Here is a 55,136-nt window from a genome sequence, read left to right on the forward strand (position 1 = left end):
CGGCGCGGGGGAGTGGAAGAAGCTCACCCGCATCACGCTGCCGATGATCAGGCCGGTCGCCGTGATCATCGCCCTGCTCGGCCTGGTGAACGCCATGCACGTCTTCGGGCTGGTCGTCACGCTCACCGCGGGCGGGCCGGGCACCAGCACCTACGTGGTGTCCTACTTCATCTACCAGAACGCCTTCGGCTCGGTGCCGTTCGCCTACGGCTACGCCTCGGCCGCGGCGCTGCTGTTCTCCGTCATCGCCTTCGTCCTGGTCTCCGCCCAGGGCCTGGCGGTCCGCCGGGCTCAGCGACTCAGGAAGGAGTACGGCGTCTGATGGCAGCGACCACTCGTGCGGCCCGGCGCAGCCACGCCGTGCGGGCCAATCTCATCGCCCTGCCGATCCTGCTGGTCATCGGGCTCGTGTGGGTCTATCCCTTCCTGTGGACGATCTCGGCCGCGTTCAAGACCCAGGCCGGGATGTTCACCAGCGGCGCGAGCCTCCTGCCCGACCAGCTGAACTTCGACAACTTCGTCCGGGCCTGGGTCAACGCCGGGTTCTCCGGATACTTCTTCAACACGGTGCTCTACTCGGTCGCCTCGACCCTGGTCGAGCTGGTCAAGGCGGCCCTGTGCGGCTACGTGCTGGCCAGGTACGAGTTCCCCGGCCGGACCCTGCTCTACCGGATGATCGTGGGGACCCTGTTCATTCCGGTCGCCTCGATCATCGTCCCGCAGTTCGTGCTGATCGAGAACCTCGGCCTGCTGAACACCCGGGCCGGGGTCATCCTGGCCATGTCCGGCGGCGCCGGCGCGCTCTACGTCCTGCTGTTCGTCGGGTTCTTCTCCAGCGTCCCGGCCGACCTGTTCGAGGCGGCCAAGCTCGACGGGGCCGGTTTCCTCAAGACCTTCCGCCTCATCCTCCCGCTGGCCAAGCCGGTCATCGCGGTGGTGGTCATCTTCCAGTTCATCAGCAGCTGGAACGAGTTCAACATCCCGCTGGTGTTCACCCTCGGCCAGCCCGAGTTGCAGAACCTCGCCGTCGGGATGCTGTCCTTCCAGGGCGAGCACGCGACGGACTGGACCGGGTTCGCCGCCGGGATGACGATCTCGTTCCTGCCGATGCTGATGATCTTCCTGTTCTTCCAGAGCTACTTCACGCGCGGCCTGGCCGGCGCCACGAAAGGATGACCGCGTGAGGCATGGGGCGTTCGCCTACACCTGGGACGTCGTGGGCGACCCCGCGGCGGCCGAGCGCATCGCCGGGCTGGGCGTGAGCACGGTGACCCTGCAGGCCGCCTACCACTCGGTCCGGGGCGTCACCCCGTGGCATCCGCGTCACCGGATCGTGCAGGCCGACCACGCGGCGGCCTACTTCCGGCTGCGTCCCGAGCGCTGGCGCGGGCGGCTGCGGCCGTACCCGCCGAGCTGGGGCGTGGCCGACGAGGACCGGTTCGGCACGGCGCTGGCCGCGCTGGCCGGGGCGGGGCTGCGGACGGAGGCCTGGCTGGTGCTCACGCACTCCTCGGTGCTGGGCCGCGAGGCGCCCGACCTGACGGTCACGAACGCCTACGGCGAGTCCTACCCCTACGCGCTCTGCCCCGCTCAGCCCGCCGTCCACGACTACGCGCTCACTCTCGTTCGCGAGGTGTGCGAGCAGTACGACGTGCCCGCGCTGATGCTGGAGGCGTGCGGCTGGCTGGGCATGGAGCACGCCGGTCACCACGAGAAGACCGCCGGCGCCGGCCTGTCCGCCTGCGGCAAGGCGCTGCTGTCCCTGTGCCTGTGCCCGCCCTGCCGGGCCGGGCTGGCCGGGCGCGGCCTGGACGTGGAGGAACTGGCGCGCGACGTGCGCGCCGCCGTCGACGGGGAGCTCCAGCGGGGCGTCCCGGCCGGGACGAGCCTGGACGAAGTGCTCGGTCGCGAGCGTGCCCAGGCGGTGTACGGTCACCGCGGGCAGGTCATCGCCGGCCTGGTCCGGGACGTGGCGGCGCTGGCCGGCGGCCGTGAGCTGCTGCTCATGGCCACCGACGACCCGCAGGTCACCGGCCCCGACGTGGGGATCGACCTGGCCACCTTCGACGCGCCGGTCGACGCGTACGTGCTCAAGTGCTGGGGCCAGGAGGAGGCGGCCCTGGCCCAGATGAAGGCCGCGGCGGGCCGTACCGACGTCCCGCTCGTCGCCAACCTGACCGTGCTGGAGGACGAGCACCATCGGATCCCGGCTTTGGCCGCCGACCTCGTCGCCGGGGGCGCGCGGCAGCTGCGTTACTACCACGCCGGGCTGGGCTCACCCGCCCGCCTGGCAAGTTTGCGGGCGGCGGCTCGCTTGAAGGAGAAATAATGCTGAACGGCTTGTACGTGATGGACCCGAATCGCTTCGACGACGTCTACGGCCCGGATGCCCGGACCGCGCTTGAGCGGCATTTGGCCATCGGCTCGCCCTTGCTCACCGCCGACCGGCTCACTCCCGACGTGCTCGGCGGCATTGAGGTGCTGGTTACCGGGTGGGGCGCGCCCAAGCTGGACGCCGACTTTCTCGCCGCCGCGCCCAAACTCTCACTGGTGCTGTACGGCGCGGGCTCCATCCGCTCGATGGTGACCCCGGAGATGTGGGCCAGGGGAGTGCGGGTCACCACGGCGGCCACGGCCAACGCCGAGCCGGTCGCGGAGTTCGCCCTCTCGCAGATCCTGTACGCGCTCAAGCACGGCTGGCGCTACGTGCTGGCCGCGCGCGCCGCCGCCGCCACCGCCCCGCGCGGGCCCGAGCTGGGCGCCTACGGTGCGACGGTCGGGCTGGTCTCGCTCGGCGCCACGGGCCGGGCCACGGCGCGGCTGCTCGCCCACCACAAGCTCGACGTGCAGGCCCACGACCCCTATGCCGACCCGGCCGAGGCCGAGCGGCTCGGGGTGCGCCTCGTCGGCCTCGAGGAGCTGTTCGCCACCTCCGACGTGGTCAGCCTGCACGCGCCGCTCACCCCCGAGACGAACGGCATGGTCGGCGCCGCGCTGCTGGAGTCGATGAAGCACGACGCCACCCTGATCAACTCGGCGCGCGGCCAGCTGGTCGACGAGTCCGCGCTCGTGGACGTGCTGAGCCGGCGGACCGACCTGTTCGCCGTCCTCGACGTCACCCACCCGGAACCGCCCGTCGCCGGGTCGCCGCTGTTCACGATGCCGAACATCGTCGTCACCCCGCACGTGGCGGGCAGCCTGGGCCACGAGCGGCGCCGCCACGGCGAGGCGATGGCCGAGGAGCTCGTCCGCTACCTCGCGGGGGAGCCGCTGCGGTACGAGATCACCGAGTCCGGCCTCGCGAGAAGGGCGTGAGCACCACCCTGGTGCTGTTGCCGCCGCACGATCCGGCCACCGCGAGCTGGCGGGCCCGGCTGGAGCAGGCGGTGCCGGAGCTCGTCGTCCGCCGGCCGGAGACCCCGGCGGAGGCGGCCGAGGCGCTGGCGGAGGCCGACGCCGCCTACGGCACGCTGCCCGCGGACCTGCTGGCGCACGCCGGACGGCTGCGCTGGTTGCAGGCTCCGCAGGCCGGGCCGCTTCCGGCGTTCTACCATCCGGCCCTGGTCGCGCACCCCGTACAGGTCACCAACATGCGCGACACCTACACCGACCACGTGGCCGCGCACACGCTGGCGCTCGTGCTCGCGCTGGCCAGGGACCTGCCCAGGTACGCCCGCGAACAGGCCCGCGCGCGCTGGGCGCCCGACTGGGACCCCGGCGCCGTGCTGCCCCTGAGCGAGGCCACGGCCCTGGTCGTGGGGGTGGGCGCGATCGGGGCCGAGGTCGGCAGGCTGCTGGCGGCGTTCGGCACCAGGGTCGTGGGCACGGACGCCCGGCGCGGCGGCCCCGTGCCGGGCTTCGCCGAGGTCCTGCCGCCGGACGCGCTCGACCGGCTGCTTCCCGAGGCGGACCTGGTCATCCTGACGATCCCGCACACCCCCGCCACCGAGGGCCTGCTGGACGCGCGCCGGCTGGCGTTGGCCAAGCCGGGGGCGTACGTGGTCAACGTCGGCCGCGGCCCCATCGTCCGGCTCGACGACCTGGCCGCCGCCCTGTCCTCGGGCCACCTGGCCGGCGCGGCCCTGGACGTCTTCGAGACCGAGCCGCTCCCCGCCGACCACCCGCTCTGGCGGCGTCCCGACGTGATCGTCACCCCGCACGTCGCGGGCGTGGGACCGCACGCCTCGGAGCGGTGCTTCGCCGTCCTGCTGGAGAACGCCCGCCGCTTCGTGGCCGGGCGCGAACTGATCAATGTGGTGGACAAGTCGGAATGGTACTGATGAACCGTATTGCACGCGTCGAGACCTTCACCGTGGCCCTGCCCTCGCTGCGCGACTTCGCGGTCGCGGGCGGATCCGTGGTCCAGAGCGGCCGCCCCGCCATCAGGGTCCTGGTGAAGGTCACGGCCGACGACGGCGCCATCGGGTGGGGTGAGTCCACCCCAATTCCCTCATGGACGTACGAGACCACCGAATCCATCGTCTCCACCATCGAGGGCTACCTGGCCCCGGCCGCCGTCGGCCGCCCGCTGTGGGACCTCGACGGACTCTGCCGTACCTTCGACCGGACCATCAGCAAGGGGTTCTCGATCGGCATGCCGCTGGCGCGCGCGGCGGTCGACGTGGCCTGCCACGACGCCTACGCCCGGAGCCTGGGCGTGTCCCTCGGCGAGCTGTGGGGCCGGCGCAGGCGCGACACCATCGAGCTGGCCTGGATCGTGTCGGGTGAGTCGGCGTCCGAGGCCGCGGACTCGGTGGCCGAGGGCCACGCGCACGGCTACCGCCACGTCAAGGTCAAGCTCGGCCTGCACACCGAGGACGAGGACGTGGCCATCGTGACCGCCGTACGCGCCGCCGCCCCCGACGCCGTGCTCTGGGTGGACGCCAACCAGGGCTACACGGCCGCCGCCGCGCTCCGGGTGGCCAGGCGCCTGACCGATCTGAACGTAGCCGTCTTCGAGCAGCCGGTGCCCTCCAACGACCTGGCCGGCCTGCGCCGCCTGCGCGACGCCAGCCCCATCCCGGTGGCCGTGGACGAGAGCCTGCGCCACCCGAGCGACCTGGCGACCTTCGTCCGGCTCGACGCCATCGACGTCGCCGTGGCCAAGGTGCAGCGCTGCGGCGGACTGACCCTGGCCCTGCGCCAGTGCCAGCTCGCCGAGGACAGCGGCCTGGCCGTCATGGGCTCCGGGCTCACCGAGTCCGACATCGGGCTGGCCGCCTCGCTGCACCTGTTCGCCGCGTTCGGCGTGGACACGCCCGTCGACCTCAACGGCCGCCAGTTCATCACCAGCCCGTACGCCACGGACCCGGTCATCACCGTCGCCGACGGTGTCGCCCACGTGCCCACCGGCCCCGGCCTGGGGATCGGCGTGGACGAGGAGGTGGTCCGCTCGCTCGCGGTCTGACAGGCGAGTCTCGCGGCGGGCTCAGCTGAGGGGGCCCGCTCCCAGCGGCAGGTCTTCTCCGCGGGCGAGAAGGCCGGAGATGGTCACTTCCAGTGCTTGGCGTACCAGGTCGGTGAAGTCGACCTGCATGGGGGCCAGCGCCGGGTCGGAGGTGTAGGCGGCCAGTAGTGCCTCTGTGGGCCGGCTGTACGGCCAGGCGGCGCTGACCGTCAGCGTAGCCAGTCCGACGAGCCGGAAGGCGTCCTGCGTGCCGAGTTCGGGCAGGTAATGGAGAGACAGCCGGACCAGGCTTTGGAAGGCGCGCAGGGTGGCGTTCTTGTGCCGGATGGCGACCTCGGTGGACACGTTGTGTTCCAGCACCGCGGCTTGCGTGCTGATCAGGTCGCACAGCACCGGCCGCCCGGTGATCGACTTGGCCAGGATGGCGGCCAGCTGGTCTCCGCGTTGCCGCGGAGTGCCGCTGGTGGGTTCGAGTGACTGCTCCAGTTCGGCGATCCAGTCGTGGATCTCTGTGTCCAGGAGCTGGAGCAGGACCGCCTCGCGTGATTCGAAGTAGCGCAGCACGTTGGGTTTGGCCAGGCCGGCGCGGCGGCTGAGTTCGTTCAGGCTCAGTTTCGCGACCGGCATCTCGGTCAGCATCGCGGCGGCGGTGTCGAGTATCTGCCGCCGTCGTTCGCCGCGCTGCTCGTCGTTGCGGGCGCGCTTGAAGGTCACGGCCACATCCTACATACCGGCGGTCTTTTACTAGGTCGCCGATGGTTCGAAGGCTATGCTCGATGTCGCGGAACCGGACGTATCGCCGCATGACTCCGGAAAGGGACCATTTCGAGAGGGATGAGGTGGGTCTGGTGGGCGAGAAGGTCACCGATCGCGTGGAAGCAGCAGGTCTGGTGGATGGCGGGGGAGCGGCGGGTCCGGGCGACGCGGAGCGGACGCTCGTGGACGACATGGTCCGCGTCGCGACCGAATTCCTCGACTCGCTCCCGGAAGCGCTGTCCGCCCGAGCGGTGCGGACCCCCTTCGGCGCCCCGGCCGTCGAGGCCGAGCGGGTCCGGTGGTTCTACACCCCCACCGACCACGGTGGGGTGCCGCTCGGCGAGCTCTCGCCCCGGCAGCAGGGCCTCGCCATGCGGCTCCTGGCCAGTGGCCTGACGCGCCCGGCGTACGCCACCGCCTGCGTCATCATGGGGCTGGAGAACGTCCTCGACGAACTCGAGGGGTGGGGCGTCGACTGGGGCCGGGAACGTACCCGCGACCCGGGGCTGTACTGGGTACGCGTCTTCGGCCGTCCCGGTGACCCCCTGTGGGGGTGGCGTGTCGGCGGCCACCATGTGTCGGTGAACCTGCTGATTCACGAGGGACGGATCGCGGCGTCGACACCGTCGTTCCTGGGCGCCAACCCTGCGACATCGCCGCTGCTCGCCGGGACGCTGCGCCCACTCGGCGGGGCCGAGGACCTGGCTCGCTCCGTGATGGGCTCGCTGCGCAGGCCGGACCAGGCGCGGGCGCTGCTGCACCCCCGCGCGATCTCCGACATCGTCTCGGGCAACCGCGCCCGCGTACGCCCCGGAGACCGCATGATGCACCTACAGGACCTGTTCCGCGGACCGCTGGCCAGGCCGGAGCTGTCCGCGCTCGCCCACCGGCTCGACGAAGCCGCCGAGCGCGACTCCGGTTACACGGAGCAGGACCACGAGACGATGGCGCTCACCCAAGACCCCCAAGGGGTCCCCGCCCACGAGATGACGGGGGAGCAGCGCGGGCTGCTGCGCGAGTTGCTGGCGGCCTACACCGACCGCTCTCCGGCACCGGTCGCCGACGCCTACCGCCGCCACTATCTCGTCGAGAGCAACCTCGACCGCGTACATTTCGGCTGGGCCGGCAGCGTCTCGCCGGGCGAGCCCCACTACTACCGGCTCACCGGCCCACGCCTGCTCATCGAGTACGACAACACCCAGCGCGCCGCCAACCACGCGCACTCCGTGTGGCGGGACCCGGACGGGGACTTCGGGATGGACCTGCTCGCCTCGCACCGGACCGAGATCCCGCACTGACCGCCCGCCGCTAGCCGGCCTGGTGGGCGATCTGGATCAGGTTGCCGCAGGTGTCGTCGCGACCAGTTCTGGTCACTGCACGCTCGCGCCCCCAGAGGGCACTGGCAAGCCGCTACTTGCATGTCAAGCGAGCGAGGGGTGGCCGTCGTCACCGGCGGCGCCAACGGCGTCGGACTGGCGTGCGTGAACGGCGTCGACTGGCGTGCGTGCGACGGCGCGGGTAGCCGGTCAGTCGCGGCTGGGCGCCGCGAGGTGATGACCGCGCAGGAGGTTCGTCGCGATGGCGGCGGCCTCTCGCACCGCGGCGACCAGGTCGCGCTGGGCGGCCCTGAACCGCGTGACGGGCACCGACACCGTGTACGAGCCAGCCGGAGCACCGTCGTGATCGAAGTAGGCGGCGGCGGCGCAGCAGACGCCCTCGCTGAACTCCTCCAGGTCGAGCGCGAAGCCCTGCCGGCGGATCTCGCTGAGCTCCACGGTCAGGCTGTCGACGTCGCCGTGGGTGTGCGCGGTCAGCCGCCGGAGCTCGACCCCGCGGAACATGATCTCGATCTGCTCGCGCGGCAGGTGCGCCAGCACCGCCTTGCAGGAGGCGCGGGCGTGCAGGTCGCCGGTGTAGCCGACGTCGAGGCCGCGCACGCCGAGCGCCTGCTCACCGGCGATGAACTGCAACAGGGTGATGACGCCGTGATGCCAGCCGCTGACATAGGAGGTCTCCCGCGTCCGCGCGTGCAGCCTGGCCAGGACGGCGAACAGTTCGGGAAGGGGCTCGAACCTGGCACCGAGCCGGCGGCCGAGGGAGGCGCCGTGCGGGCCGACGTCGACTCGCCCACCGGGCAGTCGCACGATGTAGCCGCCCGCCTTCAGCGTGCGCAGGATGTGGTAGCAGCGGCCGAGGCTGAGGTCGAGCTGCCGGCTGATGCTCTTGGCCGTGGCCTGTCCGCCCATGTGGGCAACGGCCCGCAGCACGTCGAGGCCGCGCAGCAGGGTCTGCAGGCTGCCGTCCCCGGTGATCTCGGCGTTCTCAGTCACGGGGCCATCGAAGCTCTTCGACCATCAAGTTTTCGACTATAGCGAAAAAGGCAAGCGCTCCTTGAGTCGATGTGCTCGGCGAAGGTCATGCTGCGATGCGCCATAACCGACACATCCGCTGAGGAAGGATCACATGCTCAGCTCCGAGCAGTTCCGGTCACACTTCCCCGCGTTGCAGCGCCACGTGTGGCTCGACACACCGGCGAGCCCGCCCGCCGCGCTCGGCGTCGTGCACGCGCTGCGGGCGGCCCTGGACTCGTGGCTCTACGGGGAGCACGACTGGCGGGAATGGGACCACGCCCCCGCCGCAAGCAAGAGATCTGTGGCCCGGCTGCTGGGCATCGCCGAGGAACTGATCGCCGTGATGGGCTCGACCGCCGAGGCCGCCGCCACCGTGGCCAAGTCGTTGCCGCCCGGACGGATCGTGGTGCCCGCCCAGGAGTTCCGGAGCAACCTCTTTCCCTGGTGGCAACTGGAGGCCGCCGGACACGAGGTGGTGCTGGTGCCGCCCAGGGACGGTCACACCCATACCGAGGACCTCGTGGCCGCGCTCGACACGCGTACCGTCCTGCTCGCCGTCAGCGACGTGTTGTCGATCGACGGCCACCGCGCCGACCTGCCGGCGCTGCGCCAGGCCACCGACGGGGTGGGCGCCCGCCTGTTCGTCGACGCGACCCAGTCGCTCGGCGCGCTCCACCTCGACATGGAGCGGGTGCGCCCCGACTACCTCGCCGTGCACGGCTACAAGTGGATGCTGTGCCCGCGCGGGGCCGCCTGGCTGGTGGCAGCGCCCGAGCACATCGACGGACTGGTTCCCCTGCTGCCGAGCTGGCGGTCCACCGAGCCGCCCTACGGGTTCTTCGGCGGGCCGTACGTCCGCGCTGACAGCGCGGCGCGCTGCGACACCTCGCCCGCCTGGCTCTCCTGGGTCGGCGCGCTGCCCGCACTGGACCTGCTGCTCGACCTCGACGCCAAGCGGGTCGAGCGCCATTGCCTACGGCTGGCCGCCGACTTCCGGGCTCGCGTGGCCGAGACGGGCGCCGGCACCCTCCTTCCCAGCTCCCGGAGCCACATCGCGGTGGTGCGCGTCATCGATCCGGACGCGGTCCGGGCCCGCCTGGCGCGAGACGGTGTCCGCGCGACCCTGCTCGGCGACCGGCTGCGGGTGGGCTTCCACTACTTCAACAACAGCTCCGATGTCGAACGAGCCGCGAACGCGCTGGGAGATACGAAGGCCCCATGACGAAGCGCTGGAACCCGGTCGGCGTGCCGGCACCCATCGGCAACTACAGTCACGTGGCCACGGTGCCGGAGAACACCACGTTGGTGTTCGTCTCGGGGCAGGTGGGGAACCTGCGAGACGGCTCACTCGCGGGCCCGGACGCCCTGTCGCAGACCCGGCAGGTGTTCGCCAATCTGCGGTCCGTACTCGACGAGTTCGGGGCGACGCCGGACGATGTGGTGAAGCTGCTGACCTTCGTATCGGGCACCGAGCAGCTGCCCGGCTTCTTCGCCGCCCGTGACGAGGTTTTCGCCGAGTGGTATCCCGATGGCGACGTCCCGGCGCACTCCCTTGCTGTCGTCGCCGCACTCGCCGCTCCGGAGCTCACCGTGGAGATCGAGGCCGTCATCGCGGTACGTGGCGACGCCCGAGCATGAGCGCCGGCCGGGTCGCCCTGGTGACCGGCGGCGCATCCAGCTACGGCGCCGCCCGAGCTCGGCTTCCTCGCCGTCAGAACCGATAGCGGAGAATGCGCGCCCCTTGCCGCGACAAGGCGGTGCTGCGGGCGGTGAGACGGGTCAGCGCGCGTAGCGGTTGCGGGAACCGGGCTACTTCCGGTGCGCGGGTGAGGATCCGCTCCTCGACCAGTTCGAGGTCCGCGCCCCAGGACTCGGGTTCGCGCGCGTCGTCGAAGCCCTGGGCGGCGGTGATGCCGAGCGCCTTGATGGTCGGATGGTACTTCATGGCCCAGGCCGCGAAGCGGGTGTAGCCGTTGAGCGCGAGCTCACCTGAGGGGAAATGGCGGGTCAGCTGGCGAGTCATCATCTGGAAGGAGCCGCCGGGCATGAAGGGCAGCAGCCCTTCGGCGACGATGACGGCGGGCCGGTCGTCGGGGATGGCGGAGAGCCAGCCGGATTGGGTGAGGTCGGCTCCGACCAGGTGGGAACGGCTGGGCAGATGCTCGGATCGCAGTTTCACCACTTCGGGGAAGTCGATGTCGTACCAGTCGACGCCCGGCGGGGGAGCACAGCGCGGCATCCTGGTGTCCAGGCCACAGCCCAGGTCGAGCACCACACATCCGGGGTGAGCGGCGGTGTAGGCGCGTACGACGTCATCGAGCTTCTTGGCGCGCAGTGCGGTGGTGAGGACGAGATTGGGTTTGACCTTCAGCTTGCGGAAGTCGTAGTCGATTCCGCCGGCCAGGTCGGCGGAGAGCGTGTCGCCGAGGATCGGGCTGGGCAGCTCGGCGTCCAGGGCTCTGGCATAGAGGGTGAGCAGCAGTGTTTCCTGGATCAGCCCAAGCTTGGGTTGCCAGCGGTGCATGGCGGTTCCTTAACGGCGTAGCGGATGGCGGGCTGCGAGGTCCTGCAGCCATGTCAGGGAGTCATGGGCGGCCTTGATGCGCTCAGCGCGGTGCTCCTCGCCGCCGACGAGGTCGAGTCCTTCATCGGCGATCTCGCCGAACGCGCCCAGGCTGTCGAGCTTGCGCTGGATGACCTTCTGCCAGACGCCCCAAACCCCGATCCGCTCCGGCTGTATCTCGGGGCGGGTCTGCAGGTAGGACACGGCGCTGCGGAAGTCCTCGGCCTGCCGTTCCGGGTAGTCCAGGCCACGTGGCTCGCCTTCGCTGGAACCGACCGTGCGGTAGTCGATGGCCAGCACCGCGAACCCGGCCTTCACGAAGTACGGCGCGAAGAACGCCAGCGCCTCCTTGACCATCACCCCCGCTGTGCCCGAGCACCAGCCCGGGGACCGGGTCGCTCGTCTGTGGCAGATACAGATCGCCCGCGCAGCGGGTGCCGAGGCTGTTGAAGGTCACCTGTTCCATGGTCTGCTCCCTGTGAGGTTGCTAGTTATTTCAATCATGACTGAAACAACTAGCAACGTCAATCCGAGCGTCATGCCTGTGAGGAAGGGGAACGAATGTCGGCCGGGCGAAACGATCTCTTTCAGTGCCGCTGCCCGGCATCGATGGTGATCGGTCGTTCGAAGACGGTGCGCAGGACGACCGTGGAGTTGGTGTGTGAGATCGCCGGGATCGCGCGGATACGGTCGAGCGCGTCGGCCAGCTCGACCGTGGCGCCCACTCTGACCTTGATCAGGTAGCAGTCTTCGCCTGCCACCTCGTGCACCTCCAGCACGCACGGCTCCCGCTCCAAGGCCGCGTTGACCTCCGCCTTGGCTCCGGGCTCGGGGTTGAAGCGGAGTGCGACGAACGCGGCCGTGCCCGCGCTGACCTCCGCCGGTTCGACGATCGCGCCCGCAGCGTGCGTTTCCTGCGGCGGGCCGAGCTGGGTGACTGGGCGGTCAAGCTCTACACGATCGCGTCGCACGGGCGACCTGCCCGCGCGGAAGTCGCCGAGGCCGCCTTGCGCACCGCGCGAACGGTGTTCCCCGCGCCTGCCGTCGCGCCCGACCGGTACGGTGTCGGGTTCGTCATCGCCCATGACGCGCCCCGGCTCTGCTATGCGCTGGCCTGCTGGTGGGCCGAGAAGAACGAGGTCCACCAGCGGATCCTTTCCGCGCGCGCCGACCGGCCCGAGCACCTGGCGCCACACCCGAGTCCGGCGGCCGGGTGCGTGTGGGAGCTGAGCGTCACCGACTTCGAGCGGCGTGCCTGGATGACGCACGTCCTCGCCAACCCCGGCGGGCCCGACCTGGACGCCTACCTCGCACAGGAGTACAACGACGATGTCTGAGTTCGAGACGAGCCCGCGTGACTGCCTGGCCCGCTTCGCCGACGCCTGGGCCAGGCGCGACGTCGGCGCACTGCTGGAGCTGATGACCGAGGACGCGGTCTACGCCGCGTCGGTGGGTCCCGAGCCGGGCCGCACCTTCCGCGGCCATGCCGAGCCGGCCGATGGCTTCCGTGCCATGTTCGAGCACGACGCCGGTGCGGTCATCGAGCAGGGTGAGCCGCTCATCAACGGCGAATGGGCCGTGTGCACCTGGACATACCACCTCGTCTCCGACAGCGGCTCGCCGTACTGCGAGTACGGTATCGACCTGTGGCGTTTCCGTGACGGGAAGATATGCCTCAAGGACGCCTACAGGAAGACCCGGTAGCGCGTCAAAGGTCCGGCGTCCTTGTCGCCCGCGCGGGCTCCACGCGCTCGAGCTTGGTCCAGCCGGTCCAGCCTCGCTTCTTCAGCAGCTCAATCAGCCGACGGGCGGGCGGCACAGTCTCGAACGCCAACGTGTCCATCAGCTGGACGAGCGGTGGCTCGATGTCGATGTCGTCGACGTAGTCCTCGCCCCTCTCCTCAGCCAGCCGCGTGATGTAGACGGCCAGCTTGTCAGCCAGCTCGACCAGCCGTGGGTCGCCGGCGCGCCGGTCGAGTGCCTGGCTCAGGGTGAGAAAGAAATCGATCAGCCGCGGGTCGGCGATCTGCTCCCGCTTGCGTGCCATCCACTCCGGGACCCGCTGGGGGGAGTGCGCGGCCAGCAGGATCCAGCCGTCGCGCTCGGCTTGGACGATCCGCTCGTCGACCCCGAGCGCGCGCAGCCGGTCGAGATAGTCGACCACCTCCGGGGGCAGCGTCAAGCTGTCCCCGGAGGCGAGCCGGGCGATCCGCTCACGGTGGCGCTGTCGCTGCCGGATCTCCGCCCGCAGCCGCTCGTCGATGTCCGCGACCGCCGTGGCGAACTCCGCCTCGTCGGCCTGGAGCAGCTCGCGCACGCGCGCCAGTGGGACTCCGGCCTCGGCGAGGGTACGGATCTTGATCAGTTCGACTGCGGCGCCGGCGTCGTATCTGCGGTAGCCGGAGTGGTCTCGCTCCGGCTCCGGCAGCAGTCCTTTGGCGTGGTAGTGCCGCACCGCGCGTACCGTCACTCCGGCGTAGGACGCCAGCTCGCTGATGGTCAGCATCAGAGCAGCATCCCAGGGGTTGCTTAAGAAGTCGCCTGGCCGGCTTGGGTATTTCGGATGATCTGGGCGATTTCCGGGGCGTGGGTGAAGACCAGTTGGTGGTCGGCGTCGAGCCAGGATATGGCGAGGTGTGGCTGCTCACGGATCAGCCGCTCGACACCGGCGCGCCAGTTCCGGTTGAACCGCGGCGCGTGTCCTTCGCCGCTGTCGCCGCCCATCGAGGTCGACATGATGAGGCTGATGGGCCGGTCGATTTTCTCGTACCGGTGGAGGATCCTGGATCGGACCGCATCGATCTCGATGTTCAGGTCGAGAATCTCCTGGGCGGTGAGCAGCACCTGACGCGCGGTCCCCCGCTCGGCCTGCTGCCGCGCCGCCAGGTCCGCCCACATGGCGCGGAACTCCGGCAGGAGGGCCTCGGTGATGAACGGTTCTGGCACCGGGTTCGCCCCGTCGATGAGAACGAGGTCGGCGACGGTGCCGGGATGCTCGGCGGCATAGTGGACGGCCAGGTCCGCGCCCAGCGAGTAGCCCACAAGCGTGGGCGCCGCGTCCAGCTCCGCCAGTACGGCGGTCAGATCGCCGAGGAACGCCTCGAAGGAGTAGTGGTCGGCGGCCGAGGCGAGGCCATGGCCCCGCAGGTCGAAGGTCACCACGTCGTGGTCGCGCCGGAGCAGCTCGGTCAGTTCGTGAAGGTGGGCCTGGGTCGAGTTCAGTCCGGGGCACAGGACCAGCGGTCTTCCCCGGCCACCGCGAGTCACTGGGAGCGTGACGCCGTCGTGGTGGACCGTGAAGTGCCGCATCGTCCTGTCGCCTCTCGTCGCCTGCTCTCCATCGCCGTACGCGTTGGTCATGCCGCCATGCTGGGACATTGACCCTGCGGCAGGGTCAACCGTCGCGGGTCATCGCAGCGTGAGCGGGGTCTCTGATGCGATGCGGGTCAGCTTCCGCGGGTTGCGGACGTAGTAGAGGCCGGTGATGCGGGCATCCTCGACCTGGACCGCTATGACGCCGTCGATCTCGCCGTTCACGCGAAGGACGAGTGCCGGGTTGCCGTTGACCACGGTGGGGTCGCCGGTGAGTGTGACCTGGGCCTTGCCGAGGCCGCCGACGATGAAGCGGGCCGCCTTCTCGGCGCCGGTGATCGGCCGTGGCGCGGCCTGCTTGACGCCGCCGCCGTCGCTGATGAGGACGACGTCGGGGGCGAGCACGTCGAGCAGGCCCTGTAGATCGCTGGTTTCGAGCGCGCGCTGCAACGAAACCAGAGCTGCCCGGGCCTGACTGGGGGAGATCGCTTCGCGTGGGCGGCGGGCTTGGACGTGCTGGCGGGCGCGGTGCGCGATCTGCCGTACGGCGGCGGGGGTCTTGCTGACGGTGGTCGCGATCTCGTCGTAGCTGACGTCGAAGACCTCGCGCAGGACGAATACGGCGCGTTCGGTCGGCGAGAGCGTCTCGAGGACGAGCATGAGTGCCATGGACACGCTCTCGGCCAGTTCGAGGTTCTCGGCCACGTCGGGCGTGGTGAGCAGGGGTTCGGGCAGCCAGGGGCCGACGTAGGCCTCCTTGCGACGCTTCATGGTGCGCAGCCGGTCGAGCGAGCGCCGGGTGGTGATCCGGACCAGGTAGGCACGCTGGTCGTGCACCTGCGTCAGGTCGACCGTCATCCACCGGAGCCAGGTTTCCTGGAGGACGTCTTCGGCGTCGGCGGCCGATCCGAGCATCTCGTAGGCGACGGTGAACAGCAGGTTGCGGTGGGTGACGAACGCCTCGGTGGCGGGGTCCATCTGGGCGGGACCGGCGAGCGGCTCGGCTGTGCCTGTCGTTGGCTCGTTGCGCTCGTTCATGGCCGGCTCCTGCCTGTTCGCTTCTCAAGTGCGTTGTCCGCACAAGACGCCGGTTCTCGCCGCTGTGTGACATCCGTGATCGGTGGTGTACGTCACATGCCGCTCGGCGCGGTCGCCGGAGGGCAGCCTGCCGGCGACCCGGCCGCGGCGCTGCCCAAGCTCGTCGAAGCAGCCGGCGACCGCGGGAAGCTATACGACGAGGGGACGGTCCACCTCGAGCCGGCCGTGTTCGATGAGCCAGCGGACGGACTCGAGTACTGCGGCCTCGGGCTCGTACCTGGGTGAATAGCCGAGAAGTGTCTTGGCCTTGTCGATGGTGAGGCAGTGGCTGCGGTAGAGGTGTTCCCAGCTCACCTGCGCGTGCTCGTCGGTCGTGGTGGCGCGGAACTCCTCCCAAGACACGCTCTCCAGCGAAGCCGTCTGCCCGAACCAGCTCGCTGCTTCGTGGGCGAACCCTCGGACGTTCAGGGCCGTTGGGGCGACGACATTGAAGTCCTCCCCGCCTGCCGTGTCAGGATGCGCGATCGCCTTCTCGAAGGCCTGAGCGACATCGTCGGCGTGAACGTGATGCATGAGCTCGACGCCGAGTCCGGGGATCTTCAGTGGCCGTCCGGCCGACAGTGTGCGCCAGACAGCGGGGTCCAAGTTGCCGATCGGTCCGATCGGGTCCCAGCCCGGGCCGACGATGTGCCCGGGATGCAGCGACGTCGTCACCACGCCGCCGCCGGCGGTCTCGTCCTTCAGCATCCGCGCGATTCGATCCTTCTGGATGCCGTAGTCACCGAATGGTTCCGTCCCTGTCCCTTCCGCGATGGGCGACTTGTGGCTCGGCCCGTACCGCCACACGGATCCGCAGTGCAGCAGGTGGCCCACCTGCCCGCGGAGTCGTTCCACGAGGGCGACGGCGGATTCAAGGGTGAAGCACACCAAGTCGACGACGACGTCCGGCCGCAGCCCCGCCACTCTGTCGCCGAAAACGCCCTCGGCGTCCTCTTGCTGGCGATCCGCCGTCACTTGCTGTACGTGCTGCCATTCAGGGGCCTCGGCATAGGCGACCCGGCTTCCCCGGCTGATGTTGAGCACCTCATGACCCGCGCGTACGAGCCGGGGGATGAGGAATGTGCCGATATGACCGCTTCCCCCGATGACGACAACCCTCATACTGCTCCTCTAATCAGATGTAATACGACTTCCTGTGCTTCGTCCCCGAAGCAAGGCGGAAGTCCGGATGCTGTCTGTCCCACGTGAAGCTACCAAAGCTCCCGACAATGACCATGAGGGAACGGCCAGTGACGATAGACGACATTCAAGGCCGGCTGGAGAGCCGCGGATGGCAGGCCGAGAGCGGCGAAGGGTGGCGTTGGGTAGACCATACATACCGGGATGACACCATCACGCTCCGGATCAGATGTCTGCCCGACGTCAACGTGATCCGATTCGACTTCGCATCCGAGGAGCACCTGGCGGGGCTCTCCATCTCCTTCGACGACCACCTGGACCAGATTCTCGATCTGATCATCCGCGTCCAGTCGTCACTGTCCGCGGAGACCTGGCGGCCCTTCATCGCTTCGCTGATCGAGCTGTCTCCCCAGGTCCTCTCGCTGGGCGACGAGGACGGCGAGGACGCGGTGATCACCGATCCGGACGAGGGCATGGCCGCGCTGCGCGAGATCGACTGTGAGTGAAGGGCGGCCCGACGGGCGGTAGCAAGGAGGGATGACCGCTCCTTCCACTTCTAACCTATAGCGCATGGGGGGCCTTGCCACAAGGCCCGGGTCATGCCGCACAATCACCCCTCGACGCTGGAAACGTACGAAAAATGGGGGTCGTGGAATGCGCGTTGTGCTGGTGACCTACGGGTCGCGCGGGGACGTCGGGCCGATGACGGGCCTGGCGGTGCGGCTGAAGGCGCTGGGCGCCGAGGTGCGGGTGTGCGCGCCGCCGGACTTCGCACAACTGCTGGACGGCATCGACGTGCCGCTGACTGCTCTCGGCTGGCCGATCCGCGCGCTGGCGACGGGGGCGGTCCCCGGCAAGACGAGCCTGTCCGACATCGCCGCCGAGCTGACCGCCATGGCCTACGAGGCCGTCACCGGGCCGGCCGAGGGCTGCGCCGCGGTGGTGGCCACCGGCTCGTTCCCGGCCGTGGCCGGTGCGCGGGCGGCGGCCGAGAAGCTGGGCGTGCCCTATGTGTTCACGTCATTCTCTCCGAGCTACCTGCCGTCGCCGCACCGTCCGCCTCGCCCCTGGCCGGGGCAGGAGGTCCCCGCGGGGGTGACCGACAACCGGGCGCTGTGGGATCTCGACGCCGAGCACAAGAACGCGCTCTTCGGCGAGATGATCAACACCCACCGGGCCTCGATCGGCCTGCCGCCGGTGGACGGCGTCCGCGACTATGCCTTCACCGACCGCCCGTTCCTGGCGGCCGACCCGGTTCTGGGCCCGTGGCAGGAGACGCCGGACCTTGACGTGGTCCAGACCGGTGCGTGGATCCGCCCGGACGAGCGCCCGCTGCCGGCCGATCTGGAGGCGTTCCTGGCCGCCGGCGCGGAGCCGGTGTACGTGGGCTTCGGCAGCATGCCCATGCGGGGCGCGAGCGCGCGGGAAATCTCCCAGGCCGTCATCGAGGCGGTACGGGCGCAGGGCCGCCGGGTCCTGCTCGGGAGTGGCTGGGCCGATCTGGCCCTGGTCGACGACCGGGACGACTGCTTCGTGGTCGGCGAGGCCAACCATCAGGAGCTGTTCGGCCGGGTGGCCGCGGTCGTGCACCACGGCGGCGCGGGCACCACGGCGACGGCGGCCCGTGCCGGGGCGCCGCAGGTGATCGTGCCTCAGGTCGCCGACCAGCCGTACTGGGCGGGCCGGGTGACCGAGCTGGGCATCGGTACGGGACACGACGGTCCGACGCCGACCGCCGAGTCGCTGTCGGCCGCGCTCAAGATCGCTCTGGCTCCCGAGACCGGTGCCCGCGCGGCCGTCGTGGCGCAGACGGTCCGCACCGACGGGGCGGAGGTGGCCGCCAACCTCGTGCTCGACATGATCGGCCGGATGGGGTCCGCGGGCTGATCCGAAGGCCCGCACGGACAGGCGCTTCGCGCAGGTCCGCGGTGGCGCGCGTCAAGAAGAGGTGGTCGGCGCGTGGACGCTCCGGGCGGTCTGGTTCCGCAGCCACTCCTCCATGACCTGCCGGAAGGCTCCGCTCAGGAGGAAAAGAAGTTCGGCGGATGACTCGAAGCGGGCGCCCGCCGGGGTGGTGGCCCCGAGAATCTCGGCTCCGCGCTGCGATGCGACGGCCAGGGCCTCGTTCATCCGCAGAGCCGCGCGGAGCGTCCCGAGCCAGATCTGATCGTCGATGACATAGCGTTCGCGGCGCGCGCCGGGGGCCCGTTCGCGGCTGAGCATGCCCTGCTGTTCGAGGAAGGCGATGGCGTGTGAGATCGACGCGGGGCTTACGCGGAGCCGCTGGACCAGGTCGGCGGCGGTGAGAGCGCCGGAGTCGGTGATGTACAGGCAGGCCAGCACCCTGGCCTCCATCCGGGGCAGGCCCTGCTGAACGAGGAGAGCGGTGAAGGACTCCGTGAAGTCCCGCACCGCTTGGGGGTCACGCCCGTGGCCGCTGTCGGGGATCGGCGGCGCCGGAGGCTGAGCCTGCTTGTGCCGGCGCGCACGATGCCGGGTGGCCTCGTGCGCCTGCTCCGCCCCGTAGTCGTCGGGTCCGCCGTTGCGGGTGACCTCCCGCATGATGGTCGAGGCGGGCCGCCCTAGACGCCGGCCGATCTCCGCGTATCCGAGCCCCTCGGCCAGCGCCGCCGCGATGCGCTGACGGTCCTCATTGGTGAGTCTGCCTCCGGGCATCGGTGCTCGTCTCCTGTCTCTCGACATGCGCGGGCCGCACACCCACCGCAACAGTATGTATTCGCTCGCTTCCCATTGCAATGCAAGTCTGATCACCCTTTGCATTCAGTCTCACAGTCATTGCAAAGAAGGCCATGTTTACTAGATAGAGCAGGTGAAACGGGCTCTCATTGCTTGTTGACTGATTTATAAACGCAATGTAGTGTCGCAGGCGTTCAGGGTTTTCCGAACGGCACCGGTGGCGCCGCTGAGGGTGACCCATGACCGAGCCCCAGGCAGGGCTCGCAGAGATCGAACACTGTGCGCGAGGAGATTCATGATGGGAAACGGCAACGGCGGCTTCTCCGAAGCGGGGCTGCGCCGACTGCGTGACGTGCTGGGACGGCATGTCGAGTCCGGGAAGATTCCCGGGCTGGTCGCCCTGGTCGGCCGGGGCGAGGAGACGCACGTCGAGGCGATCGGGACGATGCGCCATGACGGTGGCGCGCCGATGCGCCGGGACACGATCTTCCGGATGGCCTCGACGTCCAAGCCGGTCGCGATGGCGGCGGCGATGGTGCTGCTGGATGAGTGCCGGCTGCGACTGGATGACCTGGTGGAGCCGTGGCTGCCCGAGCTCGCCGATCGGCAGGTGCTCAAGCGGATCGACGGCCCGCTGGACGACACGGTGCCCGCGCGGCGGCCGATCACCGTACGGGATCTGCTGACCTCCACGTTCGGGCTCGGCATGGACATGACGGCGCTGGGCACGCCGATCATGGGCGCGATCTTCGAGCGGGGGCTCACGCCTGATCTGCCGGAGCCGATGCCCGGGCCGGATGAGTGGATGCGCCGTCTGGGCGAGCTGCCGCTGATGCACCAGCCTGGAGAGCGCTGGCAGTATCAGATCAGCCACGACGTGCTCAGCGTGCTGGTCGCCAGGGTCACCGGCCAGTCGTTCGAGGAGTTCCTGCGCGAGCGTATCTTCGAGCCGCTGGGCATGAAGGACACCGGCTTCCACGTGCCCGCTGACCAGATCGATCGGCTGCCGGACCTGTACGCCCCCGACCCGCGGAGCGGGGAGTTCCACGTGTGGGACGCGGCCGACGGGGGACGCTGGAGCAAGCCTCCGGCCTTCCAGGGCAGCGGCGGTGGGCTGGTCTCCACCGCCGACGACTACCACGCCTACTTCCGGATGCTGCTGAACGGCGGCACGCACGGCGGCGAACGGATCCTGTCACGGCCCGCCGTCGAGCTGATGACCACCAACCGCCTCACCCCCGAGCAGCAGGCCGCCCGGCACGCCATGGCCGTCAACAACGTCCATGTGTCCTTCGGCCAAGGCCAGCACGGCGGCTGGGGCTTCGGGATGGCGGTGCGCACCTACCGCGGCGACTACGCGCCCATCGGCCAGTTCGGCTGGGACGGCGGAAGCGGCACCTCGACCTACGCCGACCCCGCCAACCAGCTCACCGGCATCATGCTCACCCAGGTCGGGATGTCCGTCCCCAATTCGGCGCGGCTGATCCACGACTTCTGGACCACCCTCTACCAGGCGCTCGACGACTGACCCGCCTGCCTGGTCGAGCGTCCGTGGCCGGGACGGGGCGAGAGAAGTGTTCTCCACTGAAGATGGCTCGCATCGCAAACAATCGTCGGATGTGAAGCCCGATGCGAGCCTGATGTCCTCCCATCGCCGCCACGCCTGCTCCGAGTGGGCGGGTGGAGGCCCACTCGCCGCGAACACGCGAGCCTCCCTCGGCCCAGGAAGCGTCATGCCCCACGTCCGCAGGTTCCGCCTTGCCCTGATCTCGACGATCGTCGCCTTGGCCGTACTGACAGCCGGATGTTCCAGGCAGAGCGACACCGGCGCATCGCCCGGTGCCTCCGGAGACGCGGGCCGCAAGCTGTCCGTCGTCGTGGTCTCCGGCCCGCTGAGCGATCCGTTCTTCGGCGCCATGAAGAGCGGGTCGGACGCGGCCGGCAAGGAGCTGAACGTCTCCACCGAGTACATCAGCCCCACATCGACGGACGTGTCAGGTCCCACTCTCGCCAAGCTCATGTAGGCCGCTGACAGTCCACGGGGCGACAACCGTAACGGGGTGCTGGGGTCAAGCACCCGTAAAGCTCTTCTTCCCTGAGGTGCAACAAGACGGTGGCCGCCCTTGTTTTCCGAGCTGGGGGGGAATGTCCAGGATCGTGAGGGGCGGCCTCACCTCGCGATTGGAGCACCGACATGCCCCTGGTAGGCATCGACATGGTCCGCGGACGCCGCCCCGACCAGGTCAAGGCCGTCGTCGACGCCGTCCATCACGCGCTGGTGGAGGTCTTGGGGATCCCGGTAGGAGTACGTCGACGGGGAATCGCCGATCCCCGGCTGGCGGCCATCGCCGAAGGAGGCTCCTGATGTCCGATCATCTCGATGCTCCGGGGATGAAGCCGCCGCATGGCGATGCCCGGATCGACATCACCGACATCTTCGCCTTCCGGCAGCCCGGTGACCAGGACCGCTCGGTCCTGATCATGTGCGTCAACCCGCTGGCACCGACCATGGGGGAGCGGTTCCACCCGCGGGCCGTGTACAACCTGAACCTGGACACCAACGGCGACGCCGTGGCCGACCTGACCTTCGCGGTCACCTTCTCCGGCGAGGCGGAACAGACGGCGAGGGTGAAGCTGGACGGCGAGGTGCTCTTCGCCGGTGCCCCGGTGTGTTTCGGGCCGCGGGCGCAGACTTCCACCGAGGGGGAGTACCGCTTCTTCGCCGGGCTCCGCAGCGATCCGTTCTTCTTCGACCTGGAGGGCTTCAAGGCGGGCATGGCCTTCACCGGGGCCGACTTCTTCGCCGACAAGAACGTCTTCGCCATCGTGCTGGAGGTGCCCAACAGCCTGTTCCTGGAGCAACCGGTCGGCTACTGGACGACGGTGCTGCTGGAGGGCACGCAGGTCGAGCGGATGGGCCGGCCGCTGATGAACATCGTCTTCACCAAGGACAAGGACAAGAACGCCTACAACGCCGGCGCGCCCGCCGACGACCGGCGCGACCACACCGGCAAGATCGTCGGGGCCCTGCTGGGCGCGGGCGGCGGCTACACCGAGCACGAGGCCACCGAGGTGGCCGGGCAGTTGCTGCCCGACCTGCTCACCTACGATTGCACCGATCCGGCCGGCTACCCGAACGGCCGCCAGCTCGCCGACGACATCATCGACGCGCAGCTGGCCATCCTGACCAAGGGGAACGCGCCCTCCCAGGGGATCAAGCCGCACAGCGACACGCTCACGGTCTTCCCCTACCTGGGCGCTCCGAACTGAATTTCCCAGTCACTGGTCCCACCTCCTAACCTCGGAGCCGAGGACGGCGAAGGGCCGGATCCGGCACCGGCAGGAGAGCAGGCCACCATGAACAGCGCACTGACCGCCATCGGCCTGTCCGTTCCAGTGCTGGCCGCACCCATGGCCGGCGGCGCCACCACGCCCCGGCTGGTCACCGCCGCCGCCGAAGCCGGCGGCCTCGGGTTGCTGGCCGGCGGCTACAAGCGCCCGGAAGCGCTCGCGGAGCAGATCGCCGAGGTACGAGCGGCCGCCGTTCCGTTCGGCGTCAACCTGTTCGCCCCCAACCCGATCCCAGCCGCCCCCGCTGCCTACCGCCGCTACGCCCGCACCATCCAGCCCGAAGCCGACCAGTACGGACTCGACCTCGCCACCGTCGCTCTCACCGAAGACGACGACCATTGGCGCGACAAGATCGACCTCCTCCTTGCCAACCCCGTCCCGCTGGCCGGCTTCACCTTCGGCATCCCGGATCCGGCGGTCATCAAGGCGCTGCGCGCCGCTGGCACGCTTATCGCACAGACGGTCACCTCTGCCGAGGAAGCGCTCCGCGCCGCCAACGCGGGCGCCGACCTCCTGGCCGTACAGGCGGGCGCGGCCGGTGGCCACTCGGGCACCCTCACCCCCGACCGCCTTCCCGCGGCGACACCGATCACCCAGCTGCTGCGCGAAGTGGCCCAGGTGACCGATCTCCCGCTCATCGCCGCAGGAGGTCTGGCCACCGGCGATGCCGTCGCCGAGGTCCTGCGGGCCGGCGCTGTTGCCGCCATGGTGGGCACCGTCCTGATCCGCGCCGACGAAAGCGGCGCCTCGAAAACGCACCAGGACGCTCTCGCCGACCCGGCCCGAGACCGGACGATCGTCACCCGCGCGTTCACCGGCCGCCCCGCACGCGCGCTGCGCAACGCCTTCACTGACAGCTACGACCACCTCGCCCCGGCCGGCTACCCCGCGCTGCACCACCTGACCAGCCCGCTGCGCCGAGCCGCGGCCGCCGCCGGTGACGCCGAACGCCTCCACCTGTGGGCCGGCACCGGTTACCGGCACGCGTCCGCCGAGCCCGCGGCGCGCATCCTGGCCCGCCTCGCGGCGAACCTGTAGCACGCCGTTAGTTCTCTCCGGGAGACGGCTCCCATCGCCAACAATCGTTGGACCCGAAGATAACGGCGCGCTTAACGTCCCCTCTACCGCTGGTCAGCCGGCCAGGAGGCCCAGCCGAAGGGGACATCAGCTTGTTGCCGAACAACCGCCGCACCGAATCTCCCGAGGTCGAGCAGACCTCACCCCGCGATCTCCGCCGCATCATCGTCGCCGGGCTCGTCCTGGCCGCGCTGACCTTCCTGCCGCTGTACGCGTGGATGAAAGCGGCCGCAGGTAATCACCAGTACGCGCAGATCGTCATCGCCGTGCTGCTGCAGATCGTGTTCTCGGCGATGATCTACGGGCCGACGGCCGCTTACCTGACCGAGCTGTTCCCTCGTCCACCGGCGCCGAGCTCGCCGGTATCGCTCACCCGATTGACGTGGCGGCACTGTCGGCGCTGGTCAGTGTGACGCTGTCGCGCAACGGCCGGAGGAACCGCGCGGTCAGCGGCGTCTGGGGCCGCTTCGACCCGGCTCCATCCCTGGAGACGCCGGCCGGCACGTGATCAACGGTCAAGCCGGCGACGGCGAGACGGATTCGCGACTGCGGACCGGCATCGGGACCCGGTGCACCTCGCCGGCCCGGTCGGTGTCCGCATGCTCGCGGTCGGCCTCGGTGAACCGGTCGATTTCCGTGAACAGCACGTCGACGGCCTTGCGGCCCAGTTCGTAGTGGGGCAGCGCCACGGTGGTCAGTTGGGGCCGCATCCACGAGGCGAGGGGGTGGTCGTCGAAGGAGACGATGGAGACGTCCCCCGGCACCTTGAGCCCGAAGTCGTCGAGTGCCTGGTAGGCGCCCATGGCGATGCGGTCGTTGAAGCAGATCAGCGCACGCGGCCTGGCGGTGCGCAGGAGGTCGCGCGTCGCGGCGAGGCCGTACTCCGGCTGCCAGTCGGGACAGGTGCGGGCGCCCGCCACTTTGACCCCCGCCGCGCCGAGCGCTTCGCGGATACCGACGAGCCGCTCCACCGCCGCGAGGCTCTGCGCGGGCACGTCGCGCAGGCGCGGGCCCGCGCCGATCAGGTAGATGTCGTCGCGATGGCCGGCGTCGAGCAGGACACGGGCCGCGCGGCGGCCGGCCTCGGCCTCGTCGGGGATGACGGCGGGCAGGGGAGTGGGCTGCTTGGGCAGCGCGTTGAGCAGCACTGCGGGCGCGGCCGTGATGCCCTTGGGCACCTTGATGGTCCTGGTGAACATCGAGGCCAGGATGAGCCCGTCGACCTGGCGGTCGTGCATGGCCTGCAGCAGGAGGCGTTCAAGTTCGGCGTCGCCTTCGGTCTCACCGATGAACAGCATGAAACCGCGCTCACGGGCCGCCTCCAGCGCGCCCTTGATCATGTCGCCGGCCAGCCGCGAGGTGGCGACGGTGTCGGAGACGAAGCCGATCGTCCGGCTGGTGCCCGTACGCAGGCCCACGGAGACGATGTTGGGCCGGTACTGCAACTCCTCGGCCGCCCGCAGGACCCGCTGCTCGACGTCCTGAGAGATACGCAGCTCACGGCCGCGGCCGGACAGCACCAGCGAGGCGGTCGGGCGGGAGACACCGGCCGCCTTGGCCACATCGGCCAGCGTGACCCGTCGTGGGCTCACCCAGGACCTCCGATCGTCAAGAGAGTGGTACGGGGGGTTGACATCGTATGACGCGCGCCGTGAGACTATCGGGCGCTAACCCGATTTAGCAACGGAAAGCGGGACATCAGCCCGGTGCCGATCGTCCCAAGCAGCAGAGGAGATGCACATGGCACGCCGAGTTCGCCCCGGCAGGTCCGGGGCCGCGCTTGTGATCGCCATGGGGACGCTGGCCGCCGCCTGCGCGGCTCCCGGCAGCGACAGCCCGCGACCCCAGGCCACCAGCGCCTCGCCGGTGTCCGCGGCGCCCACCTGCGGCACCGCGCCGATCACCATGAACGGCTACTTCGAGACCGGCTTCCCCCTCCCCAAGGCGCTGACCACCGAGTTCACCAAGCAGCACCCGAACGTCACGTGGAACATCCGCGAGGACCAGTTCGCCGTCATCACCCAGAACGCCCCGCGCGTGCTGGCCGACAACCCGCCCGACCTGATGCGCCTGCCCCAGGTCTCCGAGCTGGTGAAGGACAATCTGCTGAAGAACCTGGACGGCTACGCGACGGCGTTCGGCTGGGACAAATGGCCGGCCTCGCAGCTCCAGCAGCTGCGCCTGGGCCCGGGCGGCCGGCCGCGCGGCGAGGGCTCGCTGTACGCCCTGGGCCTCAACTTCAGCATGACCGGCGTCTTCTACAACAAGAAGCTCGCCGCGCAGGCCGGGATGTCCGCGCCGCCCGCCACGCTGGCGGAGCTCGACGCGGTGCTGGCCAAGGCCAAGAGCGCGGGTATCACGCCCATCGTGCAGTTCAACGGCGGCGCCACCGGCGGCCTGGCCTTCCCGCTGCAGAACCTCATGGCCTCCTACGGACCGCCCCAGCCGATCAACGACTGGATCTTCCAGAAGCCCGGCGCCACCATCGACACCCCGTCGAACCTGCAAGCCGCCCAGCACCTGGAGCGGTGGATCAAGGCCGGCTACTTCCAGAAGGACGTCAACGCGGTCGACTACGCGACGATGATGAGCCGCTTCATCGGCGGCAAGGGCCTGTTCATGTTCAACGGCGACTGGGAGTCGGGCAACCTCGACAAGCAGATGGCGGGCAATGTCGGCTTCTCCCTGATGCCGCCGGTCCAGCAGGGCGGCAAGCGGGCCGCCATGTCGGCGCCTCTGACCTTCGGAATCGCCGCGAACGCCAAGAACGCCGACTGCGCCGCCTTCTTCCTCAACTGGGTGGCCACCGACAAGCGGGCCCGCGAGATCGGCGTGGAGGTCGGCGGATCGCGTCCGATGGGACCGGCCGACGCGTACATGCCCGCCGTCGAATCCGGCACGGTCACCGCCGGCACGCTGGCCGCGGGGGCGGACATCGCCAAGGACAACGGCGCGATGGACTTCATCGCCAACGCCACCGGCGCCATCTACGCCAAGAGCTGGACCCCCCAGCTGCAGAAACTCGTCGCGGGACAGCAGACGCCGCAGGAACTGCTGAAGAGCGTCCAGGCCGACTACGCCGGCCAGCTCGAAGGGAACTGAGGCAGGTGGGACTCTCGCACCGGCGGCCGGCCGTGGCCAAGCTGCGCGGCGCGCGCGGCTTGGCCGGCTGGCTGTTCGTCGCCCCGGCGCTCGCCTTCTACGCGGTGTTCGTCCTGCGCCCGATCGCCCTGACCGTTCAGTACTCGCTCTACGACTGGGACGGCATCGGCCCGTCCACCTGGGTGGGCCCGGCCAACTACGGCAAGGTCTTCACCGACCCGGACCTGTTCGACTCGCTGGTCAACGCCGTCAAGCTGATCGTGTTCTTCAGCGCGATCCCGGTCGTGCTGGGCCTGGCCATCGCCGCGACGATCCGGCGGATCTCCGCCAGCAGACTCGCCCTGATCGCGCGGACCGTGCTGTTCCTGCCGCAGGTCATCCCGCTGGTGGCGGCCGGCATCGCGTGGAGCTGGCTGCTGGCCTCCACCGGCGTGATCAACCAGTTGCTCTCGCTCGTCGGCCTCGGGGGAGTGACCCGGGCCTGGCTGGGCGACTTCGCCACCGCCCTGCCCGCGGTCGGCATGATCGGCGCGTGGGTGCTGCTCGGCCTGTGCACGCTGCTGCTCCTGGCCGGCATGAGCAAGATCGACCCGGCGCTGTACGAGGCCGCCCGGCTGGACGGCGCGGGGGCGTGGCGGGAGTTCGTCTCCATCACGGTGCCGAGCCTGCGCCAGGAGATCGCGGTCTGCGTCACGGTGACGGTGATCGCGGCCCTGGCGAGCTTCGACATCATCTACATCTCCACCCAGGGCGGTCCCGGCAACACGACCATGGTGCCCGGCCTGCAGATCTTCTACCTGGCCTTCTCCGAACGCGAGGTGGGCATGGCCTCGGCCCTGGCCGTGGTGCTCATGGTCCTGGTGATCGCCTGCGCCCTGCCCATCCAGTGGTTCGCGAAGGACGGCAACCGATGATCACCGCCTCGCGGGAAGCCTGGACCGGCAGGCTGCTGCTCGTCCTCATGATGGCGGTCACGCTCCTGCCGTTCCTCAGCCTGTTCGTCACCGCCCTGCACCCCTCGGGCACCTACCCGGCGGGGCTGGCCTGGCCGGACCACCCGCAGTGGGGCAACTTCCCGCGCGCCTTCGAGGCCGCGAAGATGGGGGAGCTGCTGAAGTCGAGCGCCCTCATCGTGCTCGGCGTGGTCCCGATCTCGATCCTGCTGGGTACGATGGCCGGCTTCGCCATCGGTCACCTGCGCGTGATCGGCGGCCGGGTGATCTTCCTGCTGTTCGTGCTCGGCCTGACCCTCCCCTTCGAGGGCATCATCACGCCGCTGTATTACCAGATCCGCGACATGGGGCTGCTCAACACCCGCTGGGCGATCATCCTGCCGCTCATCGGCCTGTTCATGCCGTTCAGCGTCTTCTGGATGCGCGCCCACTTCGTCAACATGCCCGGGGAGCTGTCGGAGAGCGCGCGGATGGACGGCGCCAACGTGTGGCAGCTGTTCCGGCGCATCCACGTCCCCCTGGCGATGCCGGCGATCTCGTCCTTGGGCATCCTGCTGTTCCTGTGGACCTGGAACCAGTTCCTGCTGGCCATCGTCCTGGTCGACGATCCCACCAAACGCACGATGTCCGGCGCCCTGGGCGCCTTCCAGGGACAGTGGGGCACCGATATCCCGCTGCTGTGCGCCGGGTCGCTGCTGATCCTGACGCCCACGCTGGTGATCTTCCTCATCTTCCAGCGTCACTTCGTCAAGGCCCTGCTCCAGGGCTCCTTGAAGGGATGACCATGCTCCATCCGGCACGCTGGACCCGCCGGCACCTCGACCTGCTCGCCGAGGCCGCCACGACCTCGGCGCCCGTCATCGCCCCCGCCTCCGTGCCACCGATCCTGCCGGGCCACGACCTGTGGGACCTGTGGCCGATCCAGGACGAGGACGGCTCGACGAGCGTGCTCGGCGGCCGGGAGCTGTGGATGGCCCTGTCGGCCCCCGCCGCCGGCCACCCCGAAGAGCGCCATGACCAGGCCCGGATCCGCCTGCTCGCCCGACGCGGCGACGAGTGGGAGGACCTGGGGAACGCCTTCGCCGACGGCGCCGCGCCCGGCAGCCGTGAATGGTCCGGGTCAGCGGTCCGGTGGCCTGATGGGACCGTGTCGGTGTACTACACGGCCGCCGGACGGCGCGGCGAAGCACGACCGACGTACCGGCAGAGCGTCATCGAGGCCCGCGCCGCCCTGATCGCCGACGACGGCCGGATCTCGTTGAGACCGGACGCCGAGCACAGGGAGGTGCTGCGCTCCGACGGCCGGATGTACCTGCCGACAGAGGAGGGCGACGGAGCCCCGGGCCTGCCGGTGGGGGAGGGTGACGGAGCCCCAGGCCTGCCGGTGGGGGAGGGTGACGGAGCGCCGGGCCGTATCAGGGCCTTCCGCGATCCCGGCTGGTTCCGCGACCCGGCCGACGGGCGCGACCATCTCCTCGTCGCCGCGTCCACCGCGTGGCAGGACGGCTTCACCGGCGCGATCGCCCTGGCCGAGCGACAAGCGGGCACCTGGTCCCTCCTGCCGCCACTGCTCGTCGCCGAAGGTATCAACCACGAGCTCGAACGACCGCACGTCATCGTCCGTGACGGCCGGTACTACCTCTTCTTCTCCACCCAACGCCACACCTTTCACCCGGCCGGCCGCGCGCCCACCGGGCTCTACGGCTTCGCCGCACCGAGCCTGACCGGGCCGTACGAGCCGCTCAACGGGTCCGGGCTCGTGATCCAGAACCCCGCCCGCGAACCCGACCAGGCATACGCCTGGCTGGTGCTGCCCGACCTCCGTGTGGTCAGCTTCGCCAACTACCGCTCCTGCCAGGGCGCGGATCCGCGATCCGCGCCGGCCGCGCGGGCACGGGCCGGCTTCGGCGGCACCATCGCCCCGATGCTCAAGCTCAGCCTGGACGCGATGACCACCTCTGTCATCCCGTGTGGATGAAGTCGCGGACGAGCTTCACCAGCTCCGTCGGCCGCTCGGCCATCACGATGTGTCCGCTGTCGACTTCCTCGTACGAGGCACCCGGGATGGCGGCGGCCAGCTCGCGGGAGTACTCCGCGGAGATCAGCGTGTCGCGGGCGCACCCGATCACCAGCGTCGGCGCCTGAATCCGCGGCAGCAGGTCGCGGACGTCCAGCCGAGAGGCGAGATCGATCTGCCGGAGCCGGCCCGCATGGGGCCGGAAGGCCGTGGCGAGCTCCGCCACGGCCGCCGGGCCGATGGAAGCCAGATGCTCACGGCTGAAGGCGATCAGCATCGTGTACCGCGCGAAGGTGTCGCCATCACCGGCGAGATCGCGCCAGACGGTGAACGCGTTGCGGAGGTACGCATCGCCCCGCCCGGCCCAGCCCGTGACCGACACGACGCTGCGCACCAGATCCGGCCGTACGGCGGCCAACGCGGCGACCACCGAAGCCCCCATGGAGTGCCCGACCACGTCGGCGGGCCCCTCCCCGAGGTCGGAGATCACGGCGGCGACTTGTTCGACGAGCAGCTCGACCGTGAGCTCGCTCCCGTCGTCGCGCGCCGCGTCGCTTCCCGAAAGATCCGGCAGTACCACCGTGCTGGTGCCCGTGAACGCCCCGGCCACGCCGTCCCATGCCTTCGAGCCCGGACTGCCCCCATGCACCAGGACGAGCGGGCGGCCCTCGCCCATCACCCGGTACGGCACGTGCGCGGCGCCCACTGTGATCTCTCTCATGTCGATCTCTCTCATGTCTGTCTCCCCTTCTCATCGCTGGACACCAGGGACGATGCCACGGGCGTGCGGTGATGAGGAGGGGAGCCGATTGCCTAGGATCGGCCCTCCTAGCGTGCGCGGCCCGCGCAGCTCGTCGGGCGGCGAGGATGGATGACATGAAGATGGACCGCGTCAAGCTGGCGGACTTCCTCCGCCGTTCCCGCGAACGGCTCCGGCCGCAGGAGGTCGGCCTGGCCGCCGGACCGCGGCGCCGCACGCCCGGCCTGCGCCGCGAAGAGCTGGCCCAGCTGGCCGGGGTGTCGGCCGACTACGTGATGCGGCTCGAACAGGCGCGCAGCTCCCAGCCGTCGGTCCAGCTACTGAGCGCGCTCGCCCGGGCATTGCGGTTGACCGAGGATGAACGAGATCACCTTTACCTGCTGGCGGGCCACCGGCCGCCCGAAGGGGCGCGCGCCGGAAATCACGTACGTCCCGGCCTGCTCTACCTTCTCGACCGGCTGGGCGACACGCCCGCCCAGCTCCTGACCGACCTCGGAGATCTGCTCGCGCAGAACACCCTGGCCGAGACGCTGTTCGGGTGCGTGTGCAGGATCGAGGAACGGGACCGGAACATCGTGTGGCGCTGGTTCACCGACCCGTTCGTGCGCCAGGCGTACCCCGCCGAGGAACACGACCGCCACAGCCGCCTGCGCGTCGCCGACCTGCGCGCCGCCGCGACACGCCGTGACTACGATCGGCCCTCGAGCGCGCTGATCGACCGGCTCGGGGCGGCCAGCGAGGAGTTCGCCGACCTCTGGCAGCGGCACGAGGTCGCCGTGCGCCGCGAGAGCCGGTTGCGCGTCGTGCATCCGTCCGTCGGGCTCATCGAATTCGACTTCGAGATGCTGCAGACGCAGGCCGCCGACCAGCGCCTGCGCCTGTTCACGCCGCCGCCCGGATCCAAGAGCATCGAGGCACTCGAGCTCCTGCGCGTCATCGGCCCGGAGACCGCCCACCGCAGTCACCGATGATTTTTCCCGCGGTGCACGGCTATCGCCGCCCCGAGGGCGAGGGCGGCGTACCCGCAGGTCACGGCCAACCCTGCCCAGGGCGGGAGCGGGTAGTAGCTCCCGAACAGTGACGGGCCGACGTCCACATGCGCGAACGTGGGGACGCTCTGCGTGATCGCGAACCCGGCGGCAGGGGTGATCACCAGCAGCCATGGCGCCAGACCCGCGGTCGCCAGCAGGTACGGCACGACGACCAGCGCGATGGCCAGCCCGATGGCGACGATGGCCCGCTTGACCAGCGCGGCCAGGCCCAGAGCCAGTACGGCGGCGGCCGCGGTCAGCGCCGCGAAGCCGACGATCACCCGCAGCTCGGTACCCAGGGTCAGCGGCTGAATCGGGTTCTGATGGGCACGCAACAGCGCCAGACCCCCGGGCACCACGATCCCCGAGGTCATCAGCCCCGCCGCGAACGCGACCGCGCCGACCACCGTGGCCTTGGCCGCCAGCAGCCGCACCGGACGCGGTCCGACCAGCGGCCCGACCAGCGGCCCGACCAGCGGTCCGACCGGCGGCGCGAGCGGCTGTGCGTGCTGCGGGTCGGTCCTGATCAGCCCGCGCCGGAGGTCTGCCGTGTAGAACGTGACCGCCACCCCGAGCACCAGAATCAGCCCGATGACCCCGCCGAGCAGCGTGAAGTCGGCGCGCAGACCGCCCTCCACCGTGGCGGGCCCGATGTCGCCACCCCCGGTCACGATGAGCTTGTCACCGGACTCGACGACCCCGCCCGGGTGATGCGGGGTCTTGCCGTCGGACTCCAGGGCGACGCCGACATCGTCGCGGCGCCACGAACCGTTCGCACCCTGCAGTTTGATCTGGTCGAAGGTGGCGGTGGCCTGGGCGAAGGCCTCCGCCATGTCCCACAAGGCACCTGGTGAGGCGGCGAACAGCCCGATCTCGACCGTCTCCGGCAGCCCGGTCAGCTTGACCGTGCTGACCTGGGTCCACGTCTTGCCGTCGTCCGACTCAAAGCCGGTGACGGTATCGCCAGACCTGGTCAGCCGTAGCCACTGCGGGCCGTTGTGCGGTCCGCCGGCCACGTCGTGGGTGTAGTTGTACTGCATCCGCACGCCGTGATCTCCGGTGAGCATGACGGCGGCGTACGGTGTGCCCTGCTTGAGGCTCTGCCGCACGAGGAGCCCGGCCTTCGCCCACGGCACCACCCCCTCCTTGATGTTGCGCACCCCGGGTACGGCGTCCGGCAGCCGCATCTGCCCGGTCATGTCCGCCACGCGGGCGGTGATGCCGCCGTTCCCCTTGAGCGGCTGGTGCACGAAGTAGTACTTGTCCTGCACAGCCGTGCCATCGGGTCCCAGCAAGGGCGCGGGGCAGGGGCCTTCGCCCTTCCCGGTCACGCAGCTGCTGCGGACGCCTCCGGCGATCAGCAGCCCGAGCGACACGGTGACCAGCATGGAGGCCGCCATGGCGAGCACCCAGCCTCGCCCGGTGCGGAACCTGGTCCACTCCGCGTGCAAGCCGGATCGGAACGGCGTAGATGGATTCATGCCGAAGGTTGTACGCGGCACCCGGTTCCAGCCGGGTCGCAGCGGCTGCGACCTGGCTGCGACCGGGGATCTGGGATCGTTGAGGCATGGCACCTCAACCAGGCGGTGGGGGTCGGTGAGGGTCCTGGTCGTCGAGGACTTCGAGATCCTCGCCCGCTCCATCGGAACCGGGCTGCGCCGCGAGGGCATGGCCGTCGACGTCGTCCTGGACGGCACCGCCGCCCTCGACCGCCTGGCCGTCACCCGCTACGACGTGGTGATCCTCGACCGCGACCTGCCCGGCGTCCACGGGGACGAGATCTGCCGGCGACTGGCCCACGGCCGCTGTGAGACCCGCGTGCTGATGCTCACCGCCTCCGGCACGATCGAGGACCGCGTCGACGGGCTCAGCCTCGGCGCCGACGACTACCTGCCCAAGCCGTTCGCGTTCGCCGAACTGGTCGCCCGCGTCCGTGCCCTGGGCCGCCGTGCCACCCCGCCGCTGCCGCCCACCCTGGCCTGCGGGGACATCACCCTCGATCCGGCCCGCCGTATCGCCTTCCGGGCCGGCCGGCGCCTTGAGCTGAGCCCCAGGGAGTTCGGCCTGCTGGAATGCCTGCTCGCCATGCCAGGGCTGGTCATCTCCGCCGAGGAACTGCTGGAGCGCGTCTGGGACGAGGCCGCCGACCCCTTCAGCAGCGCCGTCAAGCACACCATGCACCGGTTGCGGGTCAAGCTCGGCGACCCGCCGGTGATCGAGACCGTCCGCGAAGGCGGCTACCGCATCGGACCGTCATGACCTCCCCGCACGCTCAACCGCATCGGACCGTCATGACCTCCCCACACGCTCAACCCCATCGGACCTTCATGACCTCCCAGACGCCCACCAGAAGGTCGCTGCAGACGCGGCTCGCGCTGGCCTACGCGGCGGGCATCTACGCGGCCGGGACCTTCGTGCTCATACTCGTGGACATCCCGCTGGTCAGCATCCAGCAGACCACCCCCAAAGGCCCATCCGGCCCGATCACTGAAACCGGGGCCGGGATCAGCCTGCCCCAACTTCTCACCGGATCCGCCGTCGCCCTGGTCATACTGATTCCCGTCGCCCTGGCTCTCGGCTGGTACGTCGCCGGCCGGTTCCTGCGCCCGCTGCGCGCCATCACCACCACCGCCAAGATCATCTCCGCCGGGGACCTTCACCGGCGCCTGGACCTCGGCCAGCCCGCGGACGAGCTGACCGAACTCGGCCACACCCTCGACGACCTGTTCGCCCGCCTGCAAGCCTCCTTCGACGCCCAGCGCCACTTCGTCGCCAACGCCTCCCACGAGCTGCGCACCCCGCTCGCCGGCCTGCGTACCCTGCTCGAAGTCGCCCTCGCCGACCCTGACGCCGACGCCGAGACCCTGCGCTCGGTCTGCCAGGAGGCCCTCACCCTGGGCGAACACCAGGAGCGGCTGGTCCAGGCGCTGCTCGCCCTGGCCACCAGCGAGCGCGGCGTCACCCGCTGGGACGCCCTCGACCTCACCCAGATCGTCGCGGGAGTGCTCGCCTCCCGCCGCGACCAAGCCGCGCAGACCGGCATCGACCTGGCCGAACACCTCATGCCCGCGGTGACGGCCGGGGACCCGAAACTGATCGAAAGCCTCGTCGCCAACCTCATCGACAACGCCATCCGCCACAACCGCCCGGACGGCCAGGTCAAGATCACCACCCAGACCATCGGCACCCAGGTGGCCCTCACGGTCACCAACAGCGGGCCGGTCATCCCCGGCGACCAGATCCAGCGGCTCTTCCAGCCCTTCCAGAGACTGGCGCCCGATCGTCACGGCCGCCGCGACGGCTACGGCCTCGGCCTGGCCATCGTCAACGCCGTCACCCAAGCCCACCACGCCACCCTCACCACCAGCGCCCGCCCCGAAGGCGGCCTGTCCATCACCGTGCGGTTCGCCCACGGAGCTCATCCGAACCATCCCCGCTGACCGGGCACGCGCGGGGGCAAGGTTCTACCGCGGCTTGAGGCTTTCGCGCCCCTATCTGTGACTTGGATCGTTTGAGGTCGTGCTTCTTGGATCGGTATTTGTCGTTGGGGTCGCCGTAGTGACCGGGGGGCTCCTCCCGAACAAGTCCTGAACCCCAAAGACATCCCTGCATGACGTCGTGGAACCGGCCGCAGACAAGAAGTGTCGCTGAGGTAGGTCGGTCTGGCCTGACCTCAGCGGGTGCGGCGGAGTGCAGCGGGGTCGTGCTCGGCGGTGATGCGGGCGGAGGTCTCCTCGCCGAGGCGTACGTAGTGGCCAAGGCTGGCAAGGTTTTGGTGGCGAGATTTGGCCTGCAGTTCAGGGGCGGTGCGGCCGGCGGCGGCCAGGTGGGTCAGCGCGCTGTGGCGCAGCTGGTGCAGGGTCCAGCCTTCACCGTGCGGGTCCAGTTCGGCGGAGGCGGTCTTGAACAGGTACTCGGCGCGGGGATAGGACAGCCGGCCCCGTCTGGTGAGCGGGCAGATGTCGGCGGCCGCGGGTGCGCGGCGGCCGGAGGTGGGGGCGCGTCGGTCGGCCAGGAAGAGCGGGCCCGCGATGCGGCCTTGAAGCAGACGGGGCAGCAGGCGGGCGGTGCCGGTGGCCCAGTGCACGTACTCGATCGCCCCGCCCTTGGAGACGACGCGGGCGCGGCGGAACTCGGGGTCGAGATCCTCGACGTTCAGGGACAGGATTTCCTCGGCCCGGGCGGCCGTCTCATACAGCAGCCGCCACAGGACTCGCTCCCGCACAGCGTGGCGGTCGTCGGTGAACAGGGCCTCCAGGCGGGCCTGCGGGATGGTGCGGTCGCCGCGGCGGGTGGTCTTGCGGCGTTGCAGCCGACGGGCGGGGTTGGTGGCCAGCAGGTCCTGGCGCTGGGCCCAGGTGGTGAAGGAGACCAGGGCGGACAGGTGCCGGTTCCAGGTGGCCGCGGCCGCGGTGTCCCAGCCGGTCATGACGGCGGCGTAGTGCTCGGGCTGCAGCGCGGCGACGGGGGGGTTTGGGCCGGTGACGGCGGTCAGCTGAGCGAGGGTGCGGGCGTAGCTGGTGCGGGTGGTGGCCGCGCCGAGCGAGTCGAGGAAGTGCGCGACCGCGTCGGCGACGGTGGCGCCGGAGTGCCCGTTACTGGCCGGGCTGGGCGCGCCGGGAAACGCGACGACCGGCATGGATGGACCTCCCGCGAAGACGATGTGACAGATAACGCTACCGAGTCGGCCCGGACGAGCGGGTGCCGAGCTGGCCGGACGGCACCGGCTCGCCCGAAGAGTGACAGATATTGTCAATTCTCTGTCGCTGGTGATGGACTCCTCACCGTCACGCTACGTCGCTCCAAGTATTCGTCAAGTTACGTTCTGTGGGCAGCGGGGTGTTGATCTGTTAACGCCTCGGGTCGCCTTGCGGGGTCACCAGTCCGAACTGGCGCTCCTGTGGGCGCACAGGCGGGAGCTCCGGTTCCCGCCTGGAGCGAGCGGACGGCCGCCGCATGGCTGAGGCCGGTCGGTGTCCGTGGTGGGCCTCGGGAGAGCCCGGGGCGGAGCGAAGGCGAGGTGGCGGAGTGCATCTGACTCCGCATGAGCAGGAACGTCTGATGATCCATGTGGCCGCGGACGTGGCCCACAAGCGGAAAAAGCGGGGGCGAAAGCTCAACTACCCGGAGACGGTCGCGATCTTGACCGCGTATGTGCTGGAAGGGGCCCGGGACGGCAGATCCGTCGAGAACCTCATGGAGCTGAAGCATCAGCCGGACGACCTGCCGCTGCCCACGTACGAAGAGGTCATGCCCGGCGTGGCGGAGATGATCGGCGATCTTCAGATCGAGGCCACCTTCCCCGACGGCACCAAGATGGTCACCCTTCGCAACCCCATCCAGAAGCTGGGCATCCTCCCTATTCCGGAGGGGAGCAAGGAGGCGGCACCGGTTCACCCCGGGAAGATCGACCATCCGCGCGACGCCGGCCCGGTGGCCTTCAACGCCGGTCGCGAGGTCACGATCGTGACGGTCACCAATACCGATGACCGTCCCATCCAGGTGGGCTCGCACTTCCACTTCTACGAGGTCAATTCCCGCCTCACCATCGAGCCCAGCCGCGAGGCCGCCTACGGCAAGCGGCTGAACATCCCCGCGGGCAGCTCGGTGCGTTTCGAACCCCCTAACCCGCTGGAGGTGGAGCTGGTGCCCATCGAGGGCAAGCGCATCGTCGAGGGCCTGAACGGCAAGGTCGGAGGCAAGCTCCGTGACTGACTCACCAACACTTGAGCCGCCCGCACCTGAGCCGCCGGCGCCGCTGCCTGAGCCGCGGACAGAGGGAAGGCATCAGCCGTTGAGCCGGGTCGACTACGCCGACCGGTTCGGGCCCACCGTGGGGGATCGCATCCGGCTGGCCGACACCAATCTGCGGATCGAGATCACCGAGGACTGGTGCGGCGGTCCCGGCCGCAGCGGCAACGAGGTCATCTTCGGCGGCGGCAAGGTCGTGCGGGAGTCGATGGGCCAGTCGTGCGCGCCGCGCGACTCCGAGCGGTTCGGCGCCCCACAGCCGCCCGACACGGTCATCACCGGCGCGGTCATCCTGGATCACTGGGGGATCGTCAAGGCCGACGTCGCCATTCGCGACGGCCGGATCGTCGCGCTCGGCAAGGCCTACAACGACGAGACCATGGACCGGCTGCACGACGGGCATGCCACGGCGACGGACTTCGTGATCGGCCCCGAGACGGAGGTCATCTCGGGTAACGGCAAGATCCTCACCGCGGGCGGTGTCGACACCCACGTGCACTTCATCTGCCCCGAGCAGATCAATGAGGCGCTGGCATCCGGGGTGACCACGCTGATCGGTGGCGGTACCGGCCCCGCCGACGGCAGCACCGCCACGACCGTCACACCCGGCTCCTGGCACGTCGCCCGGCTGTTCGAGGCGCTGGACAGCTTCCCGGTCAACATCGGGCTGCTCGGCAAGGGCAACACCATGTCCACCGAGTCGCTGTACAACCAGGTGGAAGCGGGCGTGCTCGGCCTGAAGATCCACGAGGACTGGGGTGCCACCCCGGCCGTGCTGCGCCGCTGCCTGCAGGTGTGCCAGGCGACCGGCGTGCAGCTCGCCCTGCACGCCGACTCGTTGAACGAGGCCGGCAACGTCGAGGACACCATCGCGGCCATCGGCGACCATCCGATCCATGTCTTCCACGTCGAGGGTGCCGGCGGTGGCCACGCCCCCGACATGCTGACCATGGTGGGCCTGCCGAATGTGTTGCCCGCCTCCACCAACCCGACCCGGCCCTTCACCGTCAACACGGTCAAGGAGCACGTCGACATGGTGATGATCGCCCATCACCTGAATCCGCTGGTGGCTGAGGACCTGGCGTTTGCCGAGTCGCGGATCCGGCCTTCCACGATGGCCGCCGAGGACATCCTGCACGATCTCGGCGCGATCTCGATCATGTCGTCGGATGCTCAGGCGATGGGCCGCATCGGCGAGATGGTCATGCGGACGTGGCAGACCGCGCACGTGATGAAGGAGCGGCGCGGCGTACTGGACGGCGACAAGGCGGGCCAGGACGGGCACGACAACCGTCGCGCCCGCCGCTACGTCGCGAAATACACCATCAACCCGGCCCTCGCGCACGGCATCGACGACGAGGTCGGCTCGGTCGAGGTGGGCCGGCTCGCCGACCTGGTGCTGTGGGAGCCGAAGTTCTTCGGGGTCAAGCCGCACCGGGTGATCAAGGGCGGGCAGATCGCCTACGCGCAGGTCGGCGACGCCAACGGTTCCATCAGCACCCCGCAGCCGATCCTGCCGCGCCCGATGTGGGGAGCGACCGGCCGGGCCCCGGCCGCCAACTCCGTCAACTTCGTCACCGCGGCCGCCATCAAGGCCGGGCTGCGCGACCGGGTCACCGTGCGCAAGACGTTCACGCCCATTCGCGACACCCGCAAGGTCTTCAAGGCCGACATGCGGGAGAACGACGCCATCCCCGACATCCGCGTCGATCCCAACACCTTCGAGGTGGTGATCGGCTTGGAGGACGAGAACGTGAACAGGACGGAGATCGCCACGACCGAGGAGATCGAGGAGATCGCCGACCGCGACGAAGGAGCCAGTGAGCTGCCGATGGCGCAGCTGTACTTCCTCTTCTGACCGCCACCTGGTGATCGCCCACTTGATCGCGCCCGTGAACGACTGCCCCGCGCATGACCCGCGCACGAGAGGTGAGCCGCGTCCGATGAACCGTGCCGCGCTACTCGTCTTGGCCGACGGCCGCTTTCCCGCCGGCGGGCACGCCCACTCCGGCGGGGCTGAGGCGGCCGTCACCGCGCGACGCGTGCGCGACGTGGCGAGCCTGCAGGAGTTCTGCCGCGGCCGGCTGCACACCAGCGGCCTGGTCGCGGCGGGCCTGGCCGCCGCGGCCGCCGCCGGCTGCGACCCGCTCCTGCTGGATGAGGCCGCCGACGCCCGCACCCCCTCACCCGCCCTGCGCCAGGCCGCGTGCAGGCTCGGCCGGCAACTGCTGCGCGCCGCCCGCGCCGCCTGGCCCTCGCCCGAGCTCGACGCCCTGGCCACGGCCCGGCCCCGCGGCGCGCACCAGCCCATCGTCCTCGGCCTGGCCGCCCGCTCGGCCAACCTGACGCCGCTGGACGCCGCCTACGCGGCTGCATACGAGAGCGTCAGCGGCCCGGCCACCGCCACCGTACGCCTGCTCAGCCTGGACCCCTTCGACGCCACCGCCGTCCTGGCCCGCCTGGCCGCCGACATCGACCACCTCGCGCAGCAGGCCACCGAAGCCGCGCAACGCGTCCAGGCCGACGGCGTGCAGGCGTTGCCCGCCGCCTCGGCACCACTGCTCGACATCACCGCTGAACAGCACGCCGCCCGCCCGATGCGCCTGTTCGCCTCCTGACCACCTCGCCTCCCCGACCGTTCGCCTCCCGAGCACCGGAGCAGCCATGCACCTGCACCACAGCCACGCCTTCGCCGAGAATCACCTCCACGGTCCCGGCGGTTCCTCCCCCGGACGCCCTGACGGACGCCCTGACGGCCGCCGTCGCGCGCTGCGCATCGGAGTGGGCGGGCCGGTCGGCACCGGCAAGACCGCCACCGTCGCCGCCCTGTGCCGCGCGCTGCGCGATCACCTGTCCATCGCGGTGGTCACCAACGACATCTACACGCGCGAGGACGCCGAGTTCCTGCTGCGCGAGGCCGTCCTGCCCGCCGAGCGCATCAGGGCGGTCGAGACCGGCGCCTGCCCGCACACCGCCATCCGCGACGACATCTCCGCCAACCTCGAAGCCGTCGAGGACCTGGAGGAACAGCTCGGCCCGCTCGACCTGATCCTCGTCGAATCGGGCGGGGACAACCTCACCGCGACCTTCTCCAGGGGCCTGGTCGACGCGCAGATCTTCGTCATCGACGTTGCGGGCGGCGATGACATCCCCCGCAAGGGCGGCCCCGGCGTGACCGCCTCCGACCTGCTCGTCATCAACAAGACCGACCTCGCCCCGTACGTCGGCGCAGACCTGGAGGGCATGGCCCGCGACGCCAAGGCCCAGCGCGGCGACCTGCCCGTCGCCTTCACCGCCCTCAAAACTGAAGGCGGCGTCACGCCCGTGTCGGACTGGGTCCGCGCGCGCCTGGCCGACTGGACCGCGAGCGCCGCGTGATCCTCGCCTCCCAGGCCGCTGCGGCCGGGTGCACCAGTTCGGGCGTGCATGCCACCGCCCGGATCAGGGCGATCAGCGTGGGAGAAGAGACCGCGCTTCCCGTCCTGGCCGGCGCCGGCCCCTTCGACCTGCGCCGCCACCGCCCGCAGGGAAATCAGGCACGGGTGTGCATCCTCGGCGTGATGAGCGCCCCGCTCGGCGGCGACCGGCTGCGCCTCGAAGCCGCCGTCGAACCCGGCGCCCACCTGCACGTCACCACGGCCGCCGCCACCATCGCCCTGCGCGGCCCCACCCCCGGACACGCCACCTACGACGTGCACCTGAGCGTTGGCGAACAGGCGAGCCTGCACTGGCTGCCCGAGCCGCTGATCTCCGCCGCCCGCAGCAACCTGCGCCAGAGCTGCACCGTCGACCTCGCCGCCGGCGCACGTCTCGTCCTGCGCGAAGAACAGGTCCTCGGCCGCGCCGGCGAACCCCCGGGCCGGCTGACCACCCGCCTCACCGTCCGGCACGACCGACGCCCGCTGCTGGACCAGCAGAACACGTACGGGCCGGACGCACCCGGCTGGGACGGACCCGCCGTCCTGGCCGGCCACCGCGCCGCCGGCCAACTCCTCGTCGTCGACCCGGCTTTCGACGACAAGCCGCCGGACGTGCGGCTGTTCGGCGACGACCCGGCCCACGGGCAGGCCGTGCTGACCCCGCTCGCCGGCCCCGCAGTCCTGGTCACCGCCCTCGCCCCGGACGCTCTGCGGCTGCGCCGCCTCCTCGACGCGGCTTACCCCATATGCGGGGGACGCTTCTGGTGATGGGCAGGAGGAAGGCGGCGCCGAGAGGTGGCGCCACAGGGAGACGCCGACAGGGCCGAGGACTCATCGGTGGCGCCTGGTTCGGCGGAGGTGGCGACTGGGTTCCGGCACCTGCACCGTCGATGGAGGCGACACCGTCAGTAGCTGCTGACCCCGCCCATGCACACGGGCGCGCCGGACATCCGGCGCGCTCGCCGTACCCCGGCACCCATCCATGCCTGCGCCTGCGCGGCCTCCGGCGCCCGAACAGCCTCTGCGGCAGGGGGTACGGTTTGTGCTGGCCGTGGCATGAGTGTGGCGTTGAAGCGGATGGTCTCTGCGGCGCGCGGGGCCGACGATGACATGGTGAGCACCGCGAGTGAGGAGCCGCAAGAAGCCGAGGCCGCGACTACCCCGGCCCGATCCGGGGCGGGCCGCCGCCGAGCCTGGCAGTCGTGGGTCGGCGATGGCCCGCTATGAGCTGCTGGCCCCGCATCTGCATGAGGGAGTGCCCCTGGCCCGGCTGGCGGCGGGGCAGGGCGAGAGCGGTGTCACCTACCGGACGTTGCAGCGCTGGCTGGCGGCCTACCGGCGGGGTGGGCTGGAGGCGCTGGCCCGGGCCGGCCGAAAGGACAAGGGGCTGCGCCGATTCCCCGAGGAGTTGGTGGCCTTCATCGAGGGGATGGCGCTGCGTACGCCGCGGCCGAGCGTGGCCACGATCCACCGGCAGAGCGCTTCCGTCGCCGCCGCCCGCGACTGGCCGATCCCCACGTACTGGACTGTGCATAAGATCGTCAGCTCGCTGGACCCGGCGCTGGTCACCCTCGGCGTGCAGGGCACCAAGAAGTACCGCGAGACCTACGAGCTGGTCTACCGGCGCGAGGCCGCCAAGCCCAATGAGATCTGGCAGGCTGACCACACCGAGCTGGACATCTGGGTGATCGACGACAACAACAGCCCCGCCCGGCCGTGGCTGACCGTGATCGAAGATGACCACTCCCGCGCGATCGCCGGCTATGCCGTCAATCTGGAAGCGCCCTCGGCGCTGAGCGCCGTCAACGGACGCGCCCGCCGCTTCTACACCTCCCTCGGCGGAGTCCTCGCGGGCGAGGTGCCACCCGATGAGGTCTTCTACTCCTGGCCGGAGATCGCGGCGGTCCTCTGATCCGGCGACCCGACACCTGGTTTCGTCCGCGTGTAGCGGCAACGTTTGTTGATGAGTTTGGGCAACACCCCTGAAGGGACAGATCGGGTGGTTTCGCCGCAACCACTTCGTCCCGGTGCCCGAGGTCGACTCGCTGGCCGAGCTGAACCAGATGGTGGACCGCTGGGACGAAGAGGACGAGCAGCGGCGGATCCGGTCGCGTCCCCGCACGATCGGCGAGCTGTTCGCCGTCGAGCGTCCGCTGCTGCGGCCGTTGCCGGACGAGCCGTTCGAAACCGGTCGGCACTTCTCGCTGCGGGTGGACCGCCACAGCCAGATCAGCGTCCGCACCAACCGCTACTCGGTGCCGGTCCGGTTGATCGGCCGGATGGTGCGGGTGGTGCTGCACGCCTCGGAGCTGGTCGTCTATAACGGGCGCGAGGAAGTCGCCCGGCATGAGCGGCTCAAGGCCAAAGGCGCGCCCTGGTCCAGGTGCTGCTGCTGGGCCGCCACATGAACCACGAGCACATCGTGGCCGGGATCGCCGCCGCGCTCCAGGCCGGGGCGTTGACCGCTGACGCGGTCGCATTGGAAGCCCGCAAGGCTGCCGAAACTGAGGACGCGGCCGACACCGGCAAGGCCGATCAGGCGGCATCGGCCCCGGCCGCGACCGTCACCTCGCTGACCGCTCGGCGGCTGGCCCAGCTGCCTGTCGATCGGCGGCCGTTGCCGTCGGTGGCCCACTACGACCAGCTCTTGCGCCGTCGCCCATCCGGGAGACAAGGATCGACCAGCCAGGGAGAGGTTCAATGACGACCAATCGCCACCGCGGACTGACCGAACAAGCCGCCGAAACCGCTGTGAACAGCGCCTGCCGGATGCTGCGGCTACCCACCGTCCGGGCCAAGTTCCCCGAGCTGGCCGAGGCCGCCGCCCGCGATCAGATGACCTACCGAGGGTTCCTGGCCGAGCTGCTGATGGCCGAGTGCGACGACCGCAGCCGGCGTCGCTCCGAACGCCGGATCAAGGCCGCCTCGTTCCCTCGGCAAAAGGCGCTGCGCGAGTTCGACTTCGACGCCAACCCCAACATCGATCCCGCCGTCATCCACACCCTGGCCTCCTGCGAGCCAAGACCTTCACCGACCCGCGTCTTTGCGCGGCCATTGTCGACCGCCTCACCTTTGGCGGAACCATCCTCGAGACCGGCACTGACTCCTACCGGCTCGCCCAGACCCGCGCCCGCACCGAACAAGCCACTGGCTGACCACTGCCACCACCTACACCATCACCCCTCAAGCCCCGTGTGACCCGTTGGTGAGCACAGCTGTCTCATTCGGTGAGCTCTGCGAGCGCCGGCCACACCTCCACGGCCGCGAAGGCGCCGGGGAAGGAGTACACCAGCCGGCCGTCCGGGGTGAAGGTCATGGTGCTCACCGGTATCCACCCCGGCCCCGGTTCCGGTCCCATCACTGCGAGTGGTTGCCCGCCTGGGTCCAGGAGGTATACGCGTCCGCCGTAGTCGACGGCCACGGTCCCGTCCGCCGGATTCAGCGCCGCCACGCAGGTGTGCACCATGTCCTTTCCTGGGATCATGTGCACCCTGTCGTGTCGAGGTATCGTCTCCCAGTTCTCCAGGGGACCCCGGCCGTCGAGGCCGCCCACGCACAGTTGACCGTCGGCCGCCAGCACGCGACCGCGTACCGAGTCTGCCAGGACGGTCCGGATCCAAACCCCGTTGTCACTCGCGGGCGAACTCAAGGCTGGAAATCGGGAGTCGGCCTCCCGCAGCGTCCGGATCGGTACGCCTGTCCGCAGGCTCCAGAGCACGATCGAACGATCCCAGCTCATCGTGATCACATGGCGCTCGTTGTGGGTTACCGCGACCCACATCACCTCTTCTGTGCCCGGCAGCGTGAATCTGCAGGATCCCTGGCGCAAATCCCAGATCCGCGTACCGTCCCGGGCCGCCGTGACCACGATTCGACCCACCGCCGACACCGCCAGGATCGGGTGGCTGTGCCCGGGCAACTCCGTGGTTACCGTCCAGCTCGCCACGTCCCAGATCCGGATGCCGTACTCGCCGAAGGCGTGCATGCTCGTGGCCATCAGCCGGCCATCTGGGGTCACCGAAAGCGCGGAGACCCCCAGCGAGCCCGACTCCACTCGGACCACTTCGCTGGTGGACAGCGAGACGGTGAACAACTGGCCGTAGGCGTCGACGACCACACAGGTGTCCCCGTCAGGGAGGACCGTTCGAGCCTCGGGGATGTACGCCTGCTTGATCCTTATCTTGCGAATCGGTGTCAGAACTTCGATCAACGGCTTGCTCCAGGGTCGGTGACAGCACGCCGACCGCTGCGACCCGGACCTCGAAGCGATTTGGCGATCAAGTGCCGCCAACCATAGCGGTCAAGATCGACAGATGCCTCCGTCTTGTTGACACACGCCTACAGGTGCCTCGGCTTCGATGGCGATGCCTCAAGTTCGGTGGCAGGAGGCAGATCAATACCACGCCCGCGCTTTACCTATGCATGCCCCATGACCCGACGACCACGCGGCCGTCGCTCAGACCAGCGAACAAACGTTGCTGCTTCTCACGGCCACAACCAGACACCAGCCGCGTCACCAATCGAGGACCTTGGTGACAACAAGTCCGCCTCAGTGACAAGCAGCATGCTTCGGCTCACCAACCACCGCAGCCAAGCCGACCACGACAAATACCGATCCAAGAATCACGACCTCAAGCGATCCAAGTCACACCCCCATCCGCCCAGCACTGTCGACGACAGGCGGGGAAAGCCTTCGGGAACAGTTCAACAACAGCCTTGAAGGCATGAGTCCTGACGATCACGAACAGCTCGGCGGCGTCGAGCCCGCCATCCACACATTCGTCGTGGAGGTGGGCGCGTGAGCCGGTATCACGCTGGCGCTGCTGCTGATGGCCGGGTTCGTCGTCCATGAGCGGCGCAGCGAGCTGCGGGTCTTCCCGCGTACGACATACCAGAGGGGTTCGTCATTGAAGTGGGTCTACCTGACGCTGGGGCTGCTGGCCTTCGGCGTCGCCGTCGAGCCGTTCCTGCCGCTGTTCGGCCAGCGGCTGGCCGGGCTGCCACCCCTCGTCGCGGGGTTCTTCGCCGCGGCGATCTCGCTCGGCTGGTCGCTCACCCAGATCGGCGGTTCGTCGGTGACAGGACGCCGGGCGGTACACCGGTTGCGTGTGCTCGGCCCGGTGCTGCTCGCCGCCGGCCTCCTCCTTCAGGGGCTGCTGCAGCGTGCGGACACGCCGAGCTGGCTGGTGCTCGTCTGGATGCCGGTGCTGCTCGCCGCCGGTGCGGGCATCGGCCTGGCCTATCCGCATCTGTCGGTGGCCGCGATGTCCAGCACTCGCGATCCGGAGGAAGGCGGCCGGGCGGCGGCGGCGATCGCCACCGTGACGAGCCTGTCGATCGCGTTCGGTACGGCGGTGGGCGGCGTCCTGGTCAACCTGGGCGGCGCCTCGATGCTCGACTCGGCACAGTACGTGCTGTTCGGCATCGCGATCATCTGCGCGATCGGCGCCCTCACCGCCCACGCCGCAAATCGCACAAGCCAGACGGACCCTGCCGATGAGGCCACGCGCCACCAAAAATTGTGACCGGTTGCCCAAGTCAGCGCGGCATGATCGGCCGTGCCACCAAAGATTGTGACCGGTTGCCCGGCTCAGGGCGGCATGATCGGCCGCGCTGCCCTCACCCTTGCGGGGCGCTCGGCTGATCCGCGGCCGGCTTCGGCTTGCTGACCTGGCCCTCGACGTCGACCACGACCACCTCGACACCCTCTCTCGAGAACGGGGCCAGCGCGTCTTCCGAGGCCGTGTCGTCGGTCACCAGCGTCCAGGGCCGGGGGAGCCGCACCCAGGCATGGAACGGACCGCACCCGAGCTTGGCCGCGTGCGCCAGTACGTAGGTCTTGCGGGAGTTGCGGGCCATGAGCTCCTTGAGCCGGGTCTGCTGGAGGTCGGCCTCGCAGATCCCTCGGTCGGCGGTGACTCCGTCGGCCCCGAGGAAGACGCGGTCGAACGACATCCGTTCCAGAGACGCCTCGGTGGTGGGGCCCACGAACCCCTGGCTGAGATGGCGCAGCCGGCCGCCGAGGCACTCCACATGGAGGCTCTCGACGTCGCCGAGCTCCTTGAGCACGGTCAAGCTCGTGGTGGCGATGAAGAGCTGGGTGCTGGAGCGCAGCTCGTGGGCGAGCGCCGCGACGGTCGAGCCGGCGTCGAGCAGCACGGATTCGCCGGCTCCGATCTGCTGAGCCGCCCATCGGGCGATTCCGTGTTTGGCCTCGAAGGCCTCGCCGACGCGCTGGCGCACCGAGTCCTCGGGGTGGGCGACGACGGCCATCGCGCCGCCGAAGGTCCGGGTCAGCAGGCCTTGCGTGGTCAGCCGGGCCAGGTCACGGCGAATGGTGGAGGGCGTCACAGCGAACGTCGAGGACAGTTCTTCGACACTGGCCAGACCACTGGTCGTGGCCAGGCGCACGATCTCGGCGCGCCGACGGTCAGAGTTCCTGGACAACGCTCCTCCTTCTCGGCTTGCGTTCAACGGTCCCGGGTCAGCTCGCCGGACTGGGAGACATCTGGGCGGCTTGCCGCAGCGCCTCGATCATGCTACCGACCTCAGCGATGCCCTTCCCCGCGATGTCGAAGGCGGTTCCGTGATCCACGGACGTGCGGATCACGGGCAGGCCCACGGTGATGTTCACTCCGGCCTCGATGCCCAGGATCTTCACCGGCCCGTGTCCCTGGTCGTGGTACATCGCCACGATGAGGTCGTAGTCACCGCGTCCCGCGACGAAGAACGCCGTGTCGGCGGGTAGCGGCCCCTGCACGTCGATGCCGTCGGCCTTCAGGACTTCGATGGCGGGAACGATCTTCTCGGCCTCCTCGCCGTAGCCGAACAGGCCGTTCTCGCCGGCGTGCGGGTTGATGCCGCACACTCCGATGCGCGGGTTCTCGATCCCGGCCCGCTGGAGCGCCTCGTGACCCCGGCGGACGGTCCGCTCCACCAGGCCGGGTTCGATCTTCGCGATGGCGTCGATCAGTCCGATGTGCGTGGTGACGTGGATGACCCGGATCTTCGGCGAGGACAGCATCATGGACACCTCGCCGGTCTCGGTCAGGTGCGCGAGGAGTTCGGTGTGGCCCGGGAAGATGTAGCCGCCCGCGTGCAGGGCCTCCTTGTTCAGCGGCGCCGTGCAGATCGCCTGCACCTCCCCGGCCATCGCCAGCTCGCTGGCCACGCGGACATAGTGGTACGCGGCCGCCCCCGCCACGGGGGAGATCTTCCCCCAGGGCAGGTCCGCCGGCAGGAGCCCCAGGTCGATGACGTTGAGGCGGCCCGGCTGGAACACGGCGTCGGCCACTGTGTCGATCGCGACGATCTCGGTGTCGATCCCGAGGATGTCGGCCGCCTGGCGCAGCCGTACGGCATCGCCGATGACGATCGGACGGCAGAGTGCGGCGGTGCCGGGGTCTTGGAGGGCGCCGACGATGACTTCCGGACCCACACCGGCACCGTCACCCATGGTGACGGCGATGATCGGAGTGGCCGCGGTGCGAGGCTGTCGGCTGACGCCGGCAGTGCTGATGCTCACTTCGGGACCTTTCACTTGGTTCTGAGAGATTTCGCGTTGGGAGAGGGTGGGGTGAAGAGATTCGAGGGAGTGCGGGGCCAGGGCCCTGACGATCTCGACGAGCGAGTCGGCTTCCCCGAAGCTGCCCGGGCGGGTGACCACTGAACGGCCGTCGGCCGTCCGGGAGTGGACGGCTCCAGGGTGCACCTGCCCGACCGGGGTCAGTTCCCGCACCTGGAGGGCATCAAGGACGCGCCGGGCGGTCTCGCCGCCGGTCAGGACGAGGTCCACCGGCCTCTCGTACGCGCGCACCGCGTCCGCGACGGCCTCGGCCAGCCGACTCGCGATGTCACGGGAGGCGGCCGGGAGGACGACGCCGGCGGAGTCGAGGTAGGCCACGACCGCTCGGTCGCCGAGGGGGATGTGGGGGAGGGGTTCGCGGCCGTCGGGTGTGCCGAGGAGGGCCGCCAGAGGCAGGGCCACCGGCACGGCTCCGGCCTCGGTCAGCCGGCGCACCTGTTCGGCCGCGACAGGCTCGGCACTGCCCACCACGACAAGCGGCGCCGGCGGGCCCACGCCGCTGCTCGTCACGACGAGTGATGCTGGGGAGCCCACGCTGCTGCCCGTCACCAGTGAGGTCGGAGAGCTCACGCCGGTGCCCACCACGTCGAGCGATTCGGGGGATGCCAGCGCGACAGACTGTAGAGCGGGCGAATGCTCCCCGGCAGCCGGGCCGAGACTCCGCAGGTGACGCCCGAGCGCGTCGGCGAGCCCGCCGGATCCGACCAGCCGTACCGACGGCACGGTCAGCGCGGCACGCAAGATGGCGTCCAGGTCCTGATCCGTCTCCGCGTCGCACAGCGCGATATGCGCATCCCGCGCGCAGGAGGCGATCGCCTCGGAAAGGCGATCGGATCGCACGGTCGCGAGGTCCAGCACGCGGGCTGGGAGCGGCGCCAGAGCCGACTCCACCGATGTCGGAGCCGGGACGCCGTCCACCGCCCAGGCATTCGCCTGGTGGAGGGCGGCACCGGCCACGTACAGCACGCCGCCGCGTATCACCCGATCCAGGCCGGGCAGGGCGGGGGCGACGACGACGGCGGCGCCGGGCGTCGCGAGCGCGGCCACCTCCGCCGCGACGTTGCCGCGCAGGAGAGAGTCGATCTTCTTGAAGATCAGCCGCGGCCGCCCGGCTGAGGCCAGGGCGACCGTGGAACGCACCGCCGCGGCGGCTTCGGCGGGCTGCCGGTGCCGGGAGTCGGTGTCGACGACCAGGATGTCGGCGAGTTCGCGCTCGCCGCGCACGGTGTCATGGGTGAGAAGAATCCTCGTGCGTGTTCCGCGCATCATGACTCGTGCTGCGGACTCGGCTGCCCCCGACAGGTCGTCGGCCACGATGAGGACACCGTGCGCGGCCGTGCTGGGATTGGGCCTCAAGGAACCCCCGGTGTGATTGATCTTTGCAGGTCAGAAGGACTCTCGCGGCGTTCGCGAACCCATATGCGCGATCCGCTTCCGAGTGAGGCGGACGCGTCGACATATCCTTCGTCTTGACTGGATGATGTCACAGCTTGCACAAAATGCGCTAGGCCCCTTGCGCGAAATGCGCAGTCGTGTAATGGTGCAGCAACGTCGTTGTGACGTGGGAAACATCCGGTCCTGGCAGACGGCCGCTGCTGAGCGGCGTACCACTGCGGACGGTTCAGAAAGCGAGAAGCCCAGTGACTCATCCCGGAAGCGGCCCCCAGTTCTCCCGTCGCAGTCTTCTCCGTCTCGGCGCTCTCACGGGTGCGGCCATGACCCTGAGTCCCCTCGCCGCCTGCGCGGGACCGGGGAGTGCGCCGGGCGTGGGCTCCAGCGGCGGGCCCGCCGGCGGCTCCGGCATCACCCTGGCGCTCAACCGCTCGCTCGTGTCGCTGGACAACAAGCTCAACCAGTTCGACGCCGCCGTCACCGTCCAGCGCGGCGTCCGTCAGGCGCTGACCTTCATCGACCCGAAGCTCACCGTGCAGCACGTCCTGGCCGAGCGGTTCGAGCTGACGGCTCCCAACGAGTGGACGGTCAAGCTGCGCGACGGCGTCCGCTACTCCGACGGCAGCCCGGTCACGGTCGAAGACGTCGCAACCGCGCTGGAGATGTACCAGAAGGTCCCCGGATCCTTCCTGGCCGGCCTCTTCCCCGAGTGGCCGACGGTCACCCCCGTCGACGCCGCCACCTTCAAGCTCGTCACCAAGCATCCGGTGCCGACGCTCGACTACCTGATGGCGAACATCCTCATCACCCCCGCCGCCGCCAACAAACCGGAGGAACTCCAGGGCGGTGTGGGATCGGGCCCCTACGTCGTCACCGCCGCGAACCGGGGCACCGGCGAGTACACGCTGCAGGTCAACGACAAGTACTGGGGCCCCGCGCCCGCGATCAAGACCGTACAGGTCAGGTTCCTGCCGGAGGAGGCGAACCGCGTCGTCGCGCTGCGCAGCGGCGAGGTCGACGTGATCGACGCGATCTCCCCCGATGCGATCAGCCAGCTGTCGGGGCTGGGTGACGTGGAGGTGCAGCAGGTGCCGAGCACGCGGATCACTCAGCTCTTCTACAACTTCCGCAAGCCCGCCGGGCACCCGCTGGCCGACCCGCGCGTACGTGAGGCGCTGAGCTACGCCATCAACGGCCCGTCCCTGATCAAGGACGTCTTCGCCGATTCGGTCTCCCCCGCTCGGGGCGTGGTGGCCGACACCCTGACCGGCGCGGTCCAGACGGGCGAATACGTCTACGACCCGCAGAAGGCCAAGCAGATGCTCGAGGCCGCCGGAGTGAAGGATCTCAAGATCAAGATCATCTGGGAGACGGGCGAGTTCGCCAACGACACGAGCGTCATGGAGGCGGTGGTGGAGATGCTCAAGGCGGTCGGCGTGCAGGCCGAACTCCAGCAGTTCCAGCCGGGCGGCGACATCTCCAAGTGGCGGCAGGGACGGGGCGGCGACTGGGACGTCCTCGGCAACGGCTACCCCGGTCCGACCGGGCTGGCGCTGACGCCGCTGCAGGGCATGTTCGCCGGCACGAAGGAGAAGGAGGCCACCCGGGACACCTACCAGGGCTACGTGTTCCCCAAGATCGCCGCTTTGCTGGAGAAGGCCTCGCAGGAAACCGACAAGGCCGCCCGGGAGAGCATCCTCGCCACCGCCCAGAAGGAGATCTGGAACACCTGGCCCTGCATGTGGGCCTTCGTCCCCAAGACCGTCATCGCCCGGCGCAAGCGCGTGGAGAACGTGCTGCTCAGTCCCACCAACTCCTACGAACTCGCATCCGTGCGACTGAATGGATGAATCGTGGTCCGCTATGTTGCGCAGCGTGTCGGGCAGAGCATCCTGGCGATCTTCCTGACCGTCTCCACGGTGTTCGTCCTCGTACGGCTGGCACCAGGGGATCCGGCGGCCGCCTACGCCAGCCCGCTGGCCACCACGGCTGAGCTCGACCGCATCCGCGCCCAGTTCGGCCTGGACAAACCGCTCATACAGCAGTACGGGATCTTCGTCCAGGACCTGTTCCACGGCAACCTGGGTACGTCCTTCTCCTTCCAGGCCCCCGCCCTGGATGTCGTCCTCAGCCGGATGCCGTACACCATCATGCTCGCCGTGTCCGCCATCCTTTTCGCCGCGGTCGTGGCCATCCCGGCCGGTGTCTGGATGGCCAGGCACGCCGACACCGCCCGTGAGCTGGGGGCCAACGTCGCCATGATCGCCGGGCAGTCCATGCCGGAGTTCTGGAGCGGCATCATGCTGCTGACCATCTTCGCGGTGCTCGTCCCCGTGCTCCCGGCATCCGGTTTCACCAGCTGGGCCGGCCTCGTCCTGCCCACCGTGACCGTCGGCATCCTGCAGATCGCGCTGATCTCCCGCCTGGTGCGCCGGGAGATGGGAGCCGGGTTCGCCGCCCCCTATCTGACGATCGCCCGCGCCCGCGGCATCTCCGAACGCGGCCTGACCTGGCGCTACGCCTTGGGCAACTCGGCCGTTCCGCTGGTGACCGCGCTCGGCACCCGCTTCGCCGCCATGCTCAACGGCGTGGTGGTGGTCGAGGTCGTCTTCGCCTGGCCAGGTGTCGGATCGCTCGTCGTGCGCGCGCTGGAGACCAGGGACTACCCGCTGATCCAGGCGACCGTCCTGGTCACGGCCATCCTGACGGTGCTCGTCCAGCTCCTCATCGACCTCACCTACCCGCTGCTCGACCCGCGGGTACGACTCGGGAAGGCGGTGGCCTCATGACCGCCACGACAGTCGGCCCCGCCGACGGCTCCGGCAGCCGGGACACCGCGGCGCCGCCCGCGCGGCCCAGCGCGGTGACCGCCAAGGATCTCGCCCGATCCGCGGCGGCCCGCCGCCGCAAGAGCGCGCGGCTGAAGATATGGGTCGGCTCGGTGGCCGTGGCCCTTGTCGTCCTGCCCGTCGTCCTGGCCGGCCTCCTGCCGATCCCCGGACCGGACGCGCAGAGCCTCAGCCTGCGTCGCCTGCCACCCCTGACCGACGGGCACCTGTTCGGGACCGACCAGCTCGGCAGGGACCTGCTCTCCCGGGTCCTGCACGGCGGCCAGGTCTCGCTCACCGTCGGTGTGCTGGCCATCGTCGTGTCCGGCGTCATCGGCCTCATCGCCGGCGCGGCGGCCGGATTCTTCGGCGGCTGGGTCGACACCGTGGTCTCGCGCCTGCTGGAAGCGCAGCTGTCGCTGCCTCTGCTGCTGATGCTGCTGCTCGTCGTCGCGCTCTTCGGCCCGTCCATCCCGGTCATCACCTTCGTGATCGCCTTCGCGCAGTGGCCGGAGGTGGCCCGCCTGACGCGTTCCCTGGTGCTCGTCGAGCGGGAGAAACCGTACGTGGCCGCGGCCCGGGTGCTCGGCCTGCATCGCATCACCACCCTGCTCCGGCACGTGCTGCCCAACGTGGTCAAGCAGGCCTCGCTGGTGATCCTGCTGCTGCTGGCCCAGGCCGTGCTGCTGGAGAGCGCGCTGAGCTATCTGGGCGCCGGCCCGCAGCGCCCGTTCGCCACGTGGGGCCGCATCATCGCCGACGGCCAGGACTACATCACGACGTCGTGGTGGCTGGTCACGCTGCCCGGACTGGTCATCGTGCTGCTCGTCGTCGGTGTCAACCTGCTCGGAGACGGCCTGCGGGACCGCGCTCGCCGGCGCAAGGGCCCGCAGACGGAAGGGAAGGTGAGCCGGGCATGACGGCCGAGTTCGACGAGGCCGACCGCCCCCTGCTGGAGGTCGAGGAGCTGCAGATCGAGCTGATGACCGAGGCCGGCATCGTCCGCGCCGTCGACGGCGTCAGCTTCCTCATCCGCCAGGGCGAAACCGTGACGATCATCGGCGAGTCGGGATCCGGCAAGTCCACCACGGCCATGGGCATCCTGCGGCTGCTCCCCCCGGAGCTGGCGGTCCTCTCCGGCACGGCCCGCTTCCAGGGGGTCGACGTCATCGCCGACCCGCGCGCGGTGCGCGACGTGCGCGGGCGTACCGTCTCACTCATCCCGCAGGATCCGATGACGGCACTCAGCCCCGTCCACACCATCGGGCAGCAGCTGCGCGAGGCCGTACGGCTGCGGCACCGCGGCCTGACCAGGACGGAAACCGTCTCCCGCTCCGTCGAGCTGCTGGCCCGGATGCACATCCCGGACCCCGCGTCCCAGCTGGGCAAGTATCCGCATCAGCTGTCGGGCGGCATGCTGCAGCGCGTGCTCATCGCGATCGCGCTCGCCGGATCGCCCGTTCTGCTCGTCGCCGACGAACCCACCTCCGCCCTGGACGTCACCGTCCAGGCCGGGATCCTCGGCCTGCTGCTCGAAGTGCAGGAGAACACCGGTATCGGCATCCTCATGATCACGCATGACATCGGCGTGGCCCGGCTCGTCTCGGACCGCATCCATGTCATGAAGGACGGCCGATTCGTCGAGTCGGGTGAGGCCGAGCAGATCGTCAACGCGCCCCGCGACCCGTACACCAGGAAGTTGCTGGCGGCGGTCCCACGGCTCGGCCCTTGGGACGAGGACGGCGAGTCTCCGGACGCGCCCATAGCGCTGGGAGAGTCCCGATGACCGATGACACGTTGCTCGAGGTCGACGGCCTGGTTGTGGATTACCCCGTCGCCCATGGCGTGTTCCGCGCGGTCGACGACGTCAGCTTCAGCGTCCGGCGGGGCGGCACCCTAGCCATCGTGGGGGAGTCGGGCTGCGGCAAGTCCACGATCGCCCGGTCGATCGTCCGGCTGGTCAAGCCCACCGCGGGACGCATCGTGGTGGGTGGCACCGATATCGCCCGGCTGAGCGAGAAACAGCTGCGCCCCATGCGCAACCGGGTGCAGATGATCTTCCAGGACCCGTACGGATCGCTCGACCCGCACCTGTCCGCGCAGGAGATCGTCGCCGAACCGCTGCGCGTGCGCGGAATGCGCGACAAACGCGCGCGGGCCAAGGAGGCGGCCTCGCTCATCGACCAGGTCGGCCTGCCGGCCACGGCCCTGGAGCGGCGCCCGCCGGAGTTCTCCGGTGGCCAGCGCCAGCGCATCGGCATCGCCAGAGCCCTCGCCTCCAAGCCCGACCTGCTGGTCTGCGACGAGGCGACGAGCGCGCTCGACGTGTCCGTGCAGGCGCAGGTCCTCGCCCTGCTGATGAAGATCCAGGCCGAGACCGGCCTCACCTATGTCGTGATCTCCCACAACCTCGGTGTGGTCAGGGAGATCAGCGAGGAGATCATCGTCATGAGCAAGGGGCGGCTGGTCGAGTCCGGCCCGACCCGCAAGGTGCTGGCCGCACCGGCCGACCCCTACACCCGTGCCCTGCGCAGGGCCGCGCTGGATCCGACCGCGATCCAGGGACG

Annotated in this window: 59 protein-coding genes (2 of these 59 running past the window's edge); 41 read left to right on the plus strand and 18 right to left on the minus strand. The window is 69.9% G+C overall.

What is annotated here, in order from left to right; all coding sequences use genetic code 11:
* The 6 genes in view from AB0J16_RS24795 to AB0J16_RS24820 are tightly spaced (at most 4 nt apart) and all read left to right on the plus strand, a layout consistent with a single transcriptional unit that may run on beyond the window.
* A protein-coding gene (locus AB0J16_RS24795) for a sugar ABC transporter permease (RefSeq protein ID WP_358543528.1) crosses the window boundary here: on the plus strand, positions 1–322 show its final stretch. 683 nt of this gene lie to the left of the window's left edge; 322 of the gene's 1,005 nt are visible here — the last part of the coding sequence; the start codon falls outside the window, past its left edge; the stop codon is at positions 320–322.
* Complete coding sequence (locus tag AB0J16_RS24800; RefSeq protein ID WP_358543531.1) at positions 322–1,176, plus strand: carbohydrate ABC transporter permease; 855 nt, start codon at positions 322–324, stop codon at positions 1,174–1,176. Before AB0J16_RS24795 ends, AB0J16_RS24800 begins: the two co-directional genes overlap by 1 nt.
* Positions 1,177–1,180: 4 nt before the next feature.
* Positions 1,181–2,329, plus strand: a complete 1,149-nt coding sequence (locus tag AB0J16_RS24805; protein WP_358543534.1) for a hypothetical protein — start codon at positions 1,181–1,183, stop codon at positions 2,327–2,329.
* Positions 2,329–3,315 (plus strand): hydroxyacid dehydrogenase, encoded by a 987-nt coding sequence (locus AB0J16_RS24810; protein ID WP_358543536.1) that lies wholly within the window; start codon positions 2,329–2,331, stop codon positions 3,313–3,315. The genes AB0J16_RS24805 and AB0J16_RS24810 overlap by 1 nt, the downstream gene beginning before the upstream one ends.
* Positions 3,312–4,280 carry a D-2-hydroxyacid dehydrogenase gene (locus AB0J16_RS24815; protein ID WP_358543538.1) on the plus strand — a complete coding sequence of 323 codons (969 nt, stop codon included), beginning with the start codon at positions 3,312–3,314 and terminating at the stop codon, positions 4,278–4,280. The genes AB0J16_RS24810 and AB0J16_RS24815 overlap by 4 nt, the downstream gene beginning before the upstream one ends.
* Positions 4,280–5,407 carry an enolase C-terminal domain-like protein gene (locus AB0J16_RS24820; protein WP_358543540.1) on the plus strand — a complete coding sequence of 376 codons (1,128 nt, stop codon included), beginning with the start codon at positions 4,280–4,282 and terminating at the stop codon, positions 5,405–5,407. Before AB0J16_RS24815 ends, AB0J16_RS24820 begins: the two co-directional genes overlap by 1 nt.
* Before the next feature lie 21 nt (positions 5,408–5,428).
* On the opposite strand, the gene AB0J16_RS24825 is transcribed toward AB0J16_RS24820, so the two are convergent.
* The gene (locus AB0J16_RS24825; protein WP_358543543.1) at positions 5,429–6,121 is read right to left on the minus strand and encodes a TetR family transcriptional regulator; all 693 of its coding nucleotides are present in this window, start codon (positions 6,119–6,121) and stop codon (positions 5,429–5,431) included.
* Positions 6,122–6,255: 134 nt separating this feature from the next.
* Between AB0J16_RS24825 and AB0J16_RS24830 the strand changes: the two genes are divergently transcribed.
* Positions 6,256–7,461 (plus strand): DUF3500 domain-containing protein, encoded by a 1,206-nt coding sequence (locus tag AB0J16_RS24830; protein WP_358543545.1) that lies wholly within the window; start codon positions 6,256–6,258, stop codon positions 7,459–7,461.
* 228 nt (positions 7,462–7,689) lie between these two features.
* On the opposite strand, the gene AB0J16_RS24835 is transcribed toward AB0J16_RS24830, so the two are convergent.
* Positions 7,690–8,493, minus strand: coding sequence for an IclR family transcriptional regulator (locus AB0J16_RS24835; RefSeq protein WP_358543547.1), 804 nt, complete (start codon positions 8,491–8,493; stop codon positions 7,690–7,692).
* 133 nt (positions 8,494–8,626) lie between these two features.
* Between AB0J16_RS24835 and AB0J16_RS24840 the strand changes: the two genes are divergently transcribed.
* Both AB0J16_RS24840 and AB0J16_RS24845 read left to right on the plus strand, forming a co-directional pair.
* Positions 8,627–9,736, plus strand: coding sequence for an aminotransferase class V-fold PLP-dependent enzyme (locus tag AB0J16_RS24840; protein ID WP_358543549.1), 1,110 nt, complete (start codon positions 8,627–8,629; stop codon positions 9,734–9,736).
* Positions 9,733–10,152 (plus strand): RidA family protein, encoded by a 420-nt coding sequence (locus AB0J16_RS24845; RefSeq protein ID WP_358543551.1) that lies wholly within the window; start codon positions 9,733–9,735, stop codon positions 10,150–10,152. Before AB0J16_RS24840 ends, AB0J16_RS24845 begins: the two co-directional genes overlap by 4 nt.
* Positions 10,153–10,225: 73 nt before the next feature.
* Here the strand turns inward: AB0J16_RS24845 and AB0J16_RS24850 are convergent, their stop codons facing one another.
* The 3 genes from AB0J16_RS24850 to AB0J16_RS24860 form a co-directional block, all read right to left on the minus strand.
* The gene (locus AB0J16_RS24850) at positions 10,226–11,038 is read right to left on the minus strand and encodes a class I SAM-dependent methyltransferase (protein ID WP_358543553.1); all 813 of its coding nucleotides are present in this window, start codon (positions 11,036–11,038) and stop codon (positions 10,226–10,228) included.
* Between the two features lie 9 nt (positions 11,039–11,047).
* On the minus strand, positions 11,048–11,434 hold the full coding sequence (locus AB0J16_RS24855) for a hypothetical protein (RefSeq protein ID WP_358543555.1): 387 nt from the start codon (positions 11,432–11,434) through the stop codon (positions 11,048–11,050).
* A 230-nt stretch (positions 11,435–11,664) separates the two neighbouring features.
* The gene (locus AB0J16_RS24860) at positions 11,665–12,048 is read right to left on the minus strand and encodes an Lrp/AsnC family transcriptional regulator (RefSeq protein ID WP_358543557.1); all 384 of its coding nucleotides are present in this window, start codon (positions 12,046–12,048) and stop codon (positions 11,665–11,667) included.
* A 36-nt stretch (positions 12,049–12,084) separates the two neighbouring features.
* On the opposite strand from AB0J16_RS24860, the gene AB0J16_RS24865 reads away from it, so the two are divergent.
* Positions 12,085–12,414, plus strand: a complete 330-nt coding sequence (locus tag AB0J16_RS24865) for a hypothetical protein (protein ID WP_358543559.1) — start codon at positions 12,085–12,087, stop codon at positions 12,412–12,414.
* On the plus strand, positions 12,407–12,781 hold the full coding sequence (locus AB0J16_RS24870) for a nuclear transport factor 2 family protein (protein ID WP_358543561.1): 375 nt from the start codon (positions 12,407–12,409) through the stop codon (positions 12,779–12,781). Before AB0J16_RS24865 ends, AB0J16_RS24870 begins: the two co-directional genes overlap by 8 nt.
* A 4-nt stretch (positions 12,782–12,785) precedes the next feature.
* On the opposite strand, the gene AB0J16_RS24875 is transcribed toward AB0J16_RS24870, so the two are convergent.
* The 4 genes from AB0J16_RS24875 to AB0J16_RS24890 all read right to left on the minus strand — a co-directional run bounded on the left by AB0J16_RS24875 (position 12,786) and on the right by AB0J16_RS24890 (position 16,588).
* Entirely contained in the window at positions 12,786–13,583 is a 798-nt protein-coding gene (locus AB0J16_RS24875; RefSeq protein WP_358543564.1) for a MerR family transcriptional regulator, read from the minus strand.
* Positions 13,584–13,606: 23 nt separating this feature from the next.
* Positions 13,607–14,437, minus strand: coding sequence for an alpha/beta hydrolase (locus AB0J16_RS24880; protein ID WP_358543566.1), 831 nt, complete (start codon positions 14,435–14,437; stop codon positions 13,607–13,609).
* Between the two features lie 48 nt (positions 14,438–14,485).
* Positions 14,486–15,427: an RNA polymerase sigma-70 factor gene (locus tag AB0J16_RS24885; RefSeq protein WP_358543569.1), complete on the minus strand. Its 942-nt coding sequence runs from the start codon at positions 15,425–15,427 to the stop codon at positions 14,486–14,488.
* Between the two features lie 189 nt (positions 15,428–15,616).
* Complete coding sequence (locus AB0J16_RS24890; protein ID WP_358543571.1) at positions 15,617–16,588, minus strand: NAD(P)-dependent oxidoreductase; 972 nt, start codon at positions 16,586–16,588, stop codon at positions 15,617–15,619.
* Between the two features lie 128 nt (positions 16,589–16,716).
* Between AB0J16_RS24890 and AB0J16_RS24895 the strand changes: the two genes are divergently transcribed.
* Together AB0J16_RS24895 and AB0J16_RS24900 are read left to right on the plus strand one after the other, a co-directional pair.
* A complete protein-coding gene (locus tag AB0J16_RS24895; RefSeq protein ID WP_358543574.1) occupies positions 16,717–17,112 on the plus strand; it encodes a hypothetical protein in 396 nt (131 codons plus the stop codon).
* 148 nt (positions 17,113–17,260) lie between these two features.
* A complete protein-coding gene (locus tag AB0J16_RS24900) occupies positions 17,261–18,493 on the plus strand; it encodes a glycosyltransferase (protein WP_358543577.1) in 1,233 nt (410 codons plus the stop codon).
* 51 nt (positions 18,494–18,544) lie between these two features.
* Here AB0J16_RS24900 and AB0J16_RS24905 read toward each other — a convergent pair whose 3' ends face one another.
* Positions 18,545–19,282, minus strand: a complete 738-nt coding sequence (locus AB0J16_RS24905) for a helix-turn-helix domain-containing protein (protein WP_358543580.1) — start codon at positions 19,280–19,282, stop codon at positions 18,545–18,547.
* Between the two features lie 319 nt (positions 19,283–19,601).
* On the opposite strand from AB0J16_RS24905, the gene AB0J16_RS24910 reads away from it, so the two are divergent.
* The 6 genes from AB0J16_RS24910 to AB0J16_RS24935 all read left to right on the plus strand — a co-directional run bounded on the left by AB0J16_RS24910 (position 19,602) and on the right by AB0J16_RS24935 (position 24,144).
* Positions 19,602–20,831 (plus strand): serine hydrolase domain-containing protein, encoded by a 1,230-nt coding sequence (locus tag AB0J16_RS24910; protein ID WP_358543935.1) that lies wholly within the window; start codon positions 19,602–19,604, stop codon positions 20,829–20,831.
* 205 nt (positions 20,832–21,036) lie between these two features.
* Positions 21,037–21,327, plus strand: a complete 291-nt coding sequence (locus AB0J16_RS24915; protein ID WP_358543582.1) for a hypothetical protein — start codon at positions 21,037–21,039, stop codon at positions 21,325–21,327.
* A gap of 170 nt (positions 21,328–21,497) precedes the next feature.
* Positions 21,498–21,668, plus strand: a complete 171-nt coding sequence (locus tag AB0J16_RS24920; RefSeq protein WP_358543585.1) for a tautomerase family protein — start codon at positions 21,498–21,500, stop codon at positions 21,666–21,668.
* On the plus strand, positions 21,668–22,573 hold the full coding sequence (locus AB0J16_RS24925; protein WP_358543588.1) for a DUF4331 family protein: 906 nt from the start codon (positions 21,668–21,670) through the stop codon (positions 22,571–22,573). The genes AB0J16_RS24920 and AB0J16_RS24925 overlap by 1 nt, the downstream gene beginning before the upstream one ends.
* An 87-nt stretch (positions 22,574–22,660) precedes the next feature.
* A complete protein-coding gene (locus AB0J16_RS24930; protein ID WP_358543591.1) occupies positions 22,661–23,692 on the plus strand; it encodes a nitronate monooxygenase in 1,032 nt (343 codons plus the stop codon).
* 131 nt (positions 23,693–23,823) lie between these two features.
* Complete coding sequence (locus tag AB0J16_RS24935) at positions 23,824–24,144, plus strand: hypothetical protein (RefSeq protein WP_358543594.1); 321 nt, start codon at positions 23,824–23,826, stop codon at positions 24,142–24,144.
* Between the two features lie 102 nt (positions 24,145–24,246).
* Here the strand turns inward: AB0J16_RS24935 and AB0J16_RS24940 are convergent, their stop codons facing one another.
* Positions 24,247–25,323 carry a LacI family DNA-binding transcriptional regulator gene (locus AB0J16_RS24940; RefSeq protein WP_358543597.1) on the minus strand — a complete coding sequence of 359 codons (1,077 nt, stop codon included), beginning with the start codon at positions 25,321–25,323 and terminating at the stop codon, positions 24,247–24,249.
* Between the two features lie 148 nt (positions 25,324–25,471).
* On the opposite strand from AB0J16_RS24940, the gene AB0J16_RS24945 reads away from it, so the two are divergent.
* The 4 genes from AB0J16_RS24945 to AB0J16_RS24960 are packed head-to-tail and all read left to right on the plus strand — an operon-like array spanning position 25,472 to position 29,764.
* A complete protein-coding gene (locus AB0J16_RS24945) occupies positions 25,472–26,833 on the plus strand; it encodes an extracellular solute-binding protein (RefSeq protein ID WP_358543599.1) in 1,362 nt (453 codons plus the stop codon).
* A 5-nt stretch (positions 26,834–26,838) separates the two neighbouring features.
* Positions 26,839–27,747, plus strand: coding sequence for a sugar ABC transporter permease (locus AB0J16_RS24950; RefSeq protein WP_358543601.1), 909 nt, complete (start codon positions 26,839–26,841; stop codon positions 27,745–27,747).
* Entirely contained in the window at positions 27,744–28,568 is an 825-nt protein-coding gene (locus tag AB0J16_RS24955; protein WP_358445907.1) for a carbohydrate ABC transporter permease, read from the plus strand. The genes AB0J16_RS24950 and AB0J16_RS24955 overlap by 4 nt, the downstream gene beginning before the upstream one ends.
* 2 nt (positions 28,569–28,570) lie before the next feature.
* Positions 28,571–29,764, plus strand: coding sequence for a glycoside hydrolase family 68 protein (locus AB0J16_RS24960; protein ID WP_358543604.1), 1,194 nt, complete (start codon positions 28,571–28,573; stop codon positions 29,762–29,764).
* Here AB0J16_RS24960 and AB0J16_RS24965 read toward each other — a convergent pair.
* On the minus strand, positions 29,748–30,539 hold the full coding sequence (locus tag AB0J16_RS24965) for an alpha/beta hydrolase (RefSeq protein ID WP_358543607.1): 792 nt from the start codon (positions 30,537–30,539) through the stop codon (positions 29,748–29,750). The two genes, AB0J16_RS24960 and AB0J16_RS24965, sit on opposite strands and share 17 nt — an antisense overlap.
* Before the next feature lie 140 nt (positions 30,540–30,679).
* Between AB0J16_RS24965 and AB0J16_RS24970 the strand changes: the two genes are divergently transcribed.
* The gene (locus tag AB0J16_RS24970; protein WP_358543611.1) at positions 30,680–31,534 is read left to right on the plus strand and encodes a helix-turn-helix transcriptional regulator; all 855 of its coding nucleotides are present in this window, start codon (positions 30,680–30,682) and stop codon (positions 31,532–31,534) included.
* Here AB0J16_RS24970 and AB0J16_RS24975 read toward each other — a convergent pair.
* A complete protein-coding gene (locus AB0J16_RS24975; protein ID WP_358543614.1) occupies positions 31,525–33,075 on the minus strand; it encodes a hypothetical protein in 1,551 nt (516 codons plus the stop codon). The genes AB0J16_RS24970 and AB0J16_RS24975 overlap by 10 nt on opposite strands.
* A gap of 115 nt (positions 33,076–33,190) precedes the next feature.
* Between AB0J16_RS24975 and AB0J16_RS24980 the strand changes: the two genes are divergently transcribed.
* A complete protein-coding gene (locus tag AB0J16_RS24980) occupies positions 33,191–33,853 on the plus strand; it encodes a response regulator transcription factor (protein WP_358543617.1) in 663 nt (220 codons plus the stop codon).
* Positions 33,854–33,921: 68 nt separating this feature from the next.
* Positions 33,922–35,034 carry a HAMP domain-containing sensor histidine kinase gene (locus tag AB0J16_RS24985; protein ID WP_358543620.1) on the plus strand — a complete coding sequence of 371 codons (1,113 nt, stop codon included), beginning with the start codon at positions 33,922–33,924 and terminating at the stop codon, positions 35,032–35,034.
* 233 nt (positions 35,035–35,267) lie between these two features.
* Here the strand turns inward: AB0J16_RS24985 and AB0J16_RS24990 are convergent, their stop codons facing one another.
* Positions 35,268–36,233: a site-specific integrase gene (locus AB0J16_RS24990; RefSeq protein WP_358543624.1), complete on the minus strand. Its 966-nt coding sequence runs from the start codon at positions 36,231–36,233 to the stop codon at positions 35,268–35,270.
* A 317-nt stretch (positions 36,234–36,550) separates the two neighbouring features.
* Here AB0J16_RS24990 and AB0J16_RS24995 point away from each other — a divergent pair, with 317 nt between their 5' ends.
* The 9 genes from AB0J16_RS24995 to AB0J16_RS25035 all read left to right on the plus strand — a co-directional run bounded on the left by AB0J16_RS24995 (position 36,551) and on the right by AB0J16_RS25035 (position 43,962).
* Positions 36,551–37,309: an urease subunit gamma gene (locus AB0J16_RS24995; RefSeq protein ID WP_358543627.1), complete on the plus strand. Its 759-nt coding sequence runs from the start codon at positions 36,551–36,553 to the stop codon at positions 37,307–37,309.
* Between the two features lie 79 nt (positions 37,310–37,388).
* Complete coding sequence (locus AB0J16_RS25000) at positions 37,389–39,203, plus strand: urease subunit alpha (RefSeq protein WP_358543630.1); 1,815 nt, start codon at positions 37,389–37,391, stop codon at positions 39,201–39,203.
* Positions 39,204–39,288: 85 nt separating this feature from the next.
* Positions 39,289–39,963, plus strand: coding sequence for an urease accessory UreF family protein (locus AB0J16_RS25005; RefSeq protein ID WP_358543633.1), 675 nt, complete (start codon positions 39,289–39,291; stop codon positions 39,961–39,963).
* A 46-nt stretch (positions 39,964–40,009) separates the two neighbouring features.
* The gene (gene ureG, locus AB0J16_RS25010) at positions 40,010–40,723 is read left to right on the plus strand and encodes an urease accessory protein UreG (protein WP_358543636.1); all 714 of its coding nucleotides are present in this window, start codon (positions 40,010–40,012) and stop codon (positions 40,721–40,723) included.
* Positions 40,720–41,532, plus strand: coding sequence for an urease accessory protein UreD (locus tag AB0J16_RS25015; protein WP_358543639.1), 813 nt, complete (start codon positions 40,720–40,722; stop codon positions 41,530–41,532). The genes ureG and AB0J16_RS25015 overlap by 4 nt, the downstream gene beginning before the upstream one ends.
* Positions 41,533–41,890: 358 nt before the next feature.
* Positions 41,891–42,676: a transposase gene (locus tag AB0J16_RS25020; RefSeq protein WP_358543642.1), complete on the plus strand. Its 786-nt coding sequence runs from the start codon at positions 41,891–41,893 to the stop codon at positions 42,674–42,676.
* A gap of 115 nt (positions 42,677–42,791) precedes the next feature.
* Entirely contained in the window at positions 42,792–43,172 is a 381-nt protein-coding gene (locus AB0J16_RS25025) for a hypothetical protein (RefSeq protein WP_358543644.1), read from the plus strand.
* The gene (locus tag AB0J16_RS25030) at positions 43,148–43,468 is read left to right on the plus strand and encodes a hypothetical protein (protein WP_358543646.1); all 321 of its coding nucleotides are present in this window, start codon (positions 43,148–43,150) and stop codon (positions 43,466–43,468) included. Before AB0J16_RS25025 ends, AB0J16_RS25030 begins: the two co-directional genes overlap by 25 nt.
* Positions 43,465–43,962 carry an ATP-binding protein gene (locus AB0J16_RS25035; RefSeq protein ID WP_358543648.1) on the plus strand — a complete coding sequence of 166 codons (498 nt, stop codon included), beginning with the start codon at positions 43,465–43,467 and terminating at the stop codon, positions 43,960–43,962. The genes AB0J16_RS25030 and AB0J16_RS25035 overlap by 4 nt, the downstream gene beginning before the upstream one ends.
* Positions 43,963–43,984: 22 nt before the next feature.
* Here AB0J16_RS25035 and AB0J16_RS25040 read toward each other — a convergent pair whose 3' ends face one another.
* Positions 43,985–44,974, minus strand: a complete 990-nt coding sequence (locus tag AB0J16_RS25040; RefSeq protein ID WP_358543650.1) for a hypothetical protein — start codon at positions 44,972–44,974, stop codon at positions 43,985–43,987.
* Between the two features lie 421 nt (positions 44,975–45,395).
* On the minus strand, positions 45,396–45,614 hold the full coding sequence (locus AB0J16_RS25045) for a hypothetical protein (protein WP_358543652.1): 219 nt from the start codon (positions 45,612–45,614) through the stop codon (positions 45,396–45,398).
* On the opposite strand from AB0J16_RS25045, the gene AB0J16_RS25050 reads away from it, so the two are divergent.
* Positions 45,594–46,289, plus strand: a complete 696-nt coding sequence (locus AB0J16_RS25050; RefSeq protein ID WP_358543655.1) for an MFS transporter — start codon at positions 45,594–45,596, stop codon at positions 46,287–46,289. The genes AB0J16_RS25045 and AB0J16_RS25050 overlap by 21 nt on opposite strands.
* A 94-nt stretch (positions 46,290–46,383) precedes the next feature.
* On the opposite strand, the gene AB0J16_RS25055 is transcribed toward AB0J16_RS25050, so the two are convergent.
* The gene (locus tag AB0J16_RS25055; protein ID WP_358543657.1) at positions 46,384–47,211 is read right to left on the minus strand and encodes a DeoR/GlpR family DNA-binding transcription regulator; all 828 of its coding nucleotides are present in this window, start codon (positions 47,209–47,211) and stop codon (positions 46,384–46,386) included.
* A gap of 37 nt (positions 47,212–47,248) precedes the next feature.
* Positions 47,249–49,705: a 4-hydroxythreonine-4-phosphate dehydrogenase PdxA gene (pdxA, locus tag AB0J16_RS25060; protein WP_358543660.1), complete on the minus strand. Its 2,457-nt coding sequence runs from the start codon at positions 49,703–49,705 to the stop codon at positions 47,249–47,251.
* A 359-nt stretch (positions 49,706–50,064) separates the two neighbouring features.
* On the opposite strand from pdxA, the gene AB0J16_RS25065 reads away from it, so the two are divergent.
* The 5 genes in view from AB0J16_RS25065 to AB0J16_RS25085 are tightly spaced (at most 3 nt apart) and all read left to right on the plus strand, a layout consistent with a single transcriptional unit that may run on beyond the window.
* On the plus strand, positions 50,065–51,591 hold the full coding sequence (locus AB0J16_RS25065) for an ABC transporter substrate-binding protein (protein ID WP_358543662.1): 1,527 nt from the start codon (positions 50,065–50,067) through the stop codon (positions 51,589–51,591).
* Positions 51,592–51,594: 3 nt separating this feature from the next.
* Positions 51,595–52,530, plus strand: coding sequence for an ABC transporter permease (locus tag AB0J16_RS25070; RefSeq protein ID WP_358445935.1), 936 nt, complete (start codon positions 51,595–51,597; stop codon positions 52,528–52,530).
* Positions 52,527–53,489: an ABC transporter permease gene (locus tag AB0J16_RS25075; RefSeq protein WP_358543664.1), complete on the plus strand. Its 963-nt coding sequence runs from the start codon at positions 52,527–52,529 to the stop codon at positions 53,487–53,489. Before AB0J16_RS25070 ends, AB0J16_RS25075 begins: the two co-directional genes overlap by 4 nt.
* Complete coding sequence (locus AB0J16_RS25080; protein ID WP_358543667.1) at positions 53,486–54,355, plus strand: ABC transporter ATP-binding protein; 870 nt, start codon at positions 53,486–53,488, stop codon at positions 54,353–54,355. The genes AB0J16_RS25075 and AB0J16_RS25080 overlap by 4 nt, the downstream gene beginning before the upstream one ends.
* A protein-coding gene (locus AB0J16_RS25085) for an ABC transporter ATP-binding protein (RefSeq protein ID WP_358543670.1) crosses the window boundary here: on the plus strand, positions 54,352–55,136 show its 5' portion. Its footprint extends 79 nt past the window's final position; the window shows 785 of its 864 coding nt (coding positions 1–785); it begins with the start codon at positions 54,352–54,354; the stop codon falls past the right edge of the window. Before AB0J16_RS25080 ends, AB0J16_RS25085 begins: the two co-directional genes overlap by 4 nt.

The sequence above is a fragment of the Nonomuraea sp. NPDC049750 genome (assembly GCF_040659625.1).
Classification (GTDB): domain Bacteria; phylum Actinomycetota; class Actinomycetes; order Streptosporangiales; family Streptosporangiaceae; genus Nonomuraea.

What these genes read in the sequence shown, in the direction of transcription:
- AB0J16_RS24800 (WP_358543531.1), top strand. Translation starts at nt 322, where the DNA reads ATGGCAGCGACCACTCGTGCGGCCCGGCGCAGCCACGCCGTGCGGGCC.
- AB0J16_RS24810 (WP_358543536.1), top strand. Translation starts at nt 2,329, where the DNA reads ATGCTGAACGGCTTGTACGTGATGGACCCGAATCGCTTCGACGACGTC.
- AB0J16_RS24820 (WP_358543540.1), top strand. Translation starts at nt 4,280, where the DNA reads ATGAACCGTATTGCACGCGTCGAGACCTTCACCGTGGCCCTGCCCTCG.
- AB0J16_RS24840 (WP_358543549.1), top strand. Translation starts at nt 8,627, where the DNA reads ATGCTCAGCTCCGAGCAGTTCCGGTCACACTTCCCCGCGTTGCAGCGC.
- AB0J16_RS24845 (WP_358543551.1), top strand. Translation starts at nt 9,733, where the DNA reads ATGACGAAGCGCTGGAACCCGGTCGGCGTGCCGGCACCCATCGGCAAC.
- AB0J16_RS24850 (WP_358543553.1), bottom strand. Translation starts at nt 11,038, where the DNA reads ATGCACCGCTGGCAACCCAAGCTTGGGCTGATCCAGGAAACACTGCTG.
- AB0J16_RS24855 (WP_358543555.1), bottom strand. Translation starts at nt 11,434, where the DNA reads ATGGTCAAGGAGGCGCTGGCGTTCTTCGCGCCGTACTTCGTGAAGGCC.
- AB0J16_RS24870 (WP_358543561.1), top strand. Translation starts at nt 12,407, where the DNA reads ATGTCTGAGTTCGAGACGAGCCCGCGTGACTGCCTGGCCCGCTTCGCC.
- AB0J16_RS24875 (WP_358543564.1), bottom strand. Translation starts at nt 13,583, where the DNA reads ATGCTGACCATCAGCGAGCTGGCGTCCTACGCCGGAGTGACGGTACGC.
- AB0J16_RS24880 (WP_358543566.1), bottom strand. Translation starts at nt 14,437, where the DNA reads ATGACCAACGCGTACGGCGATGGAGAGCAGGCGACGAGAGGCGACAGG.
- AB0J16_RS24885 (WP_358543569.1), bottom strand. Translation starts at nt 15,427, where the DNA reads ATGAACGAGCGCAACGAGCCAACGACAGGCACAGCCGAGCCGCTCGCC.
- AB0J16_RS24890 (WP_358543571.1), bottom strand. Translation starts at nt 16,588, where the DNA reads ATGAGGGTTGTCGTCATCGGGGGAAGCGGTCATATCGGCACATTCCTC.
- AB0J16_RS24900 (WP_358543577.1), top strand. Translation starts at nt 17,261, where the DNA reads ATGCGCGTTGTGCTGGTGACCTACGGGTCGCGCGGGGACGTCGGGCCG.
- AB0J16_RS24905 (WP_358543580.1), bottom strand. Translation starts at nt 19,282, where the DNA reads ATGCCCGGAGGCAGACTCACCAATGAGGACCGTCAGCGCATCGCGGCG.
- AB0J16_RS24910 (WP_358543935.1), top strand. Translation starts at nt 19,602, where the DNA reads ATGGGAAACGGCAACGGCGGCTTCTCCGAAGCGGGGCTGCGCCGACTG.
- AB0J16_RS24915 (WP_358543582.1), top strand. Translation starts at nt 21,037, where the DNA reads ATGCCCCACGTCCGCAGGTTCCGCCTTGCCCTGATCTCGACGATCGTC.
- AB0J16_RS24920 (WP_358543585.1), top strand. Translation starts at nt 21,498, where the DNA reads ATGCCCCTGGTAGGCATCGACATGGTCCGCGGACGCCGCCCCGACCAG.
- AB0J16_RS24925 (WP_358543588.1), top strand. Translation starts at nt 21,668, where the DNA reads ATGTCCGATCATCTCGATGCTCCGGGGATGAAGCCGCCGCATGGCGAT.
- AB0J16_RS24930 (WP_358543591.1), top strand. Translation starts at nt 22,661, where the DNA reads ATGAACAGCGCACTGACCGCCATCGGCCTGTCCGTTCCAGTGCTGGCC.
- AB0J16_RS24945 (WP_358543599.1), top strand. Translation starts at nt 25,472, where the DNA reads ATGGCACGCCGAGTTCGCCCCGGCAGGTCCGGGGCCGCGCTTGTGATC.
- AB0J16_RS24955 (WP_358445907.1), top strand. Translation starts at nt 27,744, where the DNA reads ATGATCACCGCCTCGCGGGAAGCCTGGACCGGCAGGCTGCTGCTCGTC.
- AB0J16_RS24960 (WP_358543604.1), top strand. Translation starts at nt 28,571, where the DNA reads ATGCTCCATCCGGCACGCTGGACCCGCCGGCACCTCGACCTGCTCGCC.
- AB0J16_RS24965 (WP_358543607.1), bottom strand. Translation starts at nt 30,539, where the DNA reads ATGAGAGAGATCGACATGAGAGAGATCACAGTGGGCGCCGCGCACGTG.
- AB0J16_RS24970 (WP_358543611.1), top strand. Translation starts at nt 30,680, where the DNA reads ATGAAGATGGACCGCGTCAAGCTGGCGGACTTCCTCCGCCGTTCCCGC.
- AB0J16_RS24975 (WP_358543614.1), bottom strand. Translation starts at nt 33,075, where the DNA reads ATGAATCCATCTACGCCGTTCCGATCCGGCTTGCACGCGGAGTGGACC.
- AB0J16_RS24985 (WP_358543620.1), top strand. Translation starts at nt 33,922, where the DNA reads ATGACCTCCCAGACGCCCACCAGAAGGTCGCTGCAGACGCGGCTCGCG.
- AB0J16_RS24990 (WP_358543624.1), bottom strand. Translation starts at nt 36,233, where the DNA reads ATGCCGGTCGTCGCGTTTCCCGGCGCGCCCAGCCCGGCCAGTAACGGG.
- AB0J16_RS24995 (WP_358543627.1), top strand. Translation starts at nt 36,551, where the DNA reads ATGGCTGAGGCCGGTCGGTGTCCGTGGTGGGCCTCGGGAGAGCCCGGG.
- AB0J16_RS25005 (WP_358543633.1), top strand. Translation starts at nt 39,289, where the DNA reads ATGAACCGTGCCGCGCTACTCGTCTTGGCCGACGGCCGCTTTCCCGCC.
- ureG (WP_358543636.1), top strand. Translation starts at nt 40,010, where the DNA reads ATGCACCTGCACCACAGCCACGCCTTCGCCGAGAATCACCTCCACGGT.
- AB0J16_RS25035 (WP_358543648.1), top strand. Translation starts at nt 43,465, where the DNA reads ATGACGACCAATCGCCACCGCGGACTGACCGAACAAGCCGCCGAAACC.
- AB0J16_RS25050 (WP_358543655.1), top strand. Translation starts at nt 45,594, where the DNA reads ATGGCCGGGTTCGTCGTCCATGAGCGGCGCAGCGAGCTGCGGGTCTTC.
- AB0J16_RS25045 (WP_358543652.1), bottom strand. Translation starts at nt 45,614, where the DNA reads ATGGACGACGAACCCGGCCATCAGCAGCAGCGCCAGCGTGATACCGGC.
- AB0J16_RS25065 (WP_358543662.1), top strand. Translation starts at nt 50,065, where the DNA reads ATGACCCTGAGTCCCCTCGCCGCCTGCGCGGGACCGGGGAGTGCGCCG.
- AB0J16_RS25075 (WP_358543664.1), top strand. Translation starts at nt 52,527, where the DNA reads ATGACCGCCACGACAGTCGGCCCCGCCGACGGCTCCGGCAGCCGGGAC.
- AB0J16_RS25080 (WP_358543667.1), top strand. Translation starts at nt 53,486, where the DNA reads ATGACGGCCGAGTTCGACGAGGCCGACCGCCCCCTGCTGGAGGTCGAG.